Here is a 57,671-nt window from a genome sequence, read left to right as displayed (position 1 = left end):
AGACCGGAATCGCGCCACGCGGGCCGGCGTCGCGCGGGCGCCCCCGGTCTGGTTCCGCGGCGACCTCCACACCGGCAACCTGCTGACCGTGGGCACCGCTTAGCGGCCGACCAGGCAGTTGATGACTCGATCAAGGGCATCGGTGAGCACGTCAGGCGGAGTCGCGAAGTTGAGCCGGATGAAGCCGTCCCCCGACGCTCCGTGATCGGCTCCCGAGGTGGTGGCGATGTTGGTCCGGTCCAGCAGGTGGGCCGCCGGGTCCGCGAGCCCGAACCGGCGCAGGTCGAGCCAGGCGAGGAAACCCGCGTCCGGCTCCATGTATCCGATGTCCAGGTCGGCGAGCATGTTGGTGACCAGCTTCCGGTTGCCGTCCAGGAACCGGACTGCCTCGCGCAGCCACGGCCTGCCGTCGCGGAGCGCGGCGACGGTGGCTGTCATGCCGAGCGGACTCATCCCGCCCACCGCCGCCCTCGGCAGGCTCTGCCAGAGCCGCGCGTCGTCTGGATCGCTGAAAGCGATCAGCCCGCACCGCAGGCCGGGGAAGTTCCACGCCTTGGTCGCGCTGATCAGAGTGATCGCGTTGTCGTCGAGCGAGCCGTACGGAGTGAAACCGGTGTGATAGCGCAGCGGCGCGTGGATCTCGTCGCTGATCACTCGCGCCCCGTGCCGCGCGGCGAGTTCGGCCAGGCCCCGCAATTCGTCGCGATCGAACACGCGGCCCGTTGGGTTGCTGGGATGACAGAGCAGGACACTGCCCGCGCCCGCGCGCAGTGCCCGATCAATGCCGTCGAGGTCGAGTTCGTAGCCTCGTTCTCCGATACGCATCGGCACCTCGACGGCCTCGCGACCGGCGACCCGGATGGCGTCGAAGAACCGGCCGTAGGTCGGGGTCGGCACGACCACCGGCGAACCCGCCCTGGTCAGATGCCTGATCGACATGGTCACGCCGCGCATCAGCTCCGGCAGCAGCCGTACTCGGTCCGGGCCGACCGTGAGACCGTGCACCTCGGTGAGCCATTCGCCGGCCACCTGGGGAACCTCACTGAGCTCGTCGGCGAGCGGATAGCCGAACGCCTGCCGTCGCACGTCGTCCTGAACGGCGGCGAGGATGGGTCCGGCGACCGGCAGATCCATCTCGGCGACGGTGAGATCGATGATGTCCCGGTCGTACTGAGACCACCGCTTGTTCCGCCGGGCGCGGGATCGCTCGAGGTCCCAGTCGAGGTCGATCGCCATCTCGATCAAGCCATACTCCTTACGTCTTGTGAGGTTGCTGCTGCTGTCAGTGATCGCTGGTGGCGCAGGCCGGATCGGTGCGCGAGCCACCAGATTCCCGCGCTGAACACACCGACGAGAATGGAGTCGTACGGCGCGGCGACGACGCCGGCCCCTTCGAACGAGCCGAGCGCGGACAGCACCGCGAGCATGAGCAGGAAGCCCACCAGCCAGCCGCCCGCCGCTCGCATCCTGGTTGTTCGGACGAGGTAGATCAGGAAGCCGATCAGCAGCAACGGCACGGCGACCCGGATCTTTTCCCAGGTCGACCAGTAGAGAATGAGGCCCGAAAGCACGAAGGACGCGAAGCCGACCGGAATCGCCCACCTTCGGAGCCAGCCCTGGTCTGGCGGAGTCGCCGCCGCGAGTACGGTTACCGCGACCGAGACGGCCGCATAGGAGAGTCCGTAGTAGAAGCTCAGCGAGCTGGCGATGGATTTCCAGTTCCCGAAGGTGAGCACGATGACCGATCCGATGCCGACGTTGAGCAGCAGCGCGCGCCGGGGAATGCCGAACCGCGCGTCCACTTTTGTCAGTGCGGCGGGCAGCAGGCCATTCTGCGCCGCGCCGTAGGTGTAGCGGCCCTTGACACCGATGCCGATCAGCAGGCTGCCGGAAGGGGAGAAGATCGCGTCGGCGAGCAGCACGGTGGCGAACCAGGACAGGCCGAGCAGAGTGGCGAGCGAGGCGAGCGGCGAACTGAGGTTGATCCCGTGCCAGCCGCTGCCGAGCAGCCCGTTGGGCAACGAGAAGATCATCACCGCTTGCAGGCCCATGTACAGCACGATCGTCCCGGCCAGCACGATCAGCGTGGCCCTCGGCACCGTGCGGCGCGGATCCTTCGCCTCGCCGGACATCACGGCCGCGGCGTTGATTCCGGTGAACGAGTACACCAGCCCGCCGCCCACCACGGCGGTGAGTGCCGCCGAGACGCCGTAGGGCGCGATCCCGCCGCCGGTCGCCACGTTGGTCGTGTCGAAGCCGCTGGCCAGCAAAAGGATCACGGTAAGTGCCGGGATCACCACCTTGATGGTGGCGACCACGTTGTTCACCTTGGCGAGCAGTTTGATCCCGAACAGGTTGAGCGTGCAGAAGAACACGAGCAGCCCGGCGGCGATCAGCCGTCCCGGCCAGCTCAACGACTCGCCGGACATCACCCAAGGCAGCCACTTGGCCGCGTATTGCACGACCGCCGTCGACTCGCTCGGCCCGGCGCTGACCGCCTGGAGAAACACCGCCCAGCCGACCACGCTGCCGACCAGTGGGCCTGACGCCAGTTGCGGCCAACGGACGTTGCCGCCGGACATCGGATGACGGAAGGCGAGGTCGATGAAGGCGAGTGACACCAGGGCGGTGGCGACCGAGGCGATCGTCCAGGACAGGAAGGCGGCCGGCCCGGCCGCCTTGGCCACGGTGTACGGCGCGAGCAGCCAGCCCGAGCCGATGACGCTGGAGAAGGTGATCAGGGAAAGGGAGATGGTGCCGAGCCCGCGCCGCAGGCGCAGATCCTCGCCCGGCGAAACAGCCGACGGCGTCTGAGTCATGCCCAGAACTATCTATGATGTCCGAATCGCTGAGGTAGACCTGAAATGTCTGGGGCCAGGGTTAGGCTGTGCCTATGACTGTCCCCGGCTTCGGCGGCACCGGTCACAAGATCGAGACAATGGATCTGGTCGTGTTCACCACGGTGGTCCGCACGGGAAGCCTCGGCGCGGCGGCCACCGACCTACGGCTGTCGACGCCGTCGGTCAGCGCCAGGATCGCCGCCCTGGAGCGCAAGCTCGGCACCGCGTTGCTCGTGCGGGGCCCGCGGGGCAGCATCACCACACCGGCCGGAGAGCGGTTGAACGACTACGCACAGCGATGTCTCGACCTTCTCGACGAGGCGGCCATCGGAGTGGCGAAGCACGAGACCCAGCGGCTCGTTCTCGCCGCGCCCGCGAGCCTCGGCGACGTCGTCTTCCCCGCCGCGCTGCGGGCGGTCGCGGGCGAACCGATCGCCGTGCACTGCCGGGTCGCGCACAGCGGCGAGGTCGTCGGCCGCCTCGTCGACGGCAGCGTCCACGCCGGATTCGTGATGCCCAAGGTGCCGTTGCGCGGGCTGCGGTCCGAGCCGATCGACCGCTCCGCGCTGGTGGCGGTGTGCCATCGGGACCATCCTCTCGCCGGACGCAGACGCCTCAGGATCGAACACCTCAGCGGAACGGGCGTCATCGTCTACCGGTGGGGTCGTGACGCCCAGGAACTCGCCGCTTCCCTCGAACATCCGGACCGAGGACTGAACGCCCCGATCCACACCACCGGCCTGCCGTCGACCGCGATCCGGCTGGCGGTCGACGCGGGCTTCGTCGCCATAGTCCCCCGCTTCGTCGCAGCGCGATCGATCCGGGACGGTGACACTGTGCTCCTGCCGCTACGGTTCGGCGGCTGGCGGGTCGACGTGCAGTTCGTCTACGCCTCAGCTACCGCCGACCGGCTCGGCGTGCGCACCCTGCTGGACAACCTCCCCGCACTCCGCGCCGCCTTCGAGGAGGGTTGATCGGCAGTACCTTGGCCCGGTCTCCGCCGCAGCGAGGACACCGGTGCGGCGCGGCAGGCCCAGCCAGACGACCGTGTCGGCGCGTTCAGGCGAATCTTTCGATGGTGACGGGAATCAGGCATTGCCCGCGGATCGCCTGTCGATGGTGGTGGAGCAGCGCCCCGATGGGGGCCTCCGGGCCGGTTCCCAGGCGTACGGTCACATCGAGACACCAGGCGATTCCCGGACCGATCCGCCGTAATTCCCAGGTGAAGTCGTGCCCCGCGGCGGTCGCCGTCGCCGTGCCGACCACGCGGGCCAGGGGATCCGCGGGGTCTTCGACCGGCTCCAGCCTCAGGGCAGAGCGAAGGCTCCCCAGGTCGCGCGGTTCCCCGGCGAACAGGACGCGGTAGCGGCGCGATCCGGTCGTGCCCAGGTCGAGCGGCGCGGCGGCCAGCAACGACTGGCGTTCGCGGGACAAGGTGCGGATCTCCGCCTCCCGCGGCAGTTCGCCCCCGCCGCACGCCTGGTAAGCGTCGCTCGCGTCGTGACGGCTCACCGGGATCACCCGCGAACGCGGCAGGGCGTCGGTACGGATGTCGCGGCTCGTCGTGGCCGAACCGCGCCAGGCACCGGTCGCCGCCGACCACTCGACACTGTCGATACCGGCCGCGGTGTAGTCGGCGCAGAGGACGAACTCCTCGACCAGGATCCCCAGGGGAGGCGCTCCACGGTCCCTGTCCTCCGGCGCGGCGAAGATCAGGTAGTAGTCCATTGAGGCGTCGTCCGCGCCGCCGGCCCCCTGCGCACCATCTGACATCAGGTGATCCTCCGAGCTAGGTGTTACCGCGCCTGTTCAGGGGAGCCGTCACGGCCGATCGCCTACTTGCCGACACGAACCCGGGGCCCCAGCGTCCAGTTCTGGTTCGTGCTGCCCGGATCGCAGCGCGAGCCGAAGACCTGGCCCTTGTCGTTGCTGTTCAGGCAAGTCGCCGGTGACAGGCCCGTCCACTTGATCAGAAACCAGTCGCCGTAGTTGGTCTTGATGGTGGAGAAGGTCAACCGCTGATGCTTGAGATCGGACCCGCAGCGGCGTACGAGCACGAGCGGGCCTTTGGGCGCATCGATGCACAGCTTGCCGTGAAAGTCGGCGCTGGCGAGTTGGGAGCGGGCAGTGCGATTCCATAAGTAGCCCTGGAGGCCGGGCTGGCATTCCCAGGTCCGCGCGATGTTGCCCATCCGCCGCGTTGAGCTGTCCCCGCCGATGGTGAGGCACATAAGGGTGGAGACGTTTTTGATCACGTAGCCGCTGTCCGCCAGCGCCGGCGCCGTCGGTGTCAGGGCGGCCAGGACGGTTGCCGTGAGGGCCACCTTTGCGATCTTTGCCCGTCTGCTCATGGGTCGGCATGCTATCCAGACCGCGAGCGGCGAATGAGCTTCACAGCCACCCCATCCGCTGAGCCGTACGGATGGCTTCGAGCCGGTTCTGGGCGTTCAGCTTGGTCATCGCGCTGGACAGGTAGTTGCGTACGGTGCCCTCGGTGAGGTGCAGCTCGGCCGCGATCCGCGCGATCGTGGCCCCGTCGTCGGCCAGGCGCAGGGCGTCCCGTTCCCGTTCGGTGAGGGGGCTGTCGCCCGCGGCCATGGCCGCCGCCGCGAGTTCGGCGTCCAGATAGCGGCCGCCCGACTGAACCTTGCGGATCGCCATGGCCAGCTCCTCGGCCGAGGCGTCCTTGCCGAGGAAGCCGCTCACCCCCGCCGCCATCGCCCTGCGCAGGTAGCCGGGCCGCCCCAGGCTGGTCAGGATGACGATCTTGCACATGGAGCTGATCTGCTCCGCCGCGCTCAGCCCGTCCATGCCGGGCATCTCGATGTCGAGTACGGCCACGTCGGGGCGGTGCTCGACGACGGCGGTCAGCACCTCGTCGCCCCGGCCGACCTGGGCGACCACCTCGATGCCCGCCTCCAGGTCGAGCAGGGCCGCCAGGGCGCCGCGCACCAGGTGCTCGTCGTCGGCCAGCAGTACGCGCGTCGTCATGCCGGGACCGCCGCCCTGAGCAGGTAGGCGCCGTCGTCCGTAGGCGCCGCCGACAGCGTGCCGCCTGCGGCGCTGAGCCGCTGCGACAGGCCGCCGAGCCCGTCCGGCGCGTGGTCGCTCACCGGCCCGTCGACCCCGTCGTTGGACATCTCCAGCACCCCGTCCTCGATCGTTATCGTGCAATGTCCGGCTTTGCTGTGCTTGAGGATGTTGGTCGCGCCTTCGCGGACCACGGTGGCCAGCAGTGTGCGGGTCTCGGCGGTCAGCGAGCCCGTGTCCGCCCGGACGACGCAGCGTACGTCCGCCGCCTCCAGCACCGCCCGCACGCTGGCCAGGACCTCGTCGAGGTCCACGGCCCGATAGCTCTGCACGGTGGACCGCACCTCGCGCAGCGTCTGCCTGGCCAGGTCGCGTACCTCGAACATCTCGCCCGCCGCCGCCGAGGGATCCTCGCGCAGCGTCTGGGAGGCGGCCCCGGCCCTGGCCGAGATGTCGGCGAGGCTCTGGCCGAGCAGGTCGTTCAGGTCGCGGGCGAAGCGCAGGCGCTCCTCCGACACCGCGAGCCTGGCCCTGGCCTCCTGGCCCTCGTGGGCGTCCCTGGCCACGCGCCACAGCCACAGGTTCGCCAGGACGCCGCCGCTGACGATGGCGGTGAGGATGGTCTGGACGAGGAGGACCTCGATCAGGAACCCGACCGCGAGCGTGACGTACGCGTTGACGACCACGATCGACCCGGCGGCCAGGATGAGGATGGTGCGCCTGCGGACGAACAGGGCGAGCATTCCCAGCCACACCGGGATCGCCCAGACCAGCGCCAAGACGGTCAGGAGCAGCGTGATGACCCCGGCGACCGCCAGGATCCCGGTCGGCCGCCGGCCGCCCCTGACGGCGATCCTGAACGGGCGGGTGGCCAGCCCGACCAGTACGAGGAGCAGGACGGCCGCCGCTATCGTGAGGGCGGCGGGAAAGCCCGCACTCCACCGGGCGTACAGCTCGAAGAGCCCGATCAGGGCGAGCAGGTTGGCGATGTCGGTGCTGTAGACGATCAGCCAGCGCACCTTGTCGAGCCGGCTCGCCCGCCGAAGCCGGCCGCCGCCCGCCTGGCTCGCCCGCTGTAGCCGGCCGCCGCCCACCGCCCTCATGCGGGCACCGCCGCCCGCAGCAGGAACTCGCCCGCGGGCGTGGTGGCCGCCGTGAACGAGCCGCCCGCGGCCCCCATGCGCTCGGCCAGCCCGCGCAGCCCGCTCCCGGCCCCGGTCGCCCAGCTGGTCGCGGGCCCGGGCACACCGTCGTTGCGCATCTCTAGCACGCCACCGTCGATGACGATCGCGCAGCGCGTGGCCGTACTGTGCTTGAGCACGTTGGTGGCCCCCTCGCGCACCGCCCAGGCGAGCAGCGTACGGGCGGCGGGGGACAGGTCGTCGGTCCTGGCTTCGATGACGCACCGCGCGCCCGCCGCCTCCAGCGCGGCGCGGACCCCGGCGAGCTCCTCGTCCAGGTCGAGCACCCGGTAGCCGTCCACGGCCACCTGCACCTCGGCGAGCGACTCGGCGGCCAGGCGGCGTACGTCGGCCATCTCGGCCGCCGCCTTGCCCGTGTCGATGGTGGCCAGCTTGGCGGCCAGCTCGCTCTTCAGCGTGAGGACGGACAGGCTGTGGCCGAGCAGGTCGTGCAGGTCGCGGGCGAAGCGCAGCCGCTCGTTCGACACGGCCAGGGTGGCCTTGGCCTCCCGGCTGTCGTAGGCCTCCCTGATCGTCCACCACAGCCAGCGCCAGAGCCTCATGGTGGCGGGCAGCAGCACGGCGGACACCGTGAGGGAGATCAGGAGGTACTGCCAAGGCTGGTCGCTGACCGCCGACACATAGAAGGTGGTCAGCGCGACCAGCGCGGCGCCCACGCAGGCCGTCGCCCGGAGCGGGAGGTAGAGGGCGAGGGCCGAGAGCCAGAGGCACCCGACCATCTCCCACGACCCGGCGGTGGTGATGGAGGGCGGCACGAGCGCCACCGCGCCGGCGGCGAACAGCCCGCCCGCGACCAGCTTCGCCGTGGGCCGCGGCCGGTCGTCGTAGGCGTCGCGCAGGACCAGGGGGAGGACCGCCAGCGCGGCCAGCACGCACACCTCTGCGGCCACCGCGTGCGGTACGAAGATGCGCCCCTCGCGGGCCGAGGCGAGGACCATCATCGAGAGCATGAAGCCCATCAGGGCGACCGTGGCGTCCATCCAGTAGAGGAGGATCTTCTTCGCCGTCTCGGGACGGGTCGCCATCTCACCCCTCTCTCGCCGACAAAAGCCACGCTGCTCACAAAATCCTATGGCCGTCGCGGGAGCGGCGGGATGCGGCGGGAGCATTCTCCGGGTGTCGTCCATTGTGTGGTGGTACGTAAGCGGATAATGAGGCTTATGAAGTTGCGGATCTTCACTGAGCCCCAGCAGGGTGCCACCTACGACGACCTGCTCACCGTCGCCCAGGCCACGGAACGGCTGGGTTTCGACGCGTTCTTCCGGTCTGACCATTACATGCGCATCGGAGAAGGAGAGCCGGGGCCCGGGTCGACCGACGCCTGGCTCACGCTGGCCGCGCTGGCCAGGGAGACCTCCACGATCAGGCTCGGCACGCTGGTGAGCCCGGCCACGTTCCGGCTGCCGGGGCCGCTGGCCATCAGCGTCGCGCAGGTGGACCAGATGAGCGGCGGCCGGGTCGAGCTGGGCTTCGGCACCGGCTGGTTCGAGGAGGAACACCGCTCGTACGGCATCCCGTTCCCGCCGGTGGGGGAGCGGTTCGGCCGGTTCGAAGAGCAGCTGGAGATCGTCCTGGGGCTGTGGACGGCGGAGAAGACCTACTCCTTCGAGGGCAGCTACTACCGGCTCGTCGACTCCCCGGCGCTGCCCAAGCCGGTCCAGCGCCCGCACCCGCCGGTCATCATCGGCGGCGTCGGCGCCAAGCGCACGCCCCGGCTGGTGGCCGCCTTCGCCGACGAGTACAACGTGCCGTTCAGGACGCTGTCCGACACGAGCGAGGCATATGCCCGGGTGCGGGAGGCGAGCGCGGAGACCGGCCGTACCGTGCTCCTGTCGGCGGCGCAGACCGTCTGCGTCGGCCGCGACCAGGCCGAGATCGAACGGCGCGCGGCCGCCATCGGGGAGGACCTGGCCGGGCTGCGCGCGGGCGGTCTCGCGGGGACTCCGGCCGAGGTGGTCGACAAGATCGGCCGGCTGGGCGAGCTCGGTGCCGAGCGGGTCTACCTCCAGGTCATGGACCTGTCCGACCTGGAGCACCTGGAGCTGATCGCGGCCGAGGTACTGCCACACGTCTGACATAACCGTTAGCGCCCCTTTGTTGGCCTGCGGCACACTTGGCCCGTGCTGCTGACCATTACGACCACCGCCACACCCGCCACCGACCTGGGCTTTCTCCTGCACAAGCATCCTGATCGGGTGCAGGAGTTCGACCGGTCGTTCGGCACGGCCACGGTCTTCTACCCGGAGTCGGGCGAGGGGCGCTGCACGGCGGCGCTGCTGCTGGAGGTCGACCCGATCGCGCTGGTCCGGTCACGTGGCAAGAACTCGCCCGACTTCAGCCTGTCCCAGTACGTCAATGACCGGCCCTACGCCGCCTCCTCGCTGCTGGCCGTGGCCCTGGGCGACGTCTTCCGCACCGCGCGGGCCGGGCGCTGCAAGGCCAGGCCGGACCTGCCGGGCAGGCCGATGCCGCTGGAGATCCGGCTGCCCGCGCTGCCCTGCCGCGGCGGGCCCGAGCTGGCGGTCCGGCTGTTCGAGCCGCTCGGCTGGGCCGTCGAGGCGAAGGCCGTACCGCTGGACGAGGGTTTTCCCGAGTGGGGCGACTCGCGCTACGTCCGGCTGACGCTCAGCGGGACCGTCCGGCTGGCCGACGCGCTCAACCACCTGTACGTGCTGCTGCCCGTCCTCGACGACGGCAAGCACTATTGGATCGCGCCCGACGAGGTCGACAAGCTGGTCAGGGCCGGTGAGGGCTGGCTGTACGGGCACCCGGAGCGCGGCCTGATCATGCGCCGCTACCTGGGCCGCCGCTGGGCGCTGGCCCGGACGGCGCTGGCCCGGCTGGCCGAGCTGGGCGACGAGACCGAGGAGCAGCTGGAGCCCGCGGTCGACGAGGACGCGGCGGCGGGGGAGACCGCGGCCGACGAGGCGGCGGCCGCCGAGGCCGTGGCCCAGGGCGAGGCGCCGGAGGTCAAGCCGAAGGCGCTGAACGTCAGGCGGCGTGAGGCCGTACTGGAGACCCTGGAGGAGCTCGGCGCGACCAGCGTGCTCGACCTCGGCTGCGGGCAGGGCGAGCTGGTCGGCGCGCTGCTGGCCAGGCCCAGGTTCGCCAGGGTCGCCGGGATGGACGTCTCGGCCATGGCGCTCACCATCGCCGCGCGCAAGCTCAAGCTGGACCGGATGCCCGACGGCAAGCGGGCCAGGCTGACGCTGTTCCAGGGCGCGCTCACCTACACCGACAAGCGGCTGACCGGCTATGACGCCGCGGTGCTCATGGAGGTGGTCGAGCACGTCGACCCGCCGCGCCTGGCGGCGCTCGAACGCGTCGTGTTCGGCCACGCCCGGCCCCAGCACGTGCTGGTCACCACCCCGAACATCGAGTACAACCCCCGCTACGAGTTCCTGACCGGACTGCGCCACCGCGACCACCGTTTCGAGTGGACCCGCGCCGAGTTCGCCGCGTGGGCCGAGCGGGTGGCCGAGCAGTACGGATACCAGGTCACCTACAAGCCCGTTGGCGACGACGACCCCGAGGTCGGGCCGCCCACCCAGATGGGAGTGTTCACCCGATGAGCCCGATCAGCGTTCCCGAGCTGTCCCTCGTGGTGCTCGTCGGTGTGTCGGGCAGCGGGAAGTCGACATTCGCCGCCAAGCACTTCAAGCCGACGCAGGTCATCTCGTCCGACTTCTGCCGCGGCCTGGTCGCCGACGACGAGAACGACCAGTCGGCCACCCCCGCCGCCTTCGACCTGCTGCACCACATCGTCGGCGTACGCCTGGCCAGGGGGCTGTTCACCGTGGTCGACGCCACAAACGTCCAGTACCCCGCCCGTCGCAGCCTCATTGATCTGGCCAAGAAGCACGACGTGCTGGCCGAGGCGATCGTGCTGGACACACCCGAGGAGGTGGCGATCGAGCGCAACGCCGGCCGCCCCAACCGCGACTTCGGGCCCGGCGTGGTGATCCGCCAGCGCAAGGACCTGCGCCGCTCGCTGGGCAAGATCTCCCGCGACGGCTTCAGGAAGGTGCACGTGCTGCGCGGCCTGGAGGCCATCGAGAACGCGGAGCTGTCGTACGAGAAGGCGTGGAGCGACAAGCGCGAGCTGACCGGCCCGTTCGACGTCATCGGCGACATCCACGGCTGCCGTTCGGAGCTGGAGACGCTGCTGGAGAGCCTGGGCTGGCAGATCGAGCGCGTCGAGGGCAGGGCGGTGACGGCTCAGCACCCGGCCGGTCGTACGGCGGTGTTCGTCGGCGACCTGGTCGACCGCGGCCCCGACACGCCGGGTGTGCTCCGCCTGGTCATGGGCATGGTCGCGGCCGGTACCGCGATCTGCGTCTCGGGCAACCACGAGGCGAAGCTGGTGCGCGCGCTGAACGGCCGCAAGGTCAAGGTCGCGCATGGCCTCCAGGAGTCGCTCGACCAGCTCGCCGCCGAGCCGCCGGAGTTCGTCGAGCGGGCCCGTACCTTCATGGAGGGGCTGATCAGCCACTACCGGCTCGACGGCGGCCGGCTCGTCGTCGCGCACGCCGGGCTCAAGGAGGCCTACCACGGCCGCGCGTCCGGCCGCGTCCGCTCCTTCGCCCTGTATGGCGACACGACGGGCGAGACCGACGAGTACGGCCTGCCGGTCCGCTACCCCTGGGCCGAGGAGTACCGCGGCCGGGCCATGGTCGTCTACGGCCACACGCCCACGATCAAGGCCGAATGGATCAACAACACGATCTGCCTCGACACCGGCTGCGTCTTCGGCGGCACGATGACCGCGCTGCGCTACCCGGAACGCGAGCTGGTCTCGGTCCCCGCCGAGAAGGTCTGGTACGAGTCGGTCAAGCCGCTCGGCGGCGGGCCCGCCCGTGACCCGGGCATGCTCGACATCGGCGACGTCCAGGGCACCAGGCACATCGAGACCCGGTTCGGCACCCGCGTGAAGGTGATGGAGGAGAACGCGGCCGCCGCCCTGGAGATCATGAGCAGGTTCGCCGTGGACCCGCGCTGGCTGGTCTACCTCCCGCCGACCATGGCCCCGCCCGAGACCTCCGCGCTCGACGGCTTCCTGGAGCACCCGCACGAGGCGTTCGAGGAGTTCGCCGCCGCCGGGGTGAGCGAGGTCGTGTGCGAGGAGAAGCACATGGGCTCGCGGGCCGTCGCCGTGCTCGCCAGAACTCCCGAGGTGGCCGCCGCCCGCTTCGGCGTGTCCGACGGCTCCGCGGGCGCCGTCTACACGCGTACCGGGCGCCCGTTCTTCGACGACATGGCGCCGCTGGTGGACCAGCTGCGCGAGGCGTGCGAGCCGCTGTGGGCCGAGCTCGGCTCCGACTGGGTGGCGCTCGACTGCGAGCTGCTGCCCTGGTCGGCCAAGGCGGGCGAGCTGATCAGGAGCCAGTACGCCTCCGTCGGCGCGGCCGCGCGGGCGGCGCTGCCCGAGGCCATGTCGGCTCTGGAGGCGGCCGCCGGGCGCGGGCTGGATGTGGGCGGGCTGCTCGCCCGCACTCGACGCCGCACCGACAACGCTGCCCTGTTCCGCGACGCCTATGCGCGTTACTGCTGGCCGGTCGACGGCCTGGAGGGGGTACGGGTGGCGCCGTTCCAGATCCTGGCCTGCGAAGGCCGGGCCACGGCGCTGGAGCCGCACGCCTGGCACCTGGCGAAACTCGCCCTGCTGGACTCGCCGCTGATCACCCACACCAGGCACCTGTTCGTCTCCCTCGACTCGCCGCAGGCGCGGGCCGAGGCGGTCGAGTGGTGGTCGTCGCTCACGGCGGCGGGCGGCGAGGGCATGGTGGTCAAACCCGCTCAGTACGTGGCGGGTCGGGTCCAGCCGGGGGTCAAGGTACGCGGCCGCGAATACCTGCGGATCATCTACGGCCCCGACTACACCGAGTCGCTCGACGTGCTGCGCAGGCGTTTCCTCGGCAAGAAGCGGTCCATGGCGCTGCGTGAGTACGCGCTCGGCCTGGAGGCCCTGTCGCGCCTGGCCGAAGGCGACGCGGGCTGGCGGGTCCACGAGCCGGTTTTCGGGGTACTCGCCCTGGAATCCGAGCCGGTGGACCCTCGGCTCTAGTTTTTTAAGTAATCGTGGTTTTTGAGTAATCATGGCCGTACGTGGAGTGACTGCGGGTAAATCCCCATTTCGGGGAGGAGGCCCGCATGGCTACTCAGTCCGGCCACCAGGAGAACCTCGGCCACGTCGTCTTCATCACGGCGGCGGCGGCCATCGGCGGGTTCCTGTTCGGCTACGACAGCGCCGTGATCAACGGCGCTGTCGTCGGCATCCAGAAGTACTTCCACGTCGGCCCGGTGGAGATCGGGATCGTGGTGGCCATCGCGCTGCTCGGCTCCGCCATCGGCGCCTGGATCGCGGGCCGGCTGGCCGACTGGTGGGGACGTACCAGGACCATGCAGGTGGCGGCCATCCTCTTCTCCGCCAGCTCGATCGGGCAGATGCTGCCGTTCGCCCTGTGGGACCTGGCCTTCTGGCGGATCCTGGCGGGCATCGCGATCGGGATGGCCTCGGTGCTCGGCCCGGCCTACATCGCCGAGGTGTCGCCGCCCGCCTACCGGGGCCGGCTCGGCTCCTTCCAGCAGCTCGCGATCGTGCTGGGCATCGCGTTCTCGCAGCTAGTCAACTACGCCTTCGTCCGGCTGGCCAGGGGCGACGTCAACAACCCGCTGTGGGGACTGCAGGCCTGGCAGTGGATGCTGGGCGCGTGCGTCGTGCCGGCCCTGCTCTACCTGCTGTTCGCCTCGACCATCCCCGAGTCGCCCCGGTACCTGATCGCGGTCGGCCGGATCAGGCAGGCCCGCACAGTGCTGACCGAGGTCGAGGGCGAGCACGTAGATCTGGACGCCCGGGTCGCGGAGATCAATCAAGTCCTCAGGACTGAGGAAAGGACCACGATCAAGGAGCTGCGCGGGCCCGCCCTCGGGCTGCTGCCGATCGTCTGGATCGGCATCGCCCTGTCGGTCTTCCAGCAGTTCGTCGGCATCAACGTGATCTTCTACTACTCGTCGGTGCTCTGGCAGTCGGTGGGCATCACCCAGGCCAACTCGCTGCTGATCAGCTTCTCCAGCTCGGTCATCAACATCATCGGCACGTTCATCGCGATCTCGCTGGTCGACAAGATCGGGCGCAAGCCGCTGCTGCTCATCGGCTCGGCGGGTATGGCCATCGCGCTGGGCACGGCCGCGTGGGCGTTCTCCTACGCCCGCGGGCTCAGCCTGCCCGCCCCGCAGGGACCCATCGCGCTGGTCGCGGCCAACGTGTTCGTGCTGTTCTTCGCGCTGTCGTGGGGTGTCGTGGTGTGGGTGCTGCTGGGGGAGATGTTCCCCAACCGCATCCGGGCCGCCGCCCTGGGCGTGGCCGCCTCGGCGCAGTGGATCGCGAACTGGGCGATCACGGTGACCTTCCCGGCCCTGTCGAAGTGGAACCTGCCTCTGACGTACGCCATGTACTCCTTCTTCGCCGTGCTGTCGTTCCTGTTCGTCGCCAAGTTCGTCAGGGAGACCAAGGGGCGCAAGCTCGAGGAGATGGGCTAGCCTCCGGTGCGTGATTGACGACGTGCTCGGTCCCTCCATCGAGGTGTTGTTCTGCGGGATCAATCCCGGGCTGATGTCGGAGGCCACCGGCCATCACTTCGCCCGTCCCGGCAACCGGTTCTGGCCCGCGCTGCATCTGTCCGGGTTCACACCCCGGCTGCTCGCCCCGGCCGAGCAGCACCTGCTGCCGTCGTACGGGCTGGGCATCACGAACGTGGTCGCCCGGCCCAGCGCCAAGGCGTCGGAGTTGACCCGTGAGGAGCTGATCGAGGGCGGAGCCCGGCTGGCCGGGCTGGTGGCGTCGGTGCGGCCCCGGGCGCTGGCCGTGCTGGGGATCTCGGCGTACCGGACGGCTTTCGCCCGGCCGAAGGCGCGGATCGGTCTCCAGCCCGAGCCGGTGGGCGGCGTGCCGGTGTGGGCGCTGCCGAACCCGAGCGGCCTCAACGCCCACTGGACCCTGGCCGGCATCGCCGCCGAATTGCGGCTGCTGCGCGAGCACATCGGGCGGCCTTCGCGCACCTCTTGACGATCTCAGAGCTCGCTCCCTACTATCGGGTAACTCTTTAATGATCAACGCAATCCCCGTTTACGGTTCAACCACTTCCAGGTAGGCGGGAGTGGGCTTCGCCGTAGCCTCGTAGGGAAATCTCGCATGACAGATGACTATGACGTCGTCATAGTCGGCGCAAGCATTTCCGGATGCGCCGGCGCAATACTGTTCGCGAATCTGGGAGCTCGCGTCGCGCTCTTGGAAAAGCATTCCGGCATGGACGCGTACAAGGTGTTGTGCACCCATACGCTGCAACCGAGCTGCCTGCCGGTCATCAAGACGCTGGGCCTGCTGCCGCTGCTCGAAGAGGCCGGGGCGCACCGGCACGTCACCCACCTGTGGACCCCCTGGGGCTGGATCGAGCCGCGCCCCGCGCCCGGCGCGGAGCCGCTTGCGCACGGACTCAACATCCGGCGCCAGACCCTGGACCCCTTGCTCAGACGGCTCGCCGCCGAGACACCGGGAGTCGACCTCCGGCTCGGCCAGAACGTCAACGGGCTCCTGGAGGAGGACGGCCGCTTCACCGGAGTCCGCGTCACCGCGGGCGGCGTGGAGACCCGGCTGACGGCGCGGCTGGTCGTCGGCGCGGATGGGCGCAACTCGACCGTGGGCGCCCTCAGCGGGCTGCCCGTCAGGCTGAGCGCCAACAACCGGCTGGGCTTCTTCGCCCAGTACCGTGGCCTGCCGGAAGACGCGCCGAGCCGGGTGTGGTTCCTCGACCCGGACACCGCCTTCGCCTTCCCCAACGACGACGGCGTCACCGTGATCGCCTGCTCGCCCAGCAAGGAACAGCACAGCTCCGCCTTCCGCGCCGACCTCGAAGGCAGCTTCGAACGGTTCGTCCGCGCCCTGCCCGACGGGCCCCGCATCGACGAGGCCGAACGCGTCTCCAAGATCGTCGGGACGCTCGACCTGCCCAACGTCTACCGCAAGCCGTACGGACCGGGGCTGGCCCTAGTCGGCGACGCGGCCCTGGCCACCGACCCGCTGTGGGGAGTCGGGTGCGGCTGGGCGTTCCAGTCCGCCCAGTGGCTGGTCGACGCGGTCGGGGGCGCCGTGGCGAGCCAGGGCGACGTGCTGCCGGGCCTGGCGGAATATGGAAAAACGCACCGCGCGGCGTTTTTCCCGACGCGGCCACCGCCGGTGAGCTGTGGGACAACGCGCTGGCGGGCCGCAGGTCGTTCCGGCGGCTGCCCCCGGAACGCATCCGGTTGTCCGACTACTGGTCCGCGGACCGTACGGCGCCCGATCACTTCTACACGACAGAGGCGGCGCTGTTACGCGACTGGGAGTTCGACCGGCTGCGCTTCAAGGTGGCCGGCACGACCTTCCGCAACACCGACATGGTGCACTGGCTCGCCCTGGAGGTGGCCGCCGAGGCGCTCGCCGACGCAGGGTTCCCCGACGGCAAGGGCGCGCCGCACGAGACCACCGGAGTGGTCATCGGCAACTCGCTCACCGGCGAGGGCCAGCGCGCGGCCGGGATCAGGCTGCGCTGGCCGTACGTACGCCGCATCGTCGCCAACGCCCTGGAGGGCAAGCTGGACACCGAGCAGCTCACCGAGCTGCTCGGCCGGATGGAGCACGACTACAAGGCGCCCTTCCCGGTGCCCGACGGCGACTACCTGGCCGGCGGCCTGTCCAACACCATCGCCGGACGCATCTGCAACCACTTCGACCTCAACGGCGGCGGCTACGCCGTCGACGGAGCCTGCGCCTCGTCGCTGCTGGCGCTCACCACCTCCTGCAACGCGCTGGTCTCCGGCGACCTCGACGTCGCGGTGGCCGGCGGGGTGGACATCAGCATCGACCCGAACGAGCTGATCGGCTTCTCCAGGGCCGGCGCGCTCGCCGTCGACGAGATGCGCGTGTACGACCAGCGGTCCGCCGGTTTCTGGCCCGGTGAGGGCTCCGGCATGGTCGTCCTGATGCGCGAGGAGGACGCCGTCGCCAGGGGCCACCGCATCCACGCCCTCATCGCCGGCTGGGGCGTCTCCTCCGACGGGGCGGGCGGGATCACCCGGCCGGAGTCCGACGGCCAGCGGCTCTGCCTCGACCGAGCCTACGAGCGGGCCGGCTTCGGCATCGAGGAGGTGCCGTACTTCGAAGGGCACGGCACCGGCACCGCCGTCGGCGACGCCGCGGAGCTGGAGACGATCTCCGAGGCGCGAAGGGCGGCCGCGCCGGCCGCGCGGCCCGCCGTCATCGGCTCGATCAAGGCGAACATCGGCCACACGAAGGCGGCCGCCGGGATGGCCGGCCTGATCAAGGCGGTCATGGCGGTCAACAGCGCGGTGCTCCCGCCGACCACGGGCTGCGAACGGCCCCACAAGATCCTCTCCGGCGACTCCCCGGCCCTGCGCACCCTCCGCAAGGCCGAAGCATGGCCGCAGGACGCGCCGCTGCGCGCGGGCGTCAGCGCCATGGGCTTCGGCGGCATCAACACGCACGTGGTGATCGAGTCTCCGCGCCGGCGCCGCCCTCGCCTGGACGGGCGGACCCGGACGCTCATGAACTCCCCTCAGGATGTGGAGCTGTTCTGCCTGGACGCCGACTCGCCGGCCGACCTGCGGCAGGAGGCGGAGCGCCTGGCCGAGGTCGCGGTCGGCCTGTCCCGGTCCGAGCTGCCCGACCTCGCCGCGTACCTGGCCAGGAAGATCGGCCGCCGGGCGCGCCGCGCCGCGGTGGTCGCCGGTACGCCCGCCGCGCTCGCCGAGCGGCTGCGGCAGGTCGCCGAGCTGGCCGGGCAGGGCACGGAACGGCACCTCGACAGCGCGGCCGGGGTCTTCCTCGGCACGCTCGGCGAGCTGCCGCGCATCCTGCTGATGTTCCCCGGCCAGGGCTCCGGCACCCGCGGCGACGGGGGCGCGCTGCGCCGCCGCTTCGACTCGGTCGACGAGCTGTACGAGATGGCGGCCCTGCCCACCGGCGGCGACCAGGTCGAGACCGCCGTCGCCCAGCCGCGCATCGTGACCGCCTCGGTGGCCGGGCTGCGGGTGCTGTCCGAGCTGGGCGTCGAAGCCGGGACCGCGGTCGGGCACAGCCTCGGCGAGCTCGTCGCGCTGCACTGGGCCGGCTCCTTCGCCGAGGCCGCGGCGCTGCGGATCGCCGCAGCCCGGGGACGGGCGATGAGCGAGCTGTCGGAGAGCGGCGGCGCGATGGCCAGCGTCACCGCCGACCACGACACCGTGGCCGCGCTGCTCGGCGACGATCCCGTGGTCGTCGCCGGCCTGAACTCCCCGCGCCAGACCGTGGTGTCGGGCCCCGCCGAGGCGGTGACCCGGGTCGTCGAGCGGGCCACCCGCCAGGGCCTGTCGGCGGTCAGGCTCCCCGTCTCGCACGCCTTCCACTCGCGGCTGGTCGCTCCGGCCGCCGACGTCTTCGCGGGCCGGCTGGCCGAAGAGCGGCCGGAGCCCGTCGGCCGGCACGTCATCTCGACCGTGACCGGAGCTCCGGTCGTGGGCGAGCCGCTCGAACTGCTGCGCGAGCAGATCACCGCGCCGGTCCGCTTCATCGAGGCGCTCACGGTGGCGGCCAAGGACGCGGACCTGCTCATCGAGGTGGGACCCGGCCTCGTACTGACCCAGCTGGCGCGCGACATCGTCGACGTCCCGGCCGTCGCCACGCGTACGGACGACGACTCCCTGGCCGGCATCCTGCAGACGCTGGGCGCGGCGTTCGCCGTCGGTGCCGGGGTGAAGGTCAGCGAGCTGTTCGAGGATCGCTTCACCCGCGCCTTCGACCCGGCCGCCACCCCGACCTTCATCACCAACCTGTGCGAGGTCGTCCCGGAGATCGACTCCGCCCTGCTGGTCAGCGCCGCCGCTCCCACGTCGGCCTCCTCGTCCCTGGACGAGCCCACCGGAGACCCGCTCCTCCTGCTGCGCCGGCTGGTCGCCGAGCACGCCGAGTTCCCGCTGGAGTCGGTGCAGGCGGACAGCAAGTTCCTGGACGACCTGCACCTCAGCTCGATCGTGGTGGGCGAGCTCGTCGGCGAGGCCATGCGTCGGCTCGGGCTGTCCGAGCCCGCCGCGCCCACCGGGTACGCCACCGCGACCCTGGGGCAGGTCGCCGAGACGCTGGAACAACTGGTCGCGACGGGCGAGGCCCCGGCCGAGGACGCCGAGACGGCGGCGGCCCGCATCGTGCCGCCCGGCATCGCGCCCTGGGTGCACAGCTTCGCCGTCGGGAGACGCGAAGCACCCCGTCGGGGCGTACGGCGCCGCGCGTCCAGGGCATCTGGCAGGTCATCGGTGAGCATCCCGCCGCCGACGCCGTCCGGACCGCGCTCGAAGCGGCGGCGACCGGCACCGGCGTCCTGGTCGTCCTGCCCTCGGGCCCGCGTGCCGAGCGGCTGGCGGTGCTGCGCGCCGCCGCCGAGGCGGTGCTCGCGGGCAAGGAGGTGACCCGCTGCGCGATCGTCCAGGAGGAGCCCGGCGGGGCCGGTTTCGCCAAGAGCCTGCACCTGGAGGCGCCCTGGGTCGCCACCACCGTCGTGACCCTTCCGCTCGACGCGGCCGAGGCGCCCGCGCGGATCAGCACGGAGGTCACCGCGACGGACCGTTTCAAGGAGGTCTTCTACGACGCCGACGGCCTTGGTACGGAGCCCGTCCTGACGCCGGTGGAACTCGGCGGCACCGAGCTGCCGCTCGGCTCCGACGATGTGCTGCTCGTCACCGGCGGCGGCAAGGGCATCACGGCCGAATGCGCGCTGAGCCTGGCCAAGGAGACGGGCACCCGGCTGGCCCTGCTCGGGCGATCCGATCCGGAAGAAGACAGCGAACTGGCCGCCAACCTGGAGCGGATGGCGGCCACCGGAGTGACCGCCCGCTACGTGCGCGCCGACGTCACCGACGCGGCGCAGGTGGCCGAAGCGGTCGCCGCGATCGAACGGCACCTCGGCAAGGTCACCGGCGTCCTGCACGGAGCCGGTGGCAACGTGCCCAAGCTGCTCGGGGAGCTCACCGACGCCGACTACGCGGCCACGATCGACCCCAAGGTCGCGGGGCTCGAAGCGGTGCTCGCGGCCGTCGGAACCGGCGCGCTGAAGCTGCTGGTCACGTTCGGCAGCATCACCGCGCGGGCCGGGTTGCGGGGTGAGGCCCACTACGCCATAGCCAACGAATGGCAGAGCGACCTCGTCGAACGGCTGGCGCGCGAGCTGCCGCACTGCCGATGCCGGGCCGTGGAGTGGTCCCTGTGGTCGGGTGTCGGGATGGGGGAGCGGCTCGGCTCGGTGGAGAACCTCGCCCGGGTGGGCGTCACCACCATCACGCCCGATCAGGGGGTGGCCATGCTCCGCGAGCTGATCGCCGACCCCGGCGCGCCCGTCGTCTCCGTGGTGACCGGCCGGTTCGGCGAAATGCCGACGGTGACGTTCAGCGCCGACTCGGAGGGGGCTTCCCGCTCTGGCAGGGGTGGGAGCGATGATCTGCCGCTGCTCCGCTTCCTGGAGCAGCCGCGCGTCTATTACCCCGGCATCGAGCTCGTCGCCGACTCCGAGGTCAGCTGGGCCAGCGATCCCTACCTCGCCGAGCACGTCTTCGGCGGTGGGGAAGGGGCGGTCGTGCCGGGCACGGTGGGCATGGAGATCATGGCTCAGGCCGCGGCCGGCCTGCTCGGCACGGACACCGTGCCGGTCCTGGAGGACATCGAATTCCTTCGGGCCATCGTCGTGACCGAGGACGCTCCGGTGACGGTACGGGTGGCGGCGCTGCGTACCGGGCCGGGGCGGGTGGTCACGGCGGTTCGTACGAGTACGACCAAATTCCAGATCGACCACTTCCGGGCGGTCTGCGACTACTCCGGCGCCAAGGCTGAAACGCTCGGGCACACCGGCGTCAAGCCCGAGACCCTCGGGCTGGCCCGGCCCGACGACGTGGCGCTGCCGCCGCTGGCCTTCGACCCCGCGACGGACCTCTACGGGCCGATGCTCTTCCACGGCCCGCGCTTCAAGCTCGTCGAGAGCATCCACCGCACCGGCGCCCAGCACGTCACGGGACGGCTCCTCGCGGGCACCGGCTCCTCCTGGTTCGGGCGATATCTCCCCGACCGGCTGCTGCTCGGCGACCCGGCCGCCCGGGACGCCTACATGCAGCCGATGCAGACCTGCGGTCCGACCGTACTGGCCATCCCCGCGGGAGTGGAGCGCATCGTGCCGGGCCCGTCGACCGGCGCGCAGCCGACCGACGTCTACATCCGGCACCGCTTCGACGACAAGTGCTGGGACATCGAGGTCACCGACCGCGACGGCGACGTCATCGAGACCTGGCAGGGCTTCCGGACGCAGCTGGTCAGCAAGTACGAGGTGCCGCGCGAGTGGGTCCCCATGCTGCTCGGCTCGTACCTGGAGCACGTGCTCATCGAGCAGGACCTGGCAGGCCGCGTCCTGTTCGACACCGACGGCGACGGACTGGAGCGGCGGCAGGCCAGCCGGCTGGCCGTCCAGCGGCTGTTCGGGGCCGAGACCGAGGTCGTCTGGCGCCCGGACGGCAAGCCGGAGGTACTGGGCGGACAGACTGTGTCGATCGCGCACTCGGCGGGCGTCACCATGGCGACGACCACTCCGGGGTGCGATCTGGAGACGGTCACGCCCCGGAGCAGGCAGACCTGGTCGACGCTGCTCGGCGCGGACCGGCTCGCGCTGGCCGAGGCCGTCGCGGACGAGACCGGGGAGGACTTCGACACCGCGGCCACGCGGATCTGGACGGCCGCCGAGTGCCTGGTGAAGGCGGGCCGGCCGGTCGACGCCGCGGTGACGTTCGACTCGGCGCGGGAAGGCGGCTGGGTCGGGCTCGTCGTCGGCGATGACCGGATCCTGACGATGTCCACCAGGCTGCGTGGTGTGTCGGCCCCTGTCGTCCTCGCGATCCTGGCCGCGACCGACCCGAACGCCGGCAAGGCGGGTGAGCTCCGATGACCGGGGACGCCTACGAGTACCGGCACGTCGTGGGCATCGAGGACACCGACCTGCTCGGCAACGTCAACTACGTCAACTACATCCGCTGGCAGGGCCGCGCCCGGGAGATGTTCCTACGGGACTTCGTCCCCGACGTGGTGGCCGGTTTCGCCGACGGGGTACGCCTGCTGACCGTGAGCTGCCACTGCGACTACCTGCGGGAACTGGCGGTCTTCGACGAGGTGGTCATCAGAATGCGGCAGGGAGAGCTGGGCCAGACCCAGTCGGTGATGACCTACGAGTACTGGCGTCAGCTCCCGGACGGAGGAGAGGAACTGGTCGCCACCGGGGAGCAGCGGATCGCCTGCGTACGTCCCGACGAGAACGGCCACCTGGCTCCGGCCCGGATCCCGGAGCAGATGCGGCGCCTGCTCGAACAGGTACGCAGTCGCCGTTGATCTTTACGCCGGTCGGTCCTTTTGCCGGTCAGACCTCATACCGGTTGATCCTCATGCCGGTCGGTCCTTTTGCCGGTTGATCCGTATGCCGAAGGAGTGTCGATGCACGCTGTTTCCGCCACCGCCCGCTGGACGGCGGCCGCCAGGGCGAAGGAGTCGCGACGCGATGACGCGATCTTCACCGACCACCTGGCCGAGGAACTCGCCGGAGAGGAGGGCGCGACCCTCTTCGCCCGCTATGACAACCCGGGCGTCGGCGAGTTCATCGCCATCCGGACCCGCTACCTGGACGACGTGATCTCCGTACGCTCCGGCTGTGCGCCTGCGCCTCGGCCGAGCAGTCGAACCGGTGGGGCGGATCGCCTCGGACAGGTCGTGCTGCTGGCGGCCGGCTTGGACACGCGCTCCGTACGACTGACGTGGCCTCCGGAGACCGTGCTGTACGAGATCGACCAGGCCGACCTGCTGGAGGAGAAGGACAAACGGCTCGCCGAACTCGGCGCCCAGCACCGCTGCGCTCGCCGGGCCGTCGGCACCGACCTGACTGGCGCCTGGCCGCAGGCGCTCAGGGAGGCCGGCTGGGATCCGGCGGCGCCGACCCTCTGGGTGGTCGAGGGGCTGCTGTTCTACATGCCGGAGTCCGACGCTCGTGGGCTGGTGGAGCGGGTCGCGGAGATCACGGCTCCCGGGAGCGTGCTCGCCGGGGATCTGCTCAGCCATCAGTCGATGATCAGCGAGTTCTCGCGGGAGGGCCTGCGCAGGCTGACGGAGGACGGCTGCCCGTGGCTGTTCGGCACGGACGAGCCGGAGGAGTTCCTGTCCGGGTGCGGCTGGCGGGTCACGGAGCTGAAGACCCCTGGGGAGGAGGGCGCCTCGTACGGCCGGTGGCCGTGGGATCCGCCGCTGCCCCGGGACGTCATGGGCTTCCCCCGGAACTTCCTGTTCATCGCGGACCATTGACGTACATGCTCATCGCGCTCCATTGATGTACGCGCTCATCGCGGACGCTGACGTAAATGCATCGCGGACGCCGACGTAAATGCTCATCGCGGACCGCTGACCAGCATGGTCGCGCGGTGATCGTGGAGTGATCGTTTGATCACATTCGGTACTGGCCATTTGCGCCCGTAGGTACCCTTGGCCTGTGGCGGGTGCCTCTGACCAGCCACGAAGCACCATTCCCCCTCAGATCACCGGCCGGTGCGGCTGCCATCACGTTGAGTTCGCAGCGTTCAAAGTGTCTCCTCAGCCGCCCCAACTGATAGGAGACTTGTGTTCAAGGCAATCAGCAGGCGATCAATGGCGCTGGCCACCCTCATGGCTCTAGGGCTCGCACTGATCACCACCGCCACGGCCGCTGCGGGCGTGAACCACGCCGCCATCATCGGAGGTAGGGACGCGACGGAGACCTACTCGTTCATGGCGTCCTTCCGGCTGAGCGAAGTGCCCAACCACCACTGCGGCGGCGCCCTCATCGCCCCCGACTGGGTCGTCACCGCCGCCCACTGCAAGGGCCTCATGAGACCCGGCGAGACCCGCGTACGCATCGGCTCCCTCGACCGGGACAAGGGCGGAGTCGTCGCGCGCGTGAACCGGATCGTCACCCATCCCGACTGGAGCGGCCGCGACTCGGACGGGGAGCGCAAGGGCGACCTGGAGCTGATCCAGCTGGACCGGCGAGTGAACCTCGCCCCCATCCGCATCGCCGACAGCCCCGGCCAAGTGGGCGACCCGAGCCGGGTCATCGGCTGGGGCATGACCTGCGAGAGCATGGCGAGATGTGAGAACGGTTCCGAGAAGCTGCAGGAACTCGACACCGTACGCGTACCCGACAACCGTTGCGTCGACCTCAACAGCGGCACCGAGCTGTGCACCAGCGACAGCGCCGGCCGCGCGGCCAGCGCCTGCCACGGCGACTCCGGCGGCCCGCAGATCCGCAAGATCGCCGGCCGGTGGGAGCTGATCGGAGCCACCTCGCGCGACGGTGACGACGTGGACGAGCGGATGGGCGGCGGCGCCGGCTGCTCCACCAACCCCGACGGCGGACCGGGGGTCGGCGTCTGGACGGACGTGACCCACTACCGCTCGTGGATCACCCGCACCATAGAGGCGTGATCCACTACCGCTCCTGAACCACTCGCACTGTCGGGCAACACGCCTCCGCGAAGCAGCCAGGCGGCGCCGCCTGACCACGCCGCTTCCAGGTCACGCGCGCGCCATTTGGCTCCCCCTCTATGGGGGGCGGGCTCCCCCGAGCGGGGGAGTCCGGGCGGCCCGCGTGGCTGGCAGAGTCGTCGCCCATGAGGACGATGGGTTACGCGGCCATGGGCTGGACCGGGCTTTACGTGGTGTCGAAGGTGTTCTTCGCCTTGGAGGGGCGACTGGGGGTCACGGGTGGCCCGCACGTCGCCCCCGAGAGCTACCAGAGCTACGGACCGGGCGAGGTGGCGTCGGCTCAGTGGGCCAACGCCGGGAGCGGGGTGCTGATCATCGTGCTTCTACTGGCAGCCCAGGTACGTTTCGACAGTCGCTGGCCGCGCTTGGTCCTGCTCGTCCTGCTGTGGCTGTGCACGGCGATGGCGGCGGTGGGGGCGGTCGGCATGCTGGGCGGCGCGCTGCTCACTGACCGTGGCGGCGCGGTGTTCGGCGGCTATTGCACGGTCTGGGCCGTGCTCCTCTTTCTAGCCACGCGTGAGCTCCAGCGCCGTCCTCTCCGGGTCGCGGCATGAAGCGTGGGGGCGCCCGTCCGGGGCCGGGAGCGCCGTCGGCGGCAGGTCTCGTGTAAGGCAGATATAAAGATCAGGCCCTGTAGATGTCCCTCGATGTGCGTGCCCGAAACCATTCTGGCGGTGTGCCTGGATGCGAGGAACGGCCGGTGTTGTCGCTCGTCAGGGCCCGATCTTGCTCTCGCAGGGCGCATCCCACCGCCCTGGGGCTCCAGATGTTACAGAAAATGCGTTCGAATTTTGAGTGATCTTTCTCATATTGTCCCCTTGGTCGGGCGAGGATATTGATCTTGTGTCATGTCAACTCATGCCTGATTGAGGGTGTTAGTGAGCGAGTTACCACGTACAACGAGAGCGGGCGGGAAACCGCCCCGGCACATCACCCTGGCGACGGTGCTCACGGTGGCAGCATCGCTGCTGGTGGCGGGAACGGTGACCTCGGCCATGGCCGATCCGGGACCGATCGGCACACCTGGGAGCGCTCCCGCTTCCACGAAGACCATCTTCCCCCACCCGGACGATCCGGACGCGCCCCTGCGTGCCGCACTCCAGGAGGCGAAGCAGCGCAACGAGACGATCCCCGTCGAATCAGCCTTCACCGAGACCTCACGCACGTGGGCGTACCCGGACGGACACCTGGCGACAGACTCGTACTCCGGCCCGGCACAGCTCAAGCAGGGCGACGGCTCGTGGCAGTGGATCGACACATCCCTGGTCGAGCAGAATGGGGTGCTACGGCCCAAACGCGCCAAGGGCGGCGTGCGCCTGTCGACCGGCGGCACACAACCTTTCGCGACCATGAAGCTGGGCAGGGACCGTTCGTTCGGGCTGTCCTGGCCGACGGCGCTGCCCCACCCTCAGATCAAGGGCAACGTAGCCACGTACGTAGGAGCCGCGGGCCCATCGGCGGACCTTGTAATGACGGCCCTACCTACCGGATTCCGGCACGACATCGTGCTACGCGAACGGCCGACTGGAGCGGTCGAGTTCCGCATCCCGGTGCAGGCCCGCGGCCTCGACCTCAAGACGACCAAGTCCGGTGGCCTCTCGCTGACGGCCGCAAAGGGCAAGCAGGTGGCGTCGGCGCCGACACCGCTGATGTGGGACGCGGCATCCGACAAGCCGAGCGCTGAGCACCCCGGTCGCCAGACCAAGATCAACACGACGGTCGAGGGCAAGGACGCATCGACCGTACTGGTGCTCAAGCCGGACGCCGCGTGGCTGGCCGACCCGGCCACCCAGTACCCGGTCACAGTGGATCCCACCACGACCCTGGGAGTGACCAAAGAGGTCGGGGTCCGCTCTCCCGACGAACAGCGCGCCCCCGGCGTCGTGAGCCGGTCGAACTGGAAGGAGTGCTCAGGTACGGGCTGTACTCCCGCCTATAAGGAGCGCATCGGCCGGACGTTGATGGCGTTCGACACGGCGTCGATCGCGGGGCGGCAGGTGGTCAAGGCCACGATGCAAATGCAGTTGCGTCTGGACGTCATCAACTGCAGTGAGTTCCAGGGAATCGCCGCGCAGCGCATCACCGAAGCCTGGGACCCTGACGAGGTCTGGTGGGATGACTAGCCGGCCAGCACCGGGGAGGGACGCGCCTCGATCGATCCCTGCTCACTGCCGCGTACGGCCGGAGCGGTGTGGAGCTGGGACCTGACCACGATGGCCGGGCTGTGGGCCTCAGGCACCCCCAACCACGGACTGACGCTCAAGCTGACGCAGGAGAGTCCGGTCACGAAGAACTTCGGTGAGGACTTCACGTTCTATCCGAAGTCCTCCACCAGCGGTACGCCGCCGAAGCTGAGCGTCGACTGGGTGCTGCCGCCCGAGATCCCCACGGTGAGCGCCGAGTCAATCGACTCGATGAGCGGCAACGACGCCATCGCGCGCAGCACCAACGTCAAGGTGTCCTACAACTCGCGCGTCCCTGAGGCGACCAACCTCGACTACACGGTGGCGGTCAACGACTCGACCATGGCCCCGCCGGCGCCACAGCTGCCCACCGGGGAAGCGGCCTACTACAAGCTCGATGAGGCCTCGGGTGCTACCGCCACGGACTCCGCCGGCACCGCACCCGCGACTCTGACCGGTTCGTACACCCGCGTTCCCGGACAGCTCGGTCAGGCCGTCAAGATGACCGGCGGCGCGTACGCGGCCACCACCAAGCCGGTGATCAACACCAACCAGAGCTTCACCGCAGCCGCCTGGGTGCGCCTGGACAGCAGCACCGCCGACCAGGCCATCTTCTCGCAGATGGGCGTCAACTGGCCCGGCTTCACCCTGGCCTACACCACCTCCGACGCTCCCGAATACGATCAGCGTTGGTTGCTGTCCATGGTCACCCAGGACATCCCCGACGCGATCCACGAGCGCGTCATCCAGTCCAAGAACCTGGCGAAGATCGGCCAGTGGACGCACGTGGCCGCCCAGTACGACGCCACCGCCCACAAGGTCCGCCTGTTCGTGGACGGCGAGCTGGCCGCCGAGGGTGATCACACTGTGGACTGGAACGCCCGCGGCAAGTTCCAGATCGGCCGCGGCCTGATCCTCGAAGGCGACGGCAAGCTCGAGGGCGCGGTGGACGACATCCACGTCTACCAGCGCGTGCTGAGCGCTGCCGACATCCGTACTATGGTCGGCGTCCCGACCACCACCACGCACAACAACATCCCCTCAGGCCAGGTGCTGGACAAGGTGTTCACCTTGGACAACCCGGCCAGCTTCAAGTTCGTGGTCAAGGCATGCCGCAGCGGCGTCGTACCGCCCTCGTGCAACGAGAGCCCGGCCTACCGGATCACCTCGGACGCGCCGATGCTGCCGAGCGACACCGAGACCGGCATGGCGGATCCCGCGCAGCCGATCCTGTCCGGCATGGTCAACCGGCCGTCCGGCGGTGCGGTCACGGCCAAGTACTACCTGTACGACAACACAGGCGCACCGGTCGGTTCAGCGCCGCTGGGTACTCGTACGGTCAACGGCGGCGAACGGGCCTCGTTCCAGGTCCCCGCGAACACTGTGCAGCCGGGGCGTACGTACAAGTGGCAGATGATCGCCTGCGCAACGGGGCCTGGCTCGTCCAACCCCGGCCCTGACCCAACACCCAACCCAACGCCGACCCCAACACCCACTCCCACGCCGACCCCAACACCCACTCCCACGCCGACCCCGACACCGAATCCGACGCCGAGTGGCCTGGTTGCCGCCTACGGCATGGACGCAGGCACCGGAACCGCCGTCGCCGATAAAACCGGCACCAACAACGGCACCTCCACCAGCACCTCCTGGGTGGCCGGCAAGTACGGCAAGGCCCTGTCCTTCAACGGCACCTCCAACTGGGTCACCGTCAACCACTCACCCTCGCTGAAGATGACCAACGCTCTGACCTTGTCGGCCTGGGTCAAGCCCAGCGCCGTCGATGGCTATCGCACCGTCATGGGCAAGGACAACGCGACGCTCGACGAGGTTGGCTACGGCCTGTTCGCCTCCAACGGGTCCACTCCCATGGGGCTACTGGCCACCGCCGACACTTTCGGTTCGGTCCCAGGAAGCGGATCGCTGCCGGTCAACACCTGGAGCCACCTCGCCGTCACCTACGACGGCACAACGGCCCGGCTGTACCTCAACGGCACACAGGTAGGCCAAAGCCTCGTCACGGGCAGTCTGCTCGACGACGGCGGTGCCTTCCACATCGGCGGTAACACCGCGTACGGCGATTACTTCAAGGGAGCGATCGACGAAGTACGCGTCTACAACCGCGCGCAAACCGCCGCTGAACTCACCACTGACATGAACACCCCGATCACCGGAACCACTGCCTCAGCAGGTGTCCGGACTACTGTGTCGGTTACTGCGGACAGCCCAGCCAGTGAGGTCTGCACCTCCAAGACCGCTCCCGTCAGCTTCACCACTCCCGGCACACCGCCTGCTGACCCGGTGGAAGACGTTCGGCATCTCACGCTGGGCAAGGACAGCTTCGTCATCAAGACCGCCAAGACAGATCCGACCGCGTGCGGCGGCGCGGCCTGCACCGTCGCCGACAACACCATCATGCGGATTGGAGGCACCGGCGTCGACAAAACCGTGGCCGTCATCGGCTTCAAGCTCGACGAATTGCCTGATGGTGCCGGAGTATCGGAAGGCATCCTCAAGCTCGGTACTCCTGTCTGCCCAGGAGGCACCTGTCCGACAGACGCGGTCATCACCGCCACGCGGCTTAGGAGCACCGTCACTGCGGAAAGCAAGGGGCCCGATCTGGCAAGTGACGCAGATAGCAGCAAACCACCGTATTCCCTGCCGCTGAACGCTTTACAGGCGGATGTTGCCGGAAGCGAATATCAGTGGCTGCTGCTCACGTCCAACAAGGATGAGATCATCGTCTTCGGTGATGCATCAGCTGTCGAGCAGCCGTCGCTAGCGCTTACCTACCTTCCTGCGGGGCCACCCAGCAAGGTGCTCAACCTCACCGCTCAGGCAGGAGACAGCGGCGCCATAGCCAGTTGGGGACTGCCGGAATCCAACGGCAGCGTCGCATTGCTGGACGGCTATGACGTCGAAGTCACCAACAGCAGCGGCAGCGTCGTCAAGACCATGGGCGTGAAGGATCCCTACGCGGCGATATCAGGGCTCGCCAACGGCATTGCCCACACCGTGAAGGTGCGAGCCAAGACGGTCTTCGGCACCAGTGAGTGGGAGGCAGTATCCGTCACCCCCAAGGCTGTGCCCCCGCCTCCAGATCCCGCTCAGCCATGTATTCCATTCCTGGACGAACAGCAGAGACAGGTAAAGGCGGTTGCCGCCTCTGAGTCGGACACGCAGACATACATCGACCGAGTTAAGGCGTACTATCAGGCGCAGGACGCCGTCCTGGAAGGCCGCGCCGGAACGATCTGGGACGCACCAGGGGTTCAACCACAAGACCCGAACACAGCCAAATTGTCGCTGCTGAACGGCGAGCTAGTACAGGAGCGTCGTAGCCTGGAGCGTCTCGCAGCTCAGCACACCGCCTCGACGGTAGCCCTAACCAACCCAATCGTAGTGGCGGCTCCAGACGGTACTGTCCGTGTCATCGCAGAGGTCCAGCGGGCTTGGGAGTTCGCCGGAAGGGCTGCAACCGCAGCACGTTCAACTGACAGTTCACCAGGTGTTGTTCCGCCTGGAGATTTCTCCATTTCGGTGCACGTATTTGACCGGTGCGGAAACATGAACGTGATCGAAGTCCCTTGGGCGAGCTACGAGGATCCCACGGACAGTACGGATTCATGCGGAGGAAAAGTCAACGGCAGCCTGCCGCCAAACGTGGCCGCTACCTCGTCGACGAGTGCATGCGAAGGCGGTGCTGCTGGAGGTAGCGGCGTCCCTGGCCAAGGGTGTAAACCTAAATGGGATACCTCGCATGAACCGACCGCTTGGCAGGTGTGTGAGAAGCCAGGCTACAAAGCGTCCCAAACATTCATTAAAGCCGAATACTCGGGAACCTCGAAGAAGCGGAAAGGATGGGGCGTTACAATTGATGCCGGATCCTCATGGTGGGTTCTCGACAGTCAACAAGACGGGTTCGGCCAGACAATCTGGGACCTTGCGCAGGTGCGTAATTTCCCGACTACCGATCCCGGTTCCTTCTACAACTACATTCGAGTTTGGTCGGCGAACGCCAAGACCAACACTCAGGAAGCGAAATATATCAAGAACAATCTCGAAATAAAATCCGTTGGGGAGGCGTGCTTCCTCAACAATAAATATAAGGCTGAGGTGGGTGGCCAGCTGCAGATCGACGGACTAAAGTCTGGATCGGTCGGAGTTAGCCTTACGATAGCTGGCAGCGCAGAAGTCGCGTGTTCCACCTATGAGCAGGCCGGACCCCCAAAGCCTTCCAATCCTGATCCGGGGGATGACTTCGAGCTCGAAGCGGTGTGGAACCAGAGACGGATAAAGGGCGAGTGCTGGCAGAATCATTTCGATTACTGCTCACTGTCGGCCTACCGACACACATCCAGCGCAGAAATTAAGTTCTGCTATCACATCTCCAAGGGCAACGCTCGCTGTATCCCTTGGACCTCGAACAAATACTATAGCTGGTGGCAAGACTACAGTGGCAGGCGCTATGGCGATAGCTAGCCGCTAACTCCAACTTCGGCCACTGCTGCCCCCTGAATCTCGATGGGAGCAGCAGTGGCCGAGCGCATAAGCGCACGTGAACGAGCAAGAATGACAGGAGTGTAAGAATGGTTATTAATGAAGCCATGCCGTCCGTCATCAGCTTTCTTGCGGCTGGAATAGATGCGCTCCTCTATGCAGTGATTGCCATACCAGCAATTGTTGCGTCAATACTCTGGCTGCGAAATTCGAGAACTCAGCTCGGTGCGCGTACTATGCGCATTAGTTTGATGTCATTAGGCTTGTTTATGATACTCCGCGCAGTCTACATCGCCATTAAATACACCGGCATTCATGAAGTCTTGGATATCGAAGTAAAGGGCGGCATGGGATTGATAATTACCAGCCTTGTGTGCGCAGTCCTTGAGCGAAATCAGATATCCAGCAGATCCACGCAGTCCGATAGCGATATTAGGGATAAATAGCCAAAGTGTGGCAGCCAAGTCATTGCGTTGGCTGAATTCGTAGAGCCATGGAGGATATCAACCGGTTCCTGCGCGGCTGGGCCGCCTACTTCCGGTTCGGTAACTCCTCCCGCCACTTCAACAAGATCAGGAGCTACGCGCGGATGCGGATGGCGCTCGTGCTTCGCAAACGCCATCGCCGTTCCCGAGGGTTCGGCTGGTCGGTTGTGGCCTTCCAGTCTCCGGATCAACTCGGCCTTGTCACGTTGTCGGGGATCGTCGTCGCACCCAGGCCCTTCCGGGACTGGCGGGGGATGTCGAATGCCAGGCGGTGAACGACGTCGGTGAGCCGTGTGCCGGAGAACGGCATGCACGGTTCGACGAGTGGGGACTGGAAACGGAGCAATGAACCTGGCCACGGTCACTGGGGTGGCGCAACCGACCGGGAAACCGGCGGAACATGAAGGCCCCAAGCCCTACCTCCAGGAGACGCAACCGCGCCAGTCCTCGACCCTACGCGCTCCCAGAAGAGCGCGGGTGAAGCAACTAATCGCCGTGCTCCCCTGAGTGCGCATCCCTTCTATGGGTCCAGCTGTGCAGCCGGCCAGTTGCTTGCTCTTAGCAACTGTCCAATCGCAGAGAAATGGTCAAACGCTGAGCAAGGTGCGGGCGCGGTCCAGGAAGCTGCGAGCTGTCGGCTCAGTCCGGTAAGGGGCCAGCAGTTCAACGAAGTCGCGGATGTGGTCGGTACTGCGCGTGGAGCTGATGTGCTCCGTCAAGCTCAGGGCCTGACCAGCGGAGTCGCAGGCCCGGTCGAGGTCTTTCTGCTGCAGTTGGGCTGTGGCCATCCGCGTGAGGTAGAGAGAGTGGTCGCGTACGTAGCCTGGGCCGTATCCGGCGGCAGCTTCGGTGAATTTCTCCTGTGCTCTGACAGGGTCGCCCAGGTCGAGCAGGCACGAGCCCGTCAGCATGTCCACTTCAGCCCGATCGACCCAGTATGCCCAAGGTGGGTCGTCGTCGCTGGTGCCTTCGTTCAGGCAGTCAACGGCCTGGTTCAGAGCGTGGTAACAGCGGCGGGCATCGCCCGTCTTGGCCAGCGCTCTGGCTTGGCGGACGTGCAGCATCGCATCGACGGTCGGGGTGCTGCGTCCACGTACTGCGGCTTGAGCCGTGCGGACCATGCTGTCGGCGTCGTGAGGGTTGCCCACGGAGTACTGCTGGATGGCGGCGAAGGCGAGGATGTTCGCGCCCAGCAGACGGTCACCGCTGGTGTGAGCGGAGCGCAGGGCGGCGTGGAAGTAGCGTTGCGCGGCGGCGTGCTGGCCGGCGTCGAAGCGCATCCAGCCGGCCATGCGTGCCAAGTCGGCTGCTTGGGTGTTGAGGCGGATGCCTTGGGCCTCGGTGTAGGAGCTCTCGCTCAGCAAGCGGGTGACCAGCGACAGGTGGGCCTCGGCTTCACCGATCAGGTCGCCGCCGCCCAGAGTGTCATCGGCGCGTTGCAGGTCGGCGATGCGTTCATCAATGCGGCTGATCATCGCGGTGCTGACGCGGCGGCCGGACCCGGTAACGGCGTGGACGATCTCGGGTTCGGTGATCAGCCAGTCGTGGAGAAGCGTGGTCAAGGTGACGCCGGACAAGATGACGAAGCCGCGACGGTCCATACGTCCGCTCCTCAGCGAATCAGCTAGGACTTCCACCGTACCCCTGGGGGTCCAGGGATAGTACAGCTCGGGAATGTCGGGCGCGGGTAGCCACAGCGGCCATGGAGCCAGCAGGTGTTCGCCTTCGGGGAGATTGAACACCTTGACGAGGAGTTCCTGTGTGACGACGTCGGGGACTTGGCCGTGCTCCCAGCGCGAGACCGTCTTCTTGCTGGTCGCCACGTTCACGTGCTCGCGACCGCCTGCAACCAGCACCTGCTCGGCGAGGTCCGTTTGTGACCAGCCGCGTAGCTGCCGAGCCTGCGTCAGGCGGTGATGTGCGATGTTCACAGCGCCTCCTGAGAGACCTGGCCGGGCCCTGGGCCCATGGTAACGCTCGGTTGATAGATGGTCAGCAGATCGTCAACATGGCGGCGACCTTCAGGGAGTAGCAGGGGACCGGAGGGGACTTGACACGGCAGTGCGTCCACGCTCAGCGGTCTTCCGCAGCAGGCTGGTCGGGAGTTTCCTATGGGACATGAACGCGCCCGATCGAATCGTGGAGGTTGCCCAATGGGCGGGCTGTTTCTGGCCGAGATCGTATTGCCGGGGGTGACGCGTTCGGTGTCGGTGGCTCGCCGGTGTGTGGGGGAGGTGCTGAGGGTCGCCGGGCATGAGGACGTGGACGATGTCCAACTGGTGGTGAGTGAGCTGCTGACGAACGCTGTGTCGCACACCGCATCCGGTGAGCCTGGCGGGTTCGTCACGGTGGAGGTTGCCTCCCTGGATGCCGCGACGGTCTACATCGAGGTGATCGACGAAGGGGCGGCGGTGACCGTTCCCGAGATGCGTAACGCCGACGTCGGAGAGTGTGGCGGGCGGGGGTTGTGGCTGGTAGAGGCGGTCGCGGTCGGTTGGGGCGTGCGCGATGGGGGTTACCGACGGCAGGTGGCGTGGGTGGAGATGTCCACCAAGAGCGGCACGTCCGCCGGTGCGGCGAGAACGTGAGGGCACGAAATGAGGTGCACCGGAGTGTCCTGGACAATTGATCAAGCTTGGTTTCCGCCTCACTGCATCAGCCCGCACCCGTCCCCCGCACAGTCGCATGCCGAGCGACTGACGTGGAGCGCGCCGCGTGACCACGGTCGAGACGTGCGTGTCGTCGCGTGGACCTGCGAGTGCGGCAGTCCCTTCTACGAACTGTGCCAGGCGGGCGGCCAGCGATTTATCAGACGCACCCGAAACGAGCCGAACATGCGGATCGTCGACGAAAGTGACCGATGGAATGCCCGGCAGGCGAACGCGCGGTGGAACGCCTTACTCCTCGGCCTTCTCCTCTGAGGAGACGAGTTCCTCTGAGGAAGCGAGGAACTGGTCTTCGACGCGTTCGACCACGCGCACGCCTGGCGACTGGGCACCCGAATCGCCGCGATCGCTCAGGAAGTCGGCCACAAGGGCAGGAAGCCGGCCACAAGGTGGGTATCGACATCCGCCGGCCCGGCCTGATCCTCTTCCGCGCCGCTCTGCCGGGGATCACCCCCGACCAGGACACCTGGATCGCCCGCAAGGCCGCCGTCGTCCTGCGCATGGAGGCCAGCAGCGCGCTCGTGGACGCCCGCCTGTCCGCCATGGGAGCGAATCCGGTCGCGGCCGGATGGCTGGGTGTCGAATACGCGGTGACCGGCGGATCGTTCCCCATTCGGGTTCGAGAAGCCGGGGTCGTCGCGACAGCCACCGCCTCCGGGCTGTCCTCGCAGGAGGACCATGACCTCATTGTCGAAGGCATTCGCGCCTACCTGGCTGAAGGAGCGGGCAAGTGAGCGACCAGGACGGAGACGGCAAGTGAGCGATCGGCAAGAGAGCGGGCAGCAAGAGAGCGGGCAGCAGAAGGTGCCGCAACGGCGGTTGCGGCCCGGGCAGCGTGCCCGGATCCGTGTCTGGGATCGCCACACCGGAGCCGTGCGTACGGTGTCCGAGTCGCGCGATCGCCTCTACGAGGCGCCGAACTGGACGCACGACGGCCGGCTGCTGGTCAACGGCGACGGGAAACTCTGGCTCCTGCCCGTCGACGGTTCCGAGCCGCCCCGGGAGATCCACACGGAGGGGCTGCCGGACGTCAACAACGATCACGTCCTCGCCCCCGACGGGGCGACCGTGTTCGCCTCGGCGAACGACTGGCACATCTGGGAGGTCCCTCTCGCCGGAGGTACGGCGCGTCGCGTCACCGCCGATGACGGCGGGATGCACTTTCTGCACGGCGTCAGCCCCGACGGGCAACGGCTGGGCTACGTTCGCCTGACCCCGGAGGGGGACAACTGGTGGGCGTCGGCGACCATCCACACCGTCGGCGTCGACGGGCGGGGAGATGTCGCCGTCACGACCGACCCGGGCCCCGCGGACGGATGCGAGTGGACGCCGGACGGCGAGTGGATCGTGTTCAACACCGAACAGTTCTCCACCACCCCCGGACACGCCCAACTCGCCCGCGTACGGCCGGACGGGACCGAGTTGGCGCAGCTGACCTTCGACGAGCGCGTGAACTGGTTCCCGCATGTCGCCCCGACCGGCGACGTCGCGGTCTACCTCAGCTACCCGCCGGGCACCACCGGGCACCCCGCCGACCTGCCGGTCGAGCTGCGGCTGGTGTCGGTCGGCGCCTGGCAGGAGCCGACCACGCTGGTCGCGCTCGACGGCGGGCAGGGCACGATCAACGTGCCCAGCTGGGCGCCGGACGGATCGGCGTTCGCGTACGTGGACTACCCCTCGGACCAGCCTGCGAGGAGACTCCCATGACCCTGGTGCGCCGCACCGCGATCAACCCACTGCCGTGGACCCTCGGCGACAGCGGCTAGCAGCGCACGCGTCGCCGGCGTTCCTGCGGCAGCACCCGTACTTCACCACGCCAGATGGAGGCGACGCCTGACCGCCGCGGGTGGTGATCATCGGGATGATCGCCACCCGCGCTTCCCCTGGACCCCTGTCAGGAGACGGTCCAGCCAGGCGACCGCTACTGGACCCGCTCGAAGGGTGCCGGTGCCTTGCCGGTCCAGCGGTGGAGCTGGGCGAGGCCGGTCTGCTTGGTCACCCCGTCTTCCACGACCGTGCCCTGCTGGGCGACGTAGTAACGGCCGTCGTCCAGCGAGGCCAGGCCGTACTGGCCGCCGAATTCCCAGCCCCAGATGCCGGTCGCCTGGTCATGGAGACCCCGCTCGACCAGAGAGAGCGTCTTGCCGCGCTCGGGCTGCGGCTGGCCTTCGATGGGCTTGATCACAGCGGGCTTGGCGCCGTCGATCATGAAGAAGGAGTAGTTCGGGAACTGCGGCTTGATGCCCTTGTACGCCGCCATGAACCAGTTGCCGGTGTGGCCGTCGTACTCCAGGTTCTGCACGCCGTAGGTGGTGTTGCCGGTGCGGACGAAGTACTTGCCGTCGGACTTGTCGGGGCCCGAGGTGTGCGGGTCGGTCTGGGTGAGCGGGCGTTCGTACTGGCGCCACTGCTTGATGTCGTACTGCAGGATGACCTGGTAGTCGTTGTCCTGGCGGTCGGCGTTGGCGTAGATGCCGTACGCGACGGTCAGCTTGTCGCCGCCGCCGCGCTTGCCGAACGCGGGGCCGAAGGCGACGCCGTCGATGCCGCTGCAGCCGTAGCGGTGGTCCGGCGTCTTGGCCGTGTCGCCGTCGAAGACGCCGTCGCCGTTCATGTCGGCGCTGTAGTCGTCCACCACGTCCTTGAGGTAGACGGCCGTGACCACATCGGAGGTCTCGGCGTTCATGTCGAGGCTGGTGATGCGGTCCACGTCGAAGATGGCGATGTAGAACGACTTGGCGGCCTTGTACTCCAGGGAGCCGTACACGCGGCCGTCACGGCTGTTGAAGTCGAGGTCGCCCAGGTGGCCGGTGAAGCCGGTGACGGAGCCGACCGGCTTGCCAGCGAGGTCGGTCTTGACCAGGAGGTTGGTGAAGGAGAAGTACATGAACCCCTTCTTCTGGTCGATCGCGATCCCCTGTACGTGGCCCGACGGCCAGGCTCCGCCGTTCACCTCCGCCGGCAGTCGCGACGGCCGGTCGGCCGCCTGGGCTGGGAGGGCGAACAGGACCGACGCTGTCAACGTCGCGAACAGTATGTGAGCGACCCGCATGTTCTTCCGCGTACCTTTCGGTGGATCAGTGCTGACCGACACCATAAAGGGACACGCAGGAACTTTACTGACTATTGTTCGACTCTCTTGTGGCCTCTTGTTGAACGCTGGAGGCCGGAGGCGCGCACTTCACCCCGCGCGATGGGAGTCGGCGGGTGATGATGTACCGGCTGACATGGTCGATGACGCACGGATTGGCCATCGCCGCGAAGAGGTTGTGGCCGGGACCGTCGAAGCCGATGGTCCGGCTGCCGGGAACCTGGTCCACGACCCGCTTCGTGGCCGCGTAGTCCTGCCAGGTGCCCGCTCCCAGGATCGGCGGCAGTTTCCTGGGCAGCGGTTTCGGCGGGTTGGCGGTCGGGGCGGGCCAGCCCGCGCAGGTGAGTTGCGCGTGCCACGCGAGCGGGAACGCGGCGCCGGTGTTGGGCGCGATCCGGCGCAACCGCTCGACCGTGTTCATCACCTGCTCCTGGCTGGTGGCCCTCGGGAAGTCGAGGCATTCCTTGACGCCGCCGCCCGGTACGCCGGGGTACGGATAGCGGCTCGAACCGGCGAACCCGGACGCGTCGCCGCCCTCGGCCGCCTTGATGGCCGCCGCGACCGCGTCCCACTGGGCGGGGCCCCTCTTGATCTTCTGGGCCAGGAGGGCCTGCAACTGCGTCCCGTCATAGCGGGCGTTCACCTGGGGAGCCGGGATCGGCTCCTTGTCCGCCTTGGCGACCAGCGCCCGCCAGCGGCGCTCCGTACCGGGCTCCGCCCAGTCGAGGAACCGCTTCATGAAGCGCTCGTTGTCACGGGCGATGGCATCGAGCTCCCGATCCCAGTCGCGGGCGGCGTGGTTGCCGGTGCCGTCGATGTACATCGTGCGTACCCTGTTCGGGAACAGCCTGGCGTACGCCTGCGCGATCGTGCCTCCGTAGGAGGTGCCGATGAAGTTCATCCGCTTCTCGCCGAGTGCCACCCGCACGGCCTCGGCGTCGCGGGCGTCGCTTGCGGAGTCCATGTGGTCGAACAACGGGGGATCGGTGTCGCGGCACTTGGCGCCCCTGGCGCGGTTCTCGGCGATGAGGCGCTCGAAACCGGCCTGGTCGGTGGGGAACGGCGGGGTACGCAGCACGCTCCAGTCACACTGCAGGACCGGGCTGCCGAGCCCGGGATAGCCGCGCGGGTCCCACGTGACGATGTCCATCGAGGCGCGGAGCTTGGCGAAGATCTCCGGGCGGGAACGCATGAGCGCGATCTGGCCGCCCTGCGGACCGCCGAAGTTGACCAGAACCGACCCCTTCTTGGCAGCGGTGCCGGTGGCGGGCAGGCGGCCCACCTTCAGGATGATCTTCCTGTCGCTCCGCGGCGACAAGGCGACGGAAAGGTCCGCGCAGACCATCTCGGAGGTCCCCTCTCCTGGACACGGTTGCCACTGGAGGGTCTGCGGCGGCGCCTGGGCCGGAAGGGATGGAGCCATGACGGCCAGCGCGAGGAGGGTTTGGATCATGTCTCCACGCTAGGGTCGCCGCCCTCGTACGGGCTGTCGGCGAAAGTTGTCGCTTGTGTAGGCGAAGGTCGTCGGAGTTGAGGGATCAGTAGAGTGGCGCGCATGTCCAGGTTCGCTGTCGTCGCCCTGGTGGTGATCGCCGACACGGTGCTGCTGTGGCTGGACGGGACGGTCGGCTGGGGGCTCGCCGGGTACGCCGTGCTGACGGCGCTCGTCATGACGCTGGGCGCCCGGCTGCCGTTCGGGGCGTTCGTGGTCGCCGTGCCGATGGCGGTGGTGTCCGGCGCGTCGCTGGTCCTTCTGGCCTGTACGAGCTACCAGGCCGGACGCCGCATGCGGTCACGCGGGGAGGAGGCCCTGACGATCGGGGCGACCGTCGCCTACGTGGGTCTGCTGCTCATGATCGCGCACCGCGCCATGATGCCACCCGAGCCGTGGCTCGTCCTGGCGCGGGCCGTGGTGCTGGTGGTCCTGCCCGTGCTGGCCGGCCGCTACCTGACCCGGCAGGACGAGCACCAGCGCCGCGAGCGGGAGCTCGTCACCGAGCAGGAGCGCCTGCGCGAGCGGTTGCGCATCGCGCGGGACATGCACGACTCCCTGGGACAGGCGCTCAGCCTGGTGTCGGTGCAGGCGGCGGCGCTGGAGGTGGCCGTGCTGCCGGCGCATCAGCGGCAGGGAGTACGCGACCTCGCGCGCGCCGCGCGGGCGGCCATGGATGAGTTGCACGTGGCGGTGGGCCGCCTGCGTGGCGACGACCCGCCCGGGCCGGAGGGAGATGATCCGCCCGGATTGGAGGGGATTGAGACGTTGGTCGCGGAGTTCAGGCGGGCCGGTGTCGCCGTGCGGCTCGAACGCTCCGGCAAGGCCGTCCCGCTGGGCGGCGCGGGCGCGGGCCACGCCGCCTACCGGGTCGTCCAGGAGGGCCTGACCAACGCCGCCAAGCACGCCCCCGGCTCGCCGGTCACCGTCTCACTCGACTGGCAGCCCGACGCCCTGCTGCTCGGCGTCGACAGCCCGGCTCGTGGCAGCGCGCCGACGATCTCCACGGGTGGCACCGGGCTCACCGGGCTGGCCGAACGCGTCAGCTCGGCGGGCGGGTTGCTGCGCGTCCACGACGAGCCGCACACGTTCCGGCTGGTCGCGATGCTCCCCGTCGCGCTGGAGGCCGTCGCGTGATCAGAGTACTGATCGCCGACGACGAGCCGCTCATCACCACGGGTATCCGGACCGTCCTGGAATCGGCCGGTGACATCGAGGTGGTGGCCGGCGCGCGGAACGGGCGCGAGGCTGTGGAACTCGCTCGCCGCCACCGCGTCGACGTGGCCCTCCTCGACATCACGATGCCGGTGTTGGACGGCCTGGCCGCCGCCGCGCAACTGGACGGACCGCGCGTGGTGATGCTCACCGCCTTCGGCGACGACGAGAACGTACGGCTGGCGCTTCAGCGGGGCGTTTCCGGATTCCTCCTGAAAAACTGCACGCCGGACGAGCTGATCCGTGCGGTGCGCGCCGTCCACGCGGGGGAGGCGTACCTGTCCCCGGCGGTGACCAGGCAGGTGATCGACATGGTCTCGCCCGGCGCGGACGAACGCAGGCGCGAAGCCGTCCGGCGGCTGGCCGTCCTCTCCGCTCGCGAGTCGGACATCCTCGCCCTGGTGGCCGAGGGGTTGTCCAATGCCGAGGTCGGCAGGCGGGTTCACATGAGCGAGGCGACGGTCAAGACTTACGTGAGCCGCATGTTCGCCAAGCTGAAGTGCGCGAACCGCGTACAGGCGGCCCTGCTGGTCCGCGACGCCATGCCGCCGTCATAGCCGAGCCTTCGCCGGCGACGTCATCGCCGCGCGGATGCCGCGCTGGAGCAGGGCGGGCAGGCAGAGTACGGTGCCCAGCGCGCCGATCCACACCGCGGCGGCGAGTCCGCCCAGAGCGGTCACCGCGGCGGCAAGCAGACTGCCCAGCGCGATGGCCCCCCACAGGAGGAATCGCTGCACCGAACCGACCCGGCCCAACAGGGATTCCGGGGTGAGGACCTGACGCATCGTGAGCGAAGTGGGGCTGAAGGCGCCCTCGCCGACGCAGTGCACGATGCTCCCCGCGACCAGCCCGATCGCGCCGGGTGTCCCGCCCAGGGAGCCGAGCGCGGGCATGGCGACGATGCCCAGCACGGACACCGACGCGGCCAGTACGAGTGTGCGCGGCGAGCCGAGACGGCGGATCAGCCGGGTCGACAGGAGGTTCCCGATCGGGTAGCCCGCCGCGGCGGCACCGATCACCACGCCGATCCAGCCGGGGGACAGGCCGAGGACGTTGCGGCAGTAGAGCACCAGGCTCGTCTCGACCATGGACAGTGCCAGGACATAGGCCGTGCCGCACGCCAGGACGGGCCGGAGGATCGGGTGCCGGAGCGCGAACCGCAGCCCCTCGGCGATGTCGCGCCGCATCCAGCCGGGCTCCCGCCCGGTGCCTGGAGTGGTGGTGGCCGATCCAGGCGCGGTCTCCGGCGCGGTGGCGCCCAGTTCGGTGGTGCCCTTCTCGCGGTGGCGGATCAGCGCCAGCGAGGTGAGTGACGCCGCGAAGCTGACCATGTTGGCGGCGATCGCCCCGACCAGGCCGAGCGCCGCGATGACCGGCCCGGCCGCCATCGGGCCCAGCGCCTTGGCCGCCGACTCCGACAGGGCCAGCCGCGTGTTGCCGCGATGCAGCGCCTCCGCCTCGCCGTACAGGCTGGGCAGGTAGGAGGTGTACGCGACCTGGAAGAACACCACCGCGCACCCGCTCACCAGGATCAGCGCGAACAGCACCGGAAACGTCAGCCCGCCCAGAACGGCCAGCACCCAGATCGCGCCGAACGCCAGCACCTGCACGCCGTCGCAGACCAGCATGACGGTACGGCGGGGCAGCCGATCGACGATGGCCCCGGCCGGCAGGCCGAGCGGGAGGAAGGGGACGAACAGCGCGAACGGCAGCAACGCGGCCTGCGCCGGGGAAGCGCCCAGGACGGTCACGGCCAGCAGCGGCAGCGCCAGCGTCATGAACTGGTCTCCGAACAGCGACAACGACTGCCCGGCCCAGAGCAGGCCGAAGTCACGGTCTGCCGTCCGGCGCGTCGCGCGCCCCAGAGGCGGTTCGTCACGCGACCGGTCAGTGGTCGCGGAGCCGGGCCGCTTCGTCATGCGGACCGCCAGAGCTCACGGACCCGCGCCCTCATGCCGACCGCCGGAACCCGCGCCCTCATGCGGCCCTGACCGCCGATCACGAAATCGACGTCGTCACCGCAGAAGAGCGGATAAGGCTCCTCGTTGCGGGTGCCCGGTTCGGTGGCCCGGCCGTTCGGGTGTTGGAACATGCCGCGAATTGTGCCGACCGCCGCCCGTCGGGTGACAGCGGCGATCGGACCTATATATGCCTTTAAAAGGGGATAAGGGGGTCAGCGGCGGTGCGAGTGCCGGTGGATCATCTTGAAGACCATGGCTCCGATGAACACGAAGAACAGCACCTTCGCGATGCCGAACCCCCCGAACACGAACCCCACCATCAGCAACACGAACAAGATCGGCAGGAACGGCCCCGGCCCATGGTGCGGCCGTCCCCAGCCATGGCGCATGTCGCGCCGCTCGTGACGCGTCGACTGCATCTGGTGCCGGTGCGCCTTCATCGCCGCCCGCCAGGCGTCCTTGTCGAACGCCTGGGGAGGCAGGCCCTGCGGGTCGCGGTAGTCGTACTGCCGCCGCTGTCCCGGGAGGTCAGCGGTGATCTGCGCGAGGTCTCGCGCGGTGCGTGCCCCGAGCGTCCGGTCGAGGCGCTGGTCCAGCTCCTCGCGGTCGAGGCGGCCCTGCGCGAAGTGCTCGCGCAGGTCGGCCATCGTCTGTTCGCGCTCGGCGTCGCCGATGCGGAGATCGTTGGGGTCCATGGCTGGTTCCTCGCTCTCCCCGTACCGGCCTTCCAGGGTGGCGCCGGTCATGCGTTACTCCTCACCCGGGTCGCCGTCGGCCAGAATCTGGTAGAGCTTGCGCCGGGTCTCTACAAGAGTCTTACGCGCTTCGCGGATTTGTGCGTCACTCCCGGTCTGCAAAACCTGCATCATCGCGAATGCCGACTGGCGCGCGATGTCCCACAGGTCCGCGGTGTTGTCGTCGATGTCGGGGCGCATCTCGTCCCACGGGGCGCGGATCTCGTCGGCGTGCGCCTCGATGTAGGCGAGCCCGGTCTCGGTGAGGCGGAAGGTCTTGCGGCCCTCGTTCTCCTCAGCGACGACCAGCCCCTCGTCGGTGAGCTGCTGAAGTGCCGGGTAGACGGCGCCGGGGCTGGGCTTCCAGCCGCCTTCGCTGCGCTCGGCGATCTCCTGGATGATCTGGTAGCCGTTGCGCGGCTCCTCGGACAGGAGCGCCAGGATCGCGGCGCGTACGTCGCCCCGCTTGGCCTTCCGGCCACCCCGGCCGCCCCAGCCGCCCCGGTGTCCGAACGGGCCCGGTCCGCCGGGACCCCATCCCCAGGGGCCGCGCCCGAACTCGGGCGGGAATCCGCGCCGGCCGCGTTGCCGCTCCTCGTGCGGACCGCCGCCGCGGTGGTGGTGATGGTGGTGCCCGCCCTGTTCCCACGCCTCGGCCACGGCCTTGAGCGCTTCACGGGCGGCACGCTTGAACTCGCGGGGCTCGGGCCACGGCCGTCCTGCTGCTTGTGCGGAAGTCATGTCAAACTCTCCTTCTTGTGAACGCTTGTGAATGTTCTCGATGCTTCAAAGATATATCGCCAATATGTCGTTCGCAAGCGGATGGGCAGAGTGAGACAGATCACGAAAAAGTTGCGGATTACGGGAACAGGAGACGGGAGGGCGTCGTTGTTCAGAGCAGACGAGGTCGTTCCGCGTCGGCAGGGCTGGGGGGTGCTGTCGCCGCGGAGACGACCTCGTCTGCGTTTCCGGACAGTTCCCGGGATTGGCCCGGATGGGCCCCGATGGCCGGCGATGGTCTGCGGCCGGCAAAGTCCGTAGCGCCGAGGTGAGGGTGATGGCGCCCCAGGCGGGTCTCCGCGCGTAAAGAACGGCTTTGCCGTACAGTTTCGATCATGATGGGGCATTCGCATGCGATGACCGGGGCCATCGCTTGGCTAGGACTCGCACCCGGGCTCGCCGCGCTCCCGATGCTGACCGAGTCCTCCAGGTTCATCGAGACCGGGATCATGGCGAACGCCCTCACCCCGGCCGAGTTCATCGCCGGCGCCATCATCTGCGCCGGGGCGGCCATGCTGCCCGACCTCGACCATCCGAGCGCGACGATCGCGCAGACGTTCGGGCCGGTCACCTGGGTGCTGAGTAAGGCCGTCAACTGGCTGAGCGGCGGACATCGGGGGGCGACGCATTCGCTGGTGTTCGCGGTGGTGCTCGGGTTCGCGGCGCACTGGCTGGCCAACACCTATCCGATCGGCCGCGACATCATGGTCGTGCTGCTCATCGGGCTGGCGCTGCGCGCGATCGGCATCGGCATCCCGGGCAACAAGCTCGGCTCGGCGATGATCAACGTCGGCCTGACCGCCGGGCTCTACGCCGTCTTCCTGTCGCAGGGGGTCGGCTACGCGTGGCTGGGCATGGCCGTGGCCATCGGCTGCCTGGTGCACGTCGTCGGCGACTGCATGACCGAGCGGGGCTGTCCGGTGCTGTGGCCGGTGTCGGTCCGGTTCGTGCTGCCGTGGAAGATCGGGATCAAGACCGGGAAGACGTTCGAGCAGAAGATCCTGGCTCCCGTGCTGTCCATCGCCATCATCGGCCTGCTGTTCTGGCGGCTGGCGCCGGTTTAACTTGATGTCGAGATACTTTTAGAGATATCTTGACATCAAGACATCCGCCGCGCGGCCCTGCGGGTTAGGTTCACCTAACGTTCTTACTGCTCCCGGGGTGCGGCAGGATTCAACTGAGCAAATGTCTATGGAGGAGGCGAATCATCGTGTCCGCGAACAGCTTCGGCAGCCGTGACACGCTACGCGTAGGCGACGCGTCTTACGAGATTTTCCGGCTGGACGCCGTCGAAGGCGCAGCCCGCCTCCCGTTCAGCCTGAAGATCCTGCTGGAGAACCTCCTCCGCACCGAGGACGGCGCGAACATCACCGCCGACCACATCCGCGCGCTGGGCGGCTGGGATCCCAAGGCGGCGCCGAGCGTGGAGATCCAGTTCACCCCGGCCCGCGTCATCATGCAGGACTTCACCGGCGTGCCGTGCGTGGTCGACCTGGCCACCATGCGTGAGGCCGTACGCGACCTGGGCGGCGACCCGGCCCGGATCAACCCGCTGGCCCCCGCCGAGATGGTCATCGACCACTCGGTCATCGTCGACTACTTCGGTCACCCCGACGCCTTCCAGCGCAACGTCGAGCGCGAATACGAGCGCAACCACGAGCGCTACCAGTTCCTGCGCTGGGGCCAGACCGCGTTCGACGAGTTCAAGGTCGTCCCGCCCGGCACCGGCATCGTCCACCAGGTCAACATCGAGCACCTGGCTCGCGTGGTCATGATCCGAGACGGCAAGGCCTACCCCGACACCTGCGTCGGCACCGACTCGCACACCACGATGGAGAACGGCATCGGCGTCCTCGGCTGGGGCGTCGGCGGCATCGAGGCCGAGGCCGCGATGCTCGGCCAGCCGATCTCCATGCTGATCCCGCGCGTGGTCGGCTTCAAGCTCAACGGCAAGCTGCCCGCCGGCGCCACGGCCACCGACCTGGTGCTGACGGTGACCGAGATCCTGCGCAAGCACGGTGTGGTCGGCAAGTTCGTCGAGTTCTACGGCGACGGCGTCTCGTCCGTGCCGCTGGCCGACCGGGCCACGATCGGCAACATGAGCCCCGAGTTCGGCTCCACCTGCGCGATCTTCCCGATCGACGGCCAGACGGTCGACTACCTGCGCCTGACCGGCCGTTCCGAGGAGCAGATCGCGCTCGTCGAGGCCTACGCGAAGACCCAGGGCCTCTGGCTCGACCCGTCGGCGCCCGAGCCGGTCTTCTCCGAGTACATCGAGCTCGACCTCGGCACCGTCGTCCCGTCCATCGCCGGCCCGAAGCGCCCGCAGGACCGCATCGCCCTGTCGGCCGCCAAGGACACCTGGCGCCGCGACGTACGCAACTACGTCACCGACTTCGACGGCGACGGCGTCGACGAGGCCGTGGAAGAGAGCTTCCCCGCCTCCGACGCGCCCGCCTCCAACGCCCGCGCCAACGGCAGCCGCCCGCACAAGACGGTCTCGGTGACGCTCGAGGACGGCACCTCGTTCGAGATCGACCACGGCATCGTGTCCATCGCCGCGATCACCTCGTGCACCAACACCTCCAACCCGTACGTCATGCTCGGCGCGGCCCTGCTCGCCCGCAACGCCGTGGAGAAGGGCCTGACCCGCAAGCCGTGGGTCAAGACCTCCCTGGCTCCCGGCTCGCAGGTCGTCACCGGCTACTTCGAGCGTTCGGGGCTCCAGCCGTACCTCGACAAGATCGGCTTCAACCTCGTCGGCTACGGCTGCACCACCTGCATCGGCAACTCCGGGCCGCTGCTCCCGGAGATCTCCGACGCGATCCAGGCCAACGACCTCGCCGTCACCGCCGTGCTGTCGGGCAACCGCAACTTCGAGGGCCGGATCAACCCCGACGTCAAGATGAACTACCTGGCCTCGCCGCCGCTCGTGGTGGCGTACGCGCTGGCCGGGACCATGGACCTCGACCTCGACACCGAGCCGCTGGGCATCGGCGCCGACGGCACGGCGGTCTTCCTGCGCGACATCTGGCCGTCGCCCGAGGAGATCACGGCCGTGGTCAACTCCTCGATCGGGCGCGACATGTTCGAGCGGGACTACGCCGACGTGTTCAAGGGCGACGAGCACTGGACGTCGCTGCCGATCCCCACGGGCAACACCTTCGAGTGGGACCCTTCCTCCACGTACGTGCGCAAGGCTCCTTACTTCGAGGGCATGCCCTCGACTCCTGACCCCGTTACCGACATTTCCGGCGCCCGCGTGCTGGTGAAGGTCGGCGACTCGGTCACCACCGACCACATCTCGCCCGCCGGCTCCATCAAGGTCGGCACGCCCGCCGCCCAATACCTGCAGTCGCACGAGGTCGCGGTCAAGGACTTCAACTCCTACGGCTCACGGCGCGGCAACCACGAGGTCATGATCCGGGGCACGTTCGCCAACATCCGCCTGCGCAACCAGATCGCGCCCGGCACCGAGGGCGGCTACACCCGCGACTTCACCCAGGACGAGGGGCCGGTGTCGTTCATCTACGACGCCTCGGTCAACTACGCCTCGGCCGGGACGCCGCTGGTGGTGCTCGCGGGCAAGGAGTACGGCTCGGGCTCGTCGCGCGACTGGGCGGCCAAGGGCACGGCGCTCCTGGGCGTCCGCGCCGTCATCGCGGAGTCGTACGAGCGCATCCACCGCTCCAACCTGATCGGGATGGGCGTGCTGCCGCTGCAGTACCCGGAGGGCGTCTCGGCCGACTCGCTGGGGCTGACCGGCGAGGAGACGTTCGACATCACCGGGGTGGAGGAGCTCAACAAGGGCGGCATCCCGGCGACCGTGCACGTCAAGGCGGGCGAGGTGGAGTTCGACGCGGTGGTCCGCATCGACACGCCCGGCGAGGCCGACTACTACCGGCACGGGGGCATCATGCAGTACGTCCTGCGCTCCCTCCTCGCCAAGTCCTCCTAAGTCCTCCCGCGCCGCCGCCTCGGCCACCAGCTGAGCGGAGGCCACCGGGATCCCGCGCCGCACTTCCCGCGGCCGGGCGGGCGCGACCTCACGCGCCCACATCGGGGGTGAACCACCCGACCACGAAGCGCCGCCCGGCACCACACCGCCGGGCGGCGCTTTGCTGCCTTCTCGCAGACATCTGCTCTCGCGCCGGCCGCCGTCCGTGGCCGGGCCCCGTTCGGGGGCGCGCTCCTCCGTACCTGCTTTACGGCCGCTCTTTACGGGCGCTCTTTACAGGCACTTCCCTTTTACGGCAGGCACGGTGGGCCCCACCCGCTGTCCGTGGCCGGGCCCCGTCCAGGGGCACGCTCCTGCGGTTCATGGGGCTGGGCGCCGTGACGTGCGTGTTCTTGGCCGCCTGCTTCGGCTCACGTCACCCGGTGGATCAGCGGGATATGCGGCGGTAGGCGCGGACGGCCAACGGTATGAAGACGACGATGAGCGCCCCGGACCACAGCAGGCTCGCCGCGATCGGGTGCTGGAGCGGCCAGGCGGTGGAGTGCGACGTCGGGTTGCCGAAGAGCAGGCGGGCGGCGGCGACCACGGCGCTCATCGGGTTCCAGTCGGCGATCGGCTTGATCCAGGCGGGAAGCCCCTCCGTCGGGACGAACGTGTTGGCCAGGAACGTCATCGGGAACAGCCATCCGAACGTCGCCGCGTCGGCCTGGGCGCCACTCTTGACGAACAGCCCGATGTAGGTCCCCACCCAGATCATCGCGAAGCCGAACAGGGCCAGCAGGCCGAACGCCGCCGCCGTCTGCCCGAAGGTGCCGTGCGCCCGCCACCCCGCCAGCAGCATCGCCGCCACCACCATCGAGGCCAGCGACAGCAGGTGCATGGACAGGTCGGCGACGCTGCGGCCGATGAGCACGGCGCCGCGGGCGATCGGCTGGGCGCGGAACCGGTCGATGATGCCGCGCTCCATGTCCTCGCCGACCGCCGTGGCCGCGGCGGCCGCGGTCATCGCCATGACCTGCATGAAGATGCCAGGCATCAGGTAACTGCGGTAATCGCCCCCACCGGGGAGGGTGATCGCGCTGCCGAAGACATAGCCAAACAGGATGGTCATGACAACGGGGAACACCAGGTATCCCGCTATTTCCCCTGGCTGCGCCATCAGCCTGAAGTAGGTGCGGCGCGCGATGGTCAGGGAGTCGGAGATCGTCCAGCGGAGGCGCTCGCCGAGCGTCGTCGGTGGAGCGGGTACGTGGACAAGGGTCATGTGGAGTCACCTCGTGAGAATCGGCCGGAACATGCCGGAAGGGCGGGTCGGGCGGCGGTCAGGGTGGTGGTCGGGCGGCCTGGTCGGGTGGCGGTCGGCGACTGTGGGCCGGTGGCTACGTGGTGGTCAGGTGGAGGAAGACCTCGTCCAGGGTGGGGCGGCGGAGGGACAGGTCTTCGACCGGGATCATGGCCGTGTCCAGCGCGCCGGCGATGCGGATGAGCGACTGCGCCCCCTGTTCGACCGCCACCGTCACCCGCCGCTCGTCCACGATCTCCACCTGCCGTTCATCGGCCGCGCGCCGTACCAGGTCGAGGGCTTGGGGGAGGTCGGCGGCCGCGCGGAGGACGACCTGCACCCGGTCGCCGCCGATCTGCCGCTTCAGCTCCGCGGGTGAGCCGGAGGCGGCGACCCGCCCCTGGTCGAGCAGGACGATCTGGTCGGCGAGACGGTCGGCCTCATCCAGGTATTGAGTGGTGAGCAGCAGCGTGGTCCCTTCGGCGACCAGGTCGCGCAGCAGCTCCCACAGTCCGAGGCGGCTACGCGGGTCGAGGCCGGTCGTGGGCTCGTCCATGAACAGCACGGGCGGCGCGACGATCAGGCTGGCGGCCACGTCGAGGCGGCGGCGCATTCCCCCCGAGTACGTCTTGACCCGCCGGTTCGCGGCGTCGGTCAGGTCGAACCGCTCGAGCAGTTCGTCGGCCCGCCGCCGGGCCGCCGTCTTGGGCAGGTGGTACAGGCTGCCGAACATCTCCAGGTTGCGCCGCCCGGTGAGCAACTCGTCGACCGCCGCGTGCTGCCCGGCGAGCCCGAACATGAAGCGCAGCCGCGCCGCGTCCCGCACCACGTCCAGCCCGGCCACCTCCGCGTGACCGGAGTCGGGGCGGAGGAGCGTGGCGAGGATGCGTACGGCGGTGGTCTTGCCCGCCCCGTTGGGCCCGAGGAGCCCGCAGACCGTGCCCGCCGGCACGGACAGATCGATGCCCGCCAACGCGTCCTTGGACCGGTAACTCTTCCGGAGCCCTTCCGTGTGGATCACCACGAACCTCCTTAACGCCGTTAAATCTAACGCTGTTAAGGATGCATTGAACGTTGTTAAACTGTCAACCGTGGCACTCGAAAAAGGCACCATCGTGGCGACGGGGCTGCGCTTGCTCGACGAGGTAGGCCTCGACGGCCTCACCTTGCGGCGGCTGGCGGCGGAGCTCGGCGTGCAGGCTCCGGCGCTCTACTGGCATTTCAAGAACAAGCAGCAGTTGCTCGACGCGATGGCGGTGGCCATGGAGGCGCCGCATGTGACGCGGCCGGTGTTCACGGATCCGTCGCAGTGGCGGGAGTGGGTGGCCGACTACGCCCGGGGCAGCCGGTCGATACTCAACTCCCACCGCGACGGGGCCAGGCTGGCGGCCGGGACTCGATCGTCGCCCGAGATGTTCGCGATGGTGGAGCGGGCGGTGGAGGCGCTGGAACTGGCGGGCTTCACGGTGGCGGACGCGGCGCGGGGGTTGTTCGCGGTGAGCAACTACGTGGCCGGGTTCGTGCTGGAGGAGCAGGCCGATCGGACGCGGCCGGACACGGACGAGTCAGGGCCCGACATGGCGGAGTTTCAGGCACGCTACCCCCGGATCATGGCTGCCCTGCTGGAGGAGGGCGACCCGCAGGGCGACAGCTCGTTCGAGGCGGGGCTGGCCCTCATCCTGGACGGCATGCGGCTGCGGCTGTCCAACGGGAGCACCGCCGATTGAGGCGGGCCGGCGACGGCCGATCGGCGAGTCTGGCACGATGAGGGTGCCACCCGGCGAAATTCCGCTTCGCCGGATGGCACTAATCGTCAGACGATGTCCGCGATCCAGTCGGTCACTTCACGCACGATCTCGTCGGGAGCGATCCCGACTCTCCTGGTGAATCGCTGGGGAGACACGCTCCGCACGTGCTCGACCATGGCCCAGCTGGGTTTGTCGAGCCCCGTGCCTTCGCGGCTGACCGGGATGTGGTTGTCCCATCCGCGCTCGGTCGTTGTCAGGGGGACAATGATCTTTACTGCGGCCGCGGCATTGAAGTTGTCGTTGCTCACGACGAGCACGGGGCGACGGTAGCCCTGCTCTCGTCCGGTTGGCTCGCCCAGTTCAGCGAGCCAGATTTCGCCTTGGATCACCCTCATCTCTCTCCTCGGGAAATGTGATGAGCCCCTCCCACTCGGGTGCGATGCGGAGGGAGCTTGATGGTGGGCCTTGGACCAGCTCGGACTCGGCGAGATAGTCGGCCCAGGCTCGGGGGTCCTCCTTCCTCGTGCGTTCCATCTGGTCCGCGACATGTTGCCAGCGGTGCTTCTTCTCCAACTCCCGAATGGCCTGGTCGATGATCGCGGTCATGGGTTCACCCGCCTTTCTTGCAAGTGCGGCGATTCTGTCCCGGGTCTTGACGCTGACGCGTATCGTCGTCGCTTTTTGTTTCACGGTCATACTCCGGAGGCTACGTCTGCGTCGGGAAGAAACCTACACCCTTGCGGTAACGCATGCCGCTCGAACGGCAACACAGAGTAATGATGATTGACTCTCCTCCGTGACTCAGATGGCATTAGTGCTGATTGTTGGCGGTTTGGCGGTCTTCGTTGGAGCGGTTGTCCAGGGCAGCGTGGGGTTCGGGCTGGGGCTGGTGGCCGCGCCGGTGCTCACCATGCTCGACCACTCCCTGATGCCCACCGCCATTCAGGTGGTCAACGTCACGTTGCCGCTGTTCACGCTGGCCGCGGAGTGGCGGAAGGTGGACTGGCGCGGGGTGGTTTTCGCGGTGCTGGGGCGACTGCCCGGTGCGGCCATCGGTGGCGTCGTCCTGGTCTACATATCCGTCTACATACGAGGCGTCTTCGTGGGGGTCATGGTGCTCATCGCGGTGGGGCTCACGGCGTGGGCGGTCAGCGTGCCGCGCAACGACGCCACCATCGCGGGGGCCGGGTTCTTCTCGGGCATCACCGGCACCGCGACCGGCGTCGGGGGGCCGCCGATCGCGCTGGTCTACCAGCACGCCAAGGGGCCGCAGATCCGGGCGACGCTGGCGATGGTCTTCTTCCTGGGCGCCGCGCAGTCGCTGGCCGTCCTGGGCTTCGTGGGGGAGTTCTCCGGCCGGGCGGCCGCCACCGGGGCCGTGCTGATCGTGCCGATGGTGCTCGGGTTCCTGGCGTCGGGGCCGCTGCGGCGCTACCTGGACGGCGGGAAGGTACGGACCGCGGTGCTGGTGGTCGCCGCCATCTCGGCCGCCGCCCTCATCGCCCAGAGCCTGGCCGCCTGACCCAGGCCGCCCAACTCAGTCCGTCTGCCTCAAAGCCCCGAGCCGCCGAGCCCAAAGCGCTTGGGTTCCTGAGAGCCGAAGCTCCGAATGTGCTCCTGTGATTGAGGAGGTGAGCGGTACAACCTTTCGTCACGCAAGTCGCGTTGGCAACGGGGGAGAGGAGATCACATTGGACCGTCACGACGGCTTCCGTGAGTTCGTGCTCGCCCGCCAGCAAGCCCTGATGCGGACCGCGTACCTGCTCACGGGAGACCCGCACCTGGCCGAGGACCTGCTGCAGAGCGTCCTGATCAATGTCGTGGGCCACTGGTCCAAGCTGGTCAAGGGCGGCAACCCGGAGGCGTACACCCGCAAGGCCATGGTCAACCAGTACATCTCCTGGAGGCGCAGATTACGTCCCGAGGTGCCGAGCGGTGATCCGCCCGAGCGGGGCGCGTACTCCGATGGAGCCGTGCTCGACCGGATCGTGTTGCGTCAGGCGCTGGCCAAGCTGGGGCGCAGGCAGCGGGCCGTGATCGTGCTGCGTTTCTGGGAGGACCTGACCGAGGCGCAGACGGCCGAGGTGCTGGGCTGCGCGGTCGGCACCGTCAAGAGCCAGACCCATCACGCGCTGGCCCGCCTGCGCGAGGTCGCGCCGGAACTGGTGCATCTGCTGGATGATCCCGAGGTCGTGGAGGTGGCACGATGACGAGACTGCGCGAGGCGTTGGGGGACATCGCCGAGGAGGCTCCGCTGGTGAGCCTCGCCGACGTGGCCATCGCGGGCCACCGGCGCAGGCGGTGGACCGTGCTGACGGCATCCGCCGTGGCGGTGCTGTGCATGACGGCGGCGGTGGCAGTGGTGGTGGCGGGGGTGCCGTGGCCGCGCACCGCCCAGACGGCCACGCAGCAGGGCCAAGAGGCCGTACCCGACCTGCCCCCGGGCAACGTGGGGGCGATCAGCCGCGCGTATATGACATCCTGCAAGGTGGTCGAGCGTGGGGCTGACTGCGCCGCGGTCGAGTGGCGGGTGGTCACCCGGGCCGGCAGGACCTACCGCGTGCCGGAGGCGCTCGCCGAGACCGCCAAGGGCGAGCGGGTGCCCGTCGCGATCAGCCGGGACGGCCGCTTGCTCGCCTACTACAGCCGCGACGCCCAGGCGCACGTGGTGCGCGACCTGGTGGGCGGCACCGAGGCGACGTCGCCGGTCACCATCAAGGAGGAGCGGATCGGCGTGGGTTCCATGCTCGTGCTCTCCGACGACGGCCGGTACATCGCCTTCGATCCGCGCGAGGGCAGCAAGTATCCCGGCATGCTGATCGACGTGCGCACCGGCAGGACGACGCACATCAACGGCAAGTACGAGCCGGTCAGCGTCAAGGGCGGCGTCGCCGAACTGGTCCGCTATCGCAAGACCGACCTGTGGCTCATGCCCGTCACGGGGGGCGGCAAGCCGGTTCGCTTCAACGGCGTGTTCATCATGTTCAGCGAAGTAGCGCCCGACGGTCGTACGGTGGCCGCCGTCGAGTTCCCGAAGGTCGGCAAGGGCGAGTTCCCGAGGCACGAAGAGCGCATGCTGACCCTGCTCGACGCCAAGACCGGCAAGACCCTGCGCAAGGTGCCCGTCCGCGGCCTGCCGGACGACCGCGGCGGCGTCGCCGGCACCACGATCTGGCAGAGCGGATCCGAGGTCACGCTCCTGTACGGGGGCAAGGAAGGCGGGCGTTCGTACGCGGTCGACGTCAACACCGGGCGGGTTCGGCTCCTGGACCGTCAATCGGACAGGGCCATGAACTCGACCTACCCCGGGGCGGCCGCGAACGGCTGACCAACGCCCAAGAGGCGCCAAAGAGACGCTCCAGACGTCCGGATAGCCGCTCAAAGAGACGCCGTGCCGGCCGGCACGGCGTTTTTTGTCTGTCCAGACGCATGCGTGCCCCGAAGGCACACCACGGTCTCCAACAGTCTCAGCGCGGTTCAGTCGGCTCACAGCGCCGACGAGCATGGATTGTGGTTGCCTGGATCACCAAGCTCATCCGGCCAGCCTTCGCCGCCGGTGATCTTCGCCCAGGTCTCGGGGGTGACTCGAATGGCGCGAAAAGCGGAGTCAGCACAGATGTCCTGCAGAGGATCGCCACTGATCCCGCTGATGTCCCACGAAATCACACCCCACGCAGGCGCAGCGATCACGGCCACCCCGCCATCGGCACTCAACGCCACGGAGTCCACCGTGCGTGACGGCCCCGGAAGATCGGCCAGCAGAACCGGGTGAAGCCGGTCCTGCAACTTCCACAGGGTGATCTTTCCGGTGTCCTCGACCGTGAGAGCCCTGCTCCCGTCGGACGTCAGCGCAACGTCGTTCACCATGCTGGTAACCCCCGGCAACGTCGCCACCTGTTGCGGCTTGGCTGGATTGCCTACATCCCATACCTGGGTACCCGTTACCGCCGTACGTCCATCGGCGCTCAGCGCACCGGCGCCCCAGTGCGTCCCCGGCCGCGTCAGGACTCCCGCCTGGGTCGGATGAGTCGGGTCGGTCAGGTCCCAGACGATTGCCTTCTCATCGCTGACGGTCAATGCCGTGTGCCCATCGGCGCTCATCCCCGTTGCGGACACCGCTGACGCATGTGGCGTCGGCGTGGGCCGCCGGATCGCAGGCGAGGCGTCGGTCGCGTCCCAGAAGACGATGCCGCCATTGTCGAAGCCCGCCAGGACCGTCTTACCGTCCGACGACACCGCCACTTCGCTCACGGCGGCGACGTCATCACCCGTGAAGATCTTGTTCGGGCGGGAGTGCCCGGTCACCTCCCAGGTACTCACCGAACCGTCGTGGCCGCCGATGAGGGCCGTCCGGCCATCGGGAGTGAGCGCCACGGCGGACGCGTCAAGCTGATCCTTCAGTGTGTTCGACGGGATTGCTTGCAGGTTGTGCTCCGGGAGGCCCCGTGGTGAGAGGTTCCACAGGACCACGCCTTGGTGCGCATCCGCCGATAGCGCGATCCGTCCGTCGGCGCTCAGCGCGACTTTCCGTACGTCGCTCGCGCCTGGGAGAATGCCCTGACGCCCGGAGATCAGCGTATCCGTCAATGCGGAACGCGTGCCGGCATCGGCGTGCAGCTTGACCGCGGCCGCGCCCAGGAGGGCCGCGGAAAGGTCATCGACATTCCGCAGCCTTACTCCCTGCAGGGCCAGTTGCCTGGCGGTGGCGATCCTGGCGGTCTCACGCTGGTCAATGACCACCCAGGCGAGCGAGGCCAGGATGACGCCCAGCACAAGGATCAGGCCAAGACGTAACCACGGCCCGCCGCGATCAGCACGTTGATTTGTCATTCCGGCGCTATCTGTAAGTAGTCGGGGCGGGGCCCAGGTCCATCGACTGTAGGATCGGGAAGTTGGTCACGTCAAACGTAAGAGTGACCCATTCACCTGGGTTGCTCTTGCGCAGCTGGTCCCACTTCTTGTTCTCCCAGCCGACGCCATGATCGATCGCGATCTTCTCCATGATGCCCAACCCCTTACAGATGTCGCCGACCGCGCCCTTGTACTGTCCGACCACAGGAATCTTATCGACGCCCGGGAAAGCGGTGACCACGTCAACGGCCCCGCAGACGGTGTTTACCAGGCCCGGCTCCTTGTCCCGCAGCACCTTCTTCATCCATACCTGTGTGGGGGAATAGCTCTGGTAGCAGTGTTCCTCGTACTTGTGCTTGGGATTCTTGAGGCAGGTCTCGATCGGCTTGTCATCACACCCGAGCCGCTTCGGGTGGAGAATGCACTCGTTCACGTTGGCGTGCAGCTTCGCGCATCCTTGGTACTTTCCGGTCTGCACAATGCATTCGAGGTGGATGATCCCCGCTCCGAAGCACGTCTGCGGATCGCCTCCTCGGACATGGCAATTGGTTACGCTGTTGGCCACATCGGTACATACGGAGTCTGCCTTGTCGTATCCCGTCCGTCCCGATGGCGCCCAGCCGTCGTAGGCGCACACCGAATAGGCCTCACGCGCAGCCTCGCATCCTGGTGCCGTGCCCCGGTCCATTCTGCAGCGCTCATATGCCGCGGTCGCTCCCGGGCAGACGTCGTTCGAGCCGTCCTCGGCCTTGGTGTACAGGTTGCGGCATGTCACGTATTCGGCGTTCCCTTCGATGCAGATGGAACGCCGTGAGCACGCAGTCTTGCACTTATCATAAACCGCATCGGCGCCATCGCATCTGTTGCCATTGTGCCGATATTTATCACAAACCGTGTGGACGGCTTCCTTCTCACACTGCTGCGTCGTCTTCTTCGTCCCGAACACACACTTCTCGAAGCCCTTCTGGGCCGCGCTGCAGGCGGTGGATCCGTTCTCGTAACCGAAGCCGTTGTTGCAATCTTTCTTGAAAGAGTTTATCTCCTTCGACGCCTCGCAACCCTTCTTGCTGAGATTCTTCTTGCATTTGTCGTACTGAGCCTTCGTCGGCTTCGGCTTCGGCTTCTTGGTCGTCTTCGGCTTGGCCTTGTGGCCGTCGGGGTCGGTGAGGGTCAGAGGATTGTCGTTGGCGTAGGTGTAGCGGTTGAGCTGGACGGAGGGGTCCCCGCTCTCGGCGAGGGTGTCGCGGCTGACGAAGCTGCCGGTGGAGGGCTGGTACCAGCGGGCGGCCATGTTGATCTTGCCGGTGCTCGGGTCGGTGTAGCCGCCCTGGTAGCCGAGGGTATGGGTGGCCCCGGTGCGAGTGACGACCTCGCCGAAGGGGTTGTAGGCGACCGAGTCGATCAGTGAGGCGCCGGTGGCGGTGAAGGCCCCGATGAGGTCGCCGCGCAGATCGCAGAAGGCGAGCTGGGCGCCGCCACCGTCCGACAGGCCGAGGGTGCGGCCGAGGGCGTCCCGGCCGAACATCGCGGTCTTGGTGCCGGTGGCCGTGTCGGTGACGGTGACCAGGTTGTTGCTGGTGCCATCGTAGGTCATGCGCTGGGTCTTGCCGCTCTGCGTGCGGGTCTCGACCCTGTCGAGGGCGTCGTAGTCGTACTGCACGCCGTCGTCGTAGACGAGGCGGTCGAAGGCGTCGGACTTGACGATGCGGACCATGCCGCCACCTTCTTCGGCGATGGTGCCGCGGGCGGTGTAGGTATAGGTCCGTCCGTCACCGGAAGTGAGGCGGTTGCGTTCGTCGTAGGTGAAGGTCTTCTCGCCGGCCTTGATGCGGTTGCCCGCGGCGTCCCAGCCATAGTCGGTCTTGGCCCCGTCCGGTCCGGTCCAGGAGGAGAGCCGGTTGGCCCAGTCGTAGGTGTAGGTGTTCTTTCCGGCTCCGGCGGTTCCGGCCGTGGTCTTGGACGTCATGTTGTCGTCCAGGTCGTAGCCGTACTCGATGGAGGCGATTGACGCGGCGGCCGACGTGGTCAGCGTG

The 57,671-nt window shown here is 68.5% G+C and carries 49 protein-coding genes and 1 pseudogene (2 of these 50 cut by a window edge); 29 read left to right on the top strand and 21 right to left on the bottom strand.

The window, feature by feature from the left end; all coding sequences use genetic code 11:
- Positions 1-103, top strand: the 3' portion of a protein-coding gene (locus tag AB0J16_RS38510) for a hypothetical protein (RefSeq protein ID WP_358549213.1). 29 nt of this gene lie to the left of the window's left edge; only the last 103 of its 132 coding nucleotides appear in the window; its start codon lies off the left edge, out of view; the stop codon is at positions 101-103.
- Here AB0J16_RS38510 and AB0J16_RS38505 read toward each other — a convergent pair.
- Positions 100-1,236: an aminotransferase class I/II-fold pyridoxal phosphate-dependent enzyme gene (locus tag AB0J16_RS38505; protein WP_358549309.1), complete on the bottom strand. Its 1,137-nt coding sequence runs from the start codon at positions 1,234-1,236 to the stop codon at positions 100-102. The genes AB0J16_RS38510 and AB0J16_RS38505 overlap by 4 nt on opposite strands.
- A gap of 5 nt (positions 1,237-1,241) precedes the next feature.
- Entirely contained in the window at positions 1,242-2,819 is a 1,578-nt protein-coding gene (locus AB0J16_RS38500; RefSeq protein WP_358549211.1) for an APC family permease, read from the bottom strand.
- 74 nt (positions 2,820-2,893) lie between these two features.
- On the opposite strand from AB0J16_RS38500, the gene AB0J16_RS38495 reads away from it, so the two are divergent.
- Positions 2,894-3,814 carry a LysR family transcriptional regulator gene (locus tag AB0J16_RS38495; protein WP_358549208.1) on the top strand — a complete coding sequence of 307 codons (921 nt, stop codon included), beginning with the start codon at positions 2,894-2,896 and terminating at the stop codon, positions 3,812-3,814.
- Between the two features lie 85 nt (positions 3,815-3,899).
- On the opposite strand, the gene AB0J16_RS38490 is transcribed toward AB0J16_RS38495, so the two are convergent.
- From AB0J16_RS38490 to AB0J16_RS38470, 5 genes are all read right to left on the bottom strand, one after another.
- Complete coding sequence (locus AB0J16_RS38490) at positions 3,900-4,613, bottom strand: hypothetical protein (protein WP_358549206.1); 714 nt, start codon at positions 4,611-4,613, stop codon at positions 3,900-3,902.
- Between the two features lie 62 nt (positions 4,614-4,675).
- Positions 4,676-5,191 carry a ricin-type beta-trefoil lectin domain protein gene (locus AB0J16_RS38485; protein WP_358549203.1) on the bottom strand — a complete coding sequence of 172 codons (516 nt, stop codon included), beginning with the start codon at positions 5,189-5,191 and terminating at the stop codon, positions 4,676-4,678.
- 40 nt (positions 5,192-5,231) lie between these two features.
- A complete protein-coding gene (locus tag AB0J16_RS38480; protein ID WP_358549200.1) occupies positions 5,232-5,831 on the bottom strand; it encodes a response regulator transcription factor in 600 nt (199 codons plus the stop codon).
- Positions 5,828-6,973, bottom strand: coding sequence for a histidine kinase (locus tag AB0J16_RS38475; RefSeq protein ID WP_358549197.1), 1,146 nt, complete (start codon positions 6,971-6,973; stop codon positions 5,828-5,830). Before AB0J16_RS38475 ends, AB0J16_RS38480 begins: the two co-directional genes overlap by 4 nt.
- Positions 6,970-8,097: a histidine kinase gene (locus AB0J16_RS38470; protein WP_358549195.1), complete on the bottom strand. Its 1,128-nt coding sequence runs from the start codon at positions 8,095-8,097 to the stop codon at positions 6,970-6,972. Before AB0J16_RS38470 ends, AB0J16_RS38475 begins: the two co-directional genes overlap by 4 nt.
- Before the next feature lie 135 nt (positions 8,098-8,232).
- Between AB0J16_RS38470 and AB0J16_RS38465 the strand changes: the two genes are divergently transcribed.
- From AB0J16_RS38465 to AB0J16_RS38390, 16 genes and pseudogenes are all read left to right on the top strand, one after another.
- A complete protein-coding gene (locus AB0J16_RS38465) occupies positions 8,233-9,147 on the top strand; it encodes an LLM class F420-dependent oxidoreductase (RefSeq protein ID WP_358549193.1) in 915 nt (304 codons plus the stop codon).
- Positions 9,148-9,192: 45 nt separating this feature from the next.
- Positions 9,193-10,644, top strand: a complete 1,452-nt coding sequence (locus AB0J16_RS38460; protein ID WP_358549190.1) for a 3' terminal RNA ribose 2'-O-methyltransferase Hen1 — start codon at positions 9,193-9,195, stop codon at positions 10,642-10,644.
- Positions 10,641-13,136, top strand: a complete 2,496-nt coding sequence (locus tag AB0J16_RS38455) for a polynucleotide kinase-phosphatase (RefSeq protein WP_358549188.1) — start codon at positions 10,641-10,643, stop codon at positions 13,134-13,136. The genes AB0J16_RS38460 and AB0J16_RS38455 overlap by 4 nt, the downstream gene beginning before the upstream one ends.
- An 86-nt stretch (positions 13,137-13,222) precedes the next feature.
- A complete protein-coding gene (locus AB0J16_RS38450; RefSeq protein WP_358549185.1) occupies positions 13,223-14,611 on the top strand; it encodes a sugar porter family MFS transporter in 1,389 nt (462 codons plus the stop codon).
- 10 nt (positions 14,612-14,621) lie between these two features.
- A complete protein-coding gene (gene mug / locus AB0J16_RS38445) occupies positions 14,622-15,137 on the top strand; it encodes a G/U mismatch-specific DNA glycosylase (protein ID WP_358549183.1) in 516 nt (171 codons plus the stop codon).
- Between the two features lie 126 nt (positions 15,138-15,263).
- Positions 15,264-16,139, top strand: a pseudogene (locus AB0J16_RS38440) (NAD(P)/FAD-dependent oxidoreductase); the annotation flags it as partial.
- A gap of 11 nt (positions 16,140-16,150) precedes the next feature.
- The gene (locus tag AB0J16_RS38435) at positions 16,151-19,567 is read left to right on the top strand and encodes a type I polyketide synthase (protein WP_358549180.1); all 3,417 of its coding nucleotides are present in this window, start codon (positions 16,151-16,153) and stop codon (positions 19,565-19,567) included.
- The gene (locus AB0J16_RS38430) at positions 19,522-22,080 is read left to right on the top strand and encodes an SDR family oxidoreductase (protein ID WP_358549177.1); all 2,559 of its coding nucleotides are present in this window, start codon (positions 19,522-19,524) and stop codon (positions 22,078-22,080) included. Before AB0J16_RS38435 ends, AB0J16_RS38430 begins: the two co-directional genes overlap by 46 nt.
- Complete coding sequence (locus tag AB0J16_RS38425) at positions 22,077-22,517, top strand: acyl-CoA thioesterase (RefSeq protein ID WP_358549175.1); 441 nt, start codon at positions 22,077-22,079, stop codon at positions 22,515-22,517. The genes AB0J16_RS38430 and AB0J16_RS38425 overlap by 4 nt, the downstream gene beginning before the upstream one ends.
- A gap of 102 nt (positions 22,518-22,619) precedes the next feature.
- A complete protein-coding gene (locus AB0J16_RS38420) occupies positions 22,620-23,477 on the top strand; it encodes an SAM-dependent methyltransferase (protein WP_358549173.1) in 858 nt (285 codons plus the stop codon).
- A gap of 312 nt (positions 23,478-23,789) precedes the next feature.
- On the top strand, positions 23,790-24,632 hold the full coding sequence (locus AB0J16_RS38415; protein WP_358549170.1) for a serine protease: 843 nt from the start codon (positions 23,790-23,792) through the stop codon (positions 24,630-24,632).
- 185 nt (positions 24,633-24,817) lie between these two features.
- Positions 24,818-25,246: a hypothetical protein gene (locus AB0J16_RS38410; RefSeq protein WP_358549167.1), complete on the top strand. Its 429-nt coding sequence runs from the start codon at positions 24,818-24,820 to the stop codon at positions 25,244-25,246.
- A gap of 390 nt (positions 25,247-25,636) precedes the next feature.
- A complete protein-coding gene (locus AB0J16_RS38405) occupies positions 25,637-26,815 on the top strand; it encodes a hypothetical protein (RefSeq protein WP_358549165.1) in 1,179 nt (392 codons plus the stop codon).
- A 66-nt stretch (positions 26,816-26,881) separates the two neighbouring features.
- Positions 26,882-31,357: a LamG-like jellyroll fold domain-containing protein gene (locus tag AB0J16_RS38400; protein ID WP_358549162.1), complete on the top strand. Its 4,476-nt coding sequence runs from the start codon at positions 26,882-26,884 to the stop codon at positions 31,355-31,357.
- Between the two features lie 107 nt (positions 31,358-31,464).
- A complete protein-coding gene (locus tag AB0J16_RS38395) occupies positions 31,465-31,821 on the top strand; it encodes a hypothetical protein (protein ID WP_358549160.1) in 357 nt (118 codons plus the stop codon).
- Positions 31,822-31,868: 47 nt separating this feature from the next.
- Entirely contained in the window at positions 31,869-32,135 is a 267-nt protein-coding gene (locus tag AB0J16_RS38390; RefSeq protein WP_358549157.1) for a group II intron maturase-specific domain-containing protein, read from the top strand.
- 312 nt (positions 32,136-32,447) lie between these two features.
- On the opposite strand, the gene AB0J16_RS38385 is transcribed toward AB0J16_RS38390, so the two are convergent.
- On the bottom strand, positions 32,448-33,791 hold the full coding sequence (locus AB0J16_RS38385) for a helix-turn-helix transcriptional regulator (RefSeq protein ID WP_358549154.1): 1,344 nt from the start codon (positions 33,789-33,791) through the stop codon (positions 32,448-32,450).
- 222 nt (positions 33,792-34,013) lie between these two features.
- Between AB0J16_RS38385 and AB0J16_RS38380 the strand changes: the two genes are divergently transcribed.
- The gene (locus AB0J16_RS38380) at positions 34,014-34,448 is read left to right on the top strand and encodes an ATP-binding protein (protein WP_358549152.1); all 435 of its coding nucleotides are present in this window, start codon (positions 34,014-34,016) and stop codon (positions 34,446-34,448) included.
- A gap of 309 nt (positions 34,449-34,757) precedes the next feature.
- On the opposite strand, the gene AB0J16_RS38375 is transcribed toward AB0J16_RS38380, so the two are convergent.
- On the bottom strand, positions 34,758-34,892 hold the full coding sequence (locus tag AB0J16_RS38375; protein WP_358549314.1) for a hypothetical protein: 135 nt from the start codon (positions 34,890-34,892) through the stop codon (positions 34,758-34,760).
- Here AB0J16_RS38375 and AB0J16_RS38370 point away from each other — a divergent pair.
- Together AB0J16_RS38370 and AB0J16_RS38365 are read left to right on the top strand one after the other, a co-directional pair.
- A complete protein-coding gene (locus tag AB0J16_RS38370) occupies positions 34,844-35,260 on the top strand; it encodes a heme-binding protein (RefSeq protein WP_358549307.1) in 417 nt (138 codons plus the stop codon). The genes AB0J16_RS38375 and AB0J16_RS38370 overlap by 49 nt on opposite strands.
- 22 nt (positions 35,261-35,282) lie before the next feature.
- Positions 35,283-36,233, top strand: coding sequence for a hypothetical protein (locus AB0J16_RS38365; RefSeq protein ID WP_358549149.1), 951 nt, complete (start codon positions 35,283-35,285; stop codon positions 36,231-36,233).
- A 214-nt stretch (positions 36,234-36,447) separates the two neighbouring features.
- Here AB0J16_RS38365 and AB0J16_RS38360 read toward each other — a convergent pair whose 3' ends face one another.
- Positions 36,448-37,548: a hypothetical protein gene (locus AB0J16_RS38360; RefSeq protein WP_358549146.1), complete on the bottom strand. Its 1,101-nt coding sequence runs from the start codon at positions 37,546-37,548 to the stop codon at positions 36,448-36,450.
- Positions 37,549-37,642: 94 nt separating this feature from the next.
- The gene (locus AB0J16_RS38355) at positions 37,643-39,070 is read right to left on the bottom strand and encodes an alpha/beta fold hydrolase (RefSeq protein WP_358549143.1); all 1,428 of its coding nucleotides are present in this window, start codon (positions 39,068-39,070) and stop codon (positions 37,643-37,645) included.
- A gap of 102 nt (positions 39,071-39,172) precedes the next feature.
- Here AB0J16_RS38355 and AB0J16_RS38350 point away from each other — a divergent pair, with 102 nt between their 5' ends.
- On the top strand, positions 39,173-40,246 hold the full coding sequence (locus AB0J16_RS38350) for a histidine kinase (protein ID WP_358549140.1): 1,074 nt from the start codon (positions 39,173-39,175) through the stop codon (positions 40,244-40,246).
- Positions 40,243-40,881 (top strand): response regulator transcription factor, encoded by a 639-nt coding sequence (locus tag AB0J16_RS38345; protein ID WP_358549137.1) that lies wholly within the window; start codon positions 40,243-40,245, stop codon positions 40,879-40,881. The genes AB0J16_RS38350 and AB0J16_RS38345 overlap by 4 nt, the downstream gene beginning before the upstream one ends.
- On the opposite strand, the gene AB0J16_RS38340 is transcribed toward AB0J16_RS38345, so the two are convergent.
- The 4 genes from AB0J16_RS38340 to AB0J16_RS38325 form a co-directional block, all read right to left on the bottom strand.
- A complete protein-coding gene (locus AB0J16_RS38340) occupies positions 40,876-42,243 on the bottom strand; it encodes an MFS transporter (protein WP_358549134.1) in 1,368 nt (455 codons plus the stop codon). The genes AB0J16_RS38345 and AB0J16_RS38340 overlap by 6 nt on opposite strands.
- Positions 42,240-42,416: a hypothetical protein gene (locus AB0J16_RS38335; protein ID WP_358549131.1), complete on the bottom strand. Its 177-nt coding sequence runs from the start codon at positions 42,414-42,416 to the stop codon at positions 42,240-42,242. Before AB0J16_RS38335 ends, AB0J16_RS38340 begins: the two co-directional genes overlap by 4 nt.
- An 81-nt stretch (positions 42,417-42,497) precedes the next feature.
- Positions 42,498-43,031: a DUF1707 domain-containing protein gene (locus tag AB0J16_RS38330; RefSeq protein ID WP_358549128.1), complete on the bottom strand. Its 534-nt coding sequence runs from the start codon at positions 43,029-43,031 to the stop codon at positions 42,498-42,500.
- A 3-nt stretch (positions 43,032-43,034) separates the two neighbouring features.
- A complete protein-coding gene (locus tag AB0J16_RS38325) occupies positions 43,035-43,760 on the bottom strand; it encodes a PadR family transcriptional regulator (protein ID WP_357642510.1) in 726 nt (241 codons plus the stop codon).
- A gap of 374 nt (positions 43,761-44,134) precedes the next feature.
- On the opposite strand from AB0J16_RS38325, the gene AB0J16_RS38320 reads away from it, so the two are divergent.
- Positions 44,135-44,863 carry a metal-dependent hydrolase gene (locus AB0J16_RS38320; RefSeq protein WP_358549126.1) on the top strand — a complete coding sequence of 243 codons (729 nt, stop codon included), beginning with the start codon at positions 44,135-44,137 and terminating at the stop codon, positions 44,861-44,863.
- A gap of 146 nt (positions 44,864-45,009) precedes the next feature.
- Positions 45,010-47,757, top strand: a complete 2,748-nt coding sequence (gene acnA, locus AB0J16_RS38315; protein WP_358549123.1) for an aconitate hydratase AcnA — start codon at positions 45,010-45,012, stop codon at positions 47,755-47,757.
- A gap of 427 nt (positions 47,758-48,184) precedes the next feature.
- Here the strand turns inward: acnA and AB0J16_RS38310 are convergent, their stop codons facing one another.
- Both AB0J16_RS38310 and AB0J16_RS38305 read right to left on the bottom strand, forming a co-directional pair.
- On the bottom strand, positions 48,185-49,021 hold the full coding sequence (locus AB0J16_RS38310; RefSeq protein WP_358549120.1) for an ABC transporter permease: 837 nt from the start codon (positions 49,019-49,021) through the stop codon (positions 48,185-48,187).
- A 115-nt stretch (positions 49,022-49,136) separates the two neighbouring features.
- The gene (locus AB0J16_RS38305; protein WP_358549118.1) at positions 49,137-50,060 is read right to left on the bottom strand and encodes an ATP-binding cassette domain-containing protein; all 924 of its coding nucleotides are present in this window, start codon (positions 50,058-50,060) and stop codon (positions 49,137-49,139) included.
- A 70-nt stretch (positions 50,061-50,130) separates the two neighbouring features.
- On the opposite strand from AB0J16_RS38305, the gene AB0J16_RS38300 reads away from it, so the two are divergent.
- Positions 50,131-50,766: a TetR/AcrR family transcriptional regulator C-terminal domain-containing protein gene (locus AB0J16_RS38300; RefSeq protein ID WP_358549115.1), complete on the top strand. Its 636-nt coding sequence runs from the start codon at positions 50,131-50,133 to the stop codon at positions 50,764-50,766.
- Between the two features lie 86 nt (positions 50,767-50,852).
- Here AB0J16_RS38300 and AB0J16_RS38295 read toward each other — a convergent pair whose 3' ends face one another.
- Both AB0J16_RS38295 and AB0J16_RS38290 read right to left on the bottom strand, forming a co-directional pair.
- Positions 50,853-51,182 carry a type II toxin-antitoxin system PemK/MazF family toxin gene (locus AB0J16_RS38295; RefSeq protein ID WP_358438458.1) on the bottom strand — a complete coding sequence of 110 codons (330 nt, stop codon included), beginning with the start codon at positions 51,180-51,182 and terminating at the stop codon, positions 50,853-50,855.
- On the bottom strand, positions 51,148-51,483 hold the full coding sequence (locus tag AB0J16_RS38290) for a hypothetical protein (RefSeq protein WP_358549113.1): 336 nt from the start codon (positions 51,481-51,483) through the stop codon (positions 51,148-51,150). The genes AB0J16_RS38295 and AB0J16_RS38290 overlap by 35 nt, the downstream gene beginning before the upstream one ends.
- A gap of 136 nt (positions 51,484-51,619) precedes the next feature.
- On the opposite strand from AB0J16_RS38290, the gene AB0J16_RS38285 reads away from it, so the two are divergent.
- The 3 genes from AB0J16_RS38285 (at position 51,620) to AB0J16_RS38275 (ending at position 54,115) form a co-directional block, all read left to right on the top strand.
- Complete coding sequence (locus tag AB0J16_RS38285) at positions 51,620-52,309, top strand: sulfite exporter TauE/SafE family protein (protein WP_358549110.1); 690 nt, start codon at positions 51,620-51,622, stop codon at positions 52,307-52,309.
- Positions 52,310-52,478: 169 nt separating this feature from the next.
- Positions 52,479-52,997 (top strand): SigE family RNA polymerase sigma factor, encoded by a 519-nt coding sequence (locus AB0J16_RS38280; protein ID WP_358549107.1) that lies wholly within the window; start codon positions 52,479-52,481, stop codon positions 52,995-52,997.
- Positions 52,994-54,115 (top strand): hypothetical protein, encoded by a 1,122-nt coding sequence (locus AB0J16_RS38275; RefSeq protein WP_358549105.1) that lies wholly within the window; start codon positions 52,994-52,996, stop codon positions 54,113-54,115. Before AB0J16_RS38280 ends, AB0J16_RS38275 begins: the two co-directional genes overlap by 4 nt.
- Positions 54,116-54,273: 158 nt before the next feature.
- Here AB0J16_RS38275 and AB0J16_RS38270 read toward each other — a convergent pair whose 3' ends face one another.
- A complete protein-coding gene (locus AB0J16_RS38270; protein ID WP_358549102.1) occupies positions 54,274-55,617 on the bottom strand; it encodes a hypothetical protein in 1,344 nt (447 codons plus the stop codon).
- Positions 55,618-55,624: 7 nt separating this feature from the next.
- Positions 55,625-57,671, bottom strand: the 3' end of a protein-coding gene (locus AB0J16_RS38265; protein ID WP_358549099.1) for an RHS repeat-associated core domain-containing protein. It continues 6,851 nt past the right edge of the window; 2,047 of the gene's 8,898 nt are visible here — the last part of the coding sequence; the start codon falls outside the window, past its right edge; its stop codon occupies positions 55,625-55,627.

The organism is Nonomuraea sp. NPDC049750, assembly GCF_040659625.1.
In the GTDB taxonomy this organism is placed as follows: Bacteria; Actinomycetota; Actinomycetes; order Streptosporangiales; family Streptosporangiaceae; genus Nonomuraea.
This window is presented reverse-complemented; position numbering and strand designations above follow the sequence as displayed.

What these genes read in the sequence shown, in the direction of transcription:
- AB0J16_RS38295 (WP_358438458.1), bottom strand. Translation starts at nt 51,182, where the DNA reads ATGAGGGTGATCCAAGGCGAAATCTGGCTCGCTGAACTGGGCGAGCCA.
- AB0J16_RS38420 (WP_358549173.1), top strand. Translation starts at nt 22,620, where the DNA reads ATGCACGCTGTTTCCGCCACCGCCCGCTGGACGGCGGCCGCCAGGGCG.
- AB0J16_RS38310 (WP_358549120.1), bottom strand. Translation starts at nt 49,021, where the DNA reads ATGACCCTTGTCCACGTACCCGCTCCACCGACGACGCTCGGCGAGCGC.
- AB0J16_RS38340 (WP_358549134.1), bottom strand. Translation starts at nt 42,243, where the DNA reads ATGACGAAGCGGCCCGGCTCCGCGACCACTGACCGGTCGCGTGACGAA.
- AB0J16_RS38495 (WP_358549208.1), top strand. Translation starts at nt 2,894, where the DNA reads ATGACTGTCCCCGGCTTCGGCGGCACCGGTCACAAGATCGAGACAATG.
- AB0J16_RS38390 (WP_358549157.1), top strand. Translation starts at nt 31,869, where the DNA reads ATGGAGGATATCAACCGGTTCCTGCGCGGCTGGGCCGCCTACTTCCGG.
- AB0J16_RS38455 (WP_358549188.1), top strand. Translation starts at nt 10,641, where the DNA reads ATGAGCCCGATCAGCGTTCCCGAGCTGTCCCTCGTGGTGCTCGTCGGT.
- AB0J16_RS38330 (WP_358549128.1), bottom strand. Translation starts at nt 43,031, where the DNA reads ATGACCGGCGCCACCCTGGAAGGCCGGTACGGGGAGAGCGAGGAACCA.
- AB0J16_RS38320 (WP_358549126.1), top strand. Translation starts at nt 44,135, where the DNA reads ATGATGGGGCATTCGCATGCGATGACCGGGGCCATCGCTTGGCTAGGA.
- AB0J16_RS38450 (WP_358549185.1), top strand. Translation starts at nt 13,223, where the DNA reads ATGGCTACTCAGTCCGGCCACCAGGAGAACCTCGGCCACGTCGTCTTC.
- AB0J16_RS38410 (WP_358549167.1), top strand. Translation starts at nt 24,818, where the DNA reads ATGAGGACGATGGGTTACGCGGCCATGGGCTGGACCGGGCTTTACGTG.
- AB0J16_RS38355 (WP_358549143.1), bottom strand. Translation starts at nt 39,070, where the DNA reads ATGATCCAAACCCTCCTCGCGCTGGCCGTCATGGCTCCATCCCTTCCG.
- AB0J16_RS38480 (WP_358549200.1), bottom strand. Translation starts at nt 5,831, where the DNA reads ATGACGACGCGCGTACTGCTGGCCGACGACGAGCACCTGGTGCGCGGC.
- AB0J16_RS38395 (WP_358549160.1), top strand. Translation starts at nt 31,465, where the DNA reads ATGGTTATTAATGAAGCCATGCCGTCCGTCATCAGCTTTCTTGCGGCT.
- AB0J16_RS38475 (WP_358549197.1), bottom strand. Translation starts at nt 6,973, where the DNA reads ATGAGGGCGGTGGGCGGCGGCCGGCTACAGCGGGCGAGCCAGGCGGGC.
- AB0J16_RS38335 (WP_358549131.1), bottom strand. Translation starts at nt 42,416, where the DNA reads ATGTTCCAACACCCGAACGGCCGGGCCACCGAACCGGGCACCCGCAAC.
- AB0J16_RS38490 (WP_358549206.1), bottom strand. Translation starts at nt 4,613, where the DNA reads ATGTCAGATGGTGCGCAGGGGGCCGGCGGCGCGGACGACGCCTCAATG.
- AB0J16_RS38425 (WP_358549175.1), top strand. Translation starts at nt 22,077, where the DNA reads ATGACCGGGGACGCCTACGAGTACCGGCACGTCGTGGGCATCGAGGAC.
- AB0J16_RS38350 (WP_358549140.1), top strand. Translation starts at nt 39,173, where the DNA reads ATGTCCAGGTTCGCTGTCGTCGCCCTGGTGGTGATCGCCGACACGGTG.
- AB0J16_RS38465 (WP_358549193.1), top strand. Translation starts at nt 8,233, where the DNA reads ATGAAGTTGCGGATCTTCACTGAGCCCCAGCAGGGTGCCACCTACGAC.
- AB0J16_RS38505 (WP_358549309.1), bottom strand. Translation starts at nt 1,236, where the DNA reads ATGGCGATCGACCTCGACTGGGACCTCGAGCGATCCCGCGCCCGGCGG.
- AB0J16_RS38325 (WP_357642510.1), bottom strand. Translation starts at nt 43,760, where the DNA reads ATGACTTCCGCACAAGCAGCAGGACGGCCGTGGCCCGAGCCCCGCGAG.
- AB0J16_RS38470 (WP_358549195.1), bottom strand. Translation starts at nt 8,097, where the DNA reads ATGGCGACCCGTCCCGAGACGGCGAAGAAGATCCTCCTCTACTGGATG.
- AB0J16_RS38380 (WP_358549152.1), top strand. Translation starts at nt 34,014, where the DNA reads ATGGGCGGGCTGTTTCTGGCCGAGATCGTATTGCCGGGGGTGACGCGT.
- AB0J16_RS38500 (WP_358549211.1), bottom strand. Translation starts at nt 2,819, where the DNA reads ATGACTCAGACGCCGTCGGCTGTTTCGCCGGGCGAGGATCTGCGCCTG.
- AB0J16_RS38275 (WP_358549105.1), top strand. Translation starts at nt 52,994, where the DNA reads ATGACGAGACTGCGCGAGGCGTTGGGGGACATCGCCGAGGAGGCTCCG.
- AB0J16_RS38485 (WP_358549203.1), bottom strand. Translation starts at nt 5,191, where the DNA reads ATGAGCAGACGGGCAAAGATCGCAAAGGTGGCCCTCACGGCAACCGTC.
- AB0J16_RS38290 (WP_358549113.1), bottom strand. Translation starts at nt 51,483, where the DNA reads ATGACCGTGAAACAAAAAGCGACGACGATACGCGTCAGCGTCAAGACC.
- AB0J16_RS38270 (WP_358549102.1), bottom strand. Translation starts at nt 55,617, where the DNA reads ATGACAAATCAACGTGCTGATCGCGGCGGGCCGTGGTTACGTCTTGGC.